Below are 57,671 nucleotides of genomic sequence, written 5' to 3'. Positions count from 1 at the left end.
AAACGAGATGGAAATCACCCTCGACAAGACCCCAGAACCTGTATTTGTCGCCATGGCAGAAGAAGCGCAGCGGCTGGACCTCGGCTGTATCGGCATAGACCCGCCGGAGATTGTCCATGTCCAGCGTCATTTTGCGGCCGTAGACGTAGGGGCCGACAAACACGCCCTTGTCGAAGAAATGCACCCGCTGCGGCGGCGCATAGATGAAATCGACGTTGCGGGTATGCAGATTATAGGGTGCAAGCAATTCGACGATGACGATCATCGTGTAAAGCAGCGCCAGGAAGATGCCGGAGACAACCGCCAGCTTGTGCGATTTGAATTTCCACCAGGTAAGCTTCAGCTGCGAGGCGCGATAGATACGATTCTGCTCGTCCGTCATCACCTCGACCGAATGCGGGTCGAAAGGTGCGGTGGAGACATAGTGCGGGAGAGGAGCGCCCGAAGCCGGCAAGGATGAACTCATTTGGTGCTCCCGCCCTGCAGCCGGATACGCGGATCCAGGAGCGCCAGCGCAATATCGGAAATCAGAACGCCGATCACCGTCAGGAAGGCCAGGAACATCAGGAATGAGCCGGCCAGGTACATGTCCTGGCTCTGCAGAGCCTTGATCAACATGGGACCGGTCGTCTCAAGCGAGAGCACGATTGCGGTGATTTCGGCGCCGGAGATGATCGCCGGGAGGATGGAGCCGATATCGGAGATGAAGAAATTCAACGACATGCGCAGCGGATATTTGACCAGGGTCTTGAAAGGATGCAGGCCTTTGGCGCGAGCGGTGACGACATATTGCTTCTGCAGTTCGTCGAGCAGGTTGGCGCGCAGGCGGCGGATCATGCTGGCGGTGCCGCCGGTGCCGACGATCAGCACCGGAATCCAGAGATGGGCGAGGATCGATTTCGCTTTGTCCCAACTCATCGGCTCGGCCAGATATTTCTGGTCCATGAGATGGCCGATCGAGGTGCCAAACCAGATATTGGCGAAATACATGAGGATCAACGCAAACATGAAATTCGGAATGGCGATGCCGAGCAGGCCCATGAAGGTCAACCCATAGTCTGTCCAGCTATATTGGTGCGTCGCCGAATAGATGCCGATCGGAAAGGCCAGCAGCCAGGTGAAGATGATAGTGAAGAAGGACACCATCACGGTGAGCCACAGCCGATCGCCGACCACCTTGCTGACGGGGAGCTGATATTCGAAGGAATAGCCGAAATCGCCATGCAGCATGCCGGCGACCCAGTAGAAATAACGCACGACCTCGGGCTTGTCGAAGCCGTATTCGGCCTTGAGGTCGTTGATCTCCTGCATGTCGACGGTTTCGCCCTGGGCCTGCAGGTCGGCGACATAGCTTTCGAAATAATCGCCAGGCGGCAATTCGATGATGGTGAAGACCAGCGCCGAAATGATGACAAGCGTCGGGATCATCACCAGGATGCGCCAGAGGATATATCTAAGCACGTGCGTCCTCCTCGCCGTACCAGAATGCATCAGGCATGTAGACACCCAGATAACAGGTCGGATCGAAGCCGAACAAGGCCTGGTCCGGAACGTTGCGCAGCCGCGACGACCGGAGGATCGGCTGGTGCGTGGCGTTGACGATACCGATCGAAAACACCTGCTGCGTGTAGATTTCGAGCATTTTCGACCAGATCGGCTCGCGCTCGGCCTTGTCATGGGTATGCCGCCAGGCCTGGAGCAGATCCACCAGTTGCTGCGCTTCCGGAAGCTCCGGAGCCACGCCCTTCATACCGTTGGACATGTAATGCATGCCCCAGACAGGCCATTGCAGCTGATCGTCGGCGGTCGGCGCGAGCTCGCCCGGATTCATGTCCGCCGTCGGTACGCCATTGTCCAGCCCCGACCACATGGTCATCATGATCGTGCCGCCCATCGCCCGGCTGCGGAAAATGTCGCGCTGCGACGTGCGGATGAAGAGCTTTATGCCGACCTGCAGCCAATGATCGGTGATCAGCTCCAGCACATCGGTTTCCAGCGTGCTCTCGCCTGCCGTCTCGACGACGATCTGCAGGATGCGACCATCGGATAGCAAGCGGATACCGTCATCGTCGCGCTTGTCGAGGCCGAGTTCATCGAGCAGCTTGTTTGCCTGCGCCGGATCGTGGGCAGCCCAGGCCTTGCTGTATTCCGGCTTGTAGAGCGGGCTCTCGGGCAGGATGGAGTCGGCACTGTCCTTGACCAGACCGTAGAACACCGCCTTGTTGATCTCCGTGCGGTCGATGGCAAGCGACAGCGCTCGACGGAAGCGGACATCGCGCAGCAGCGTACGCCAGGCCGGATCACCAAAGTTCAGGTTCGGCAGCAGGTTGACGCGCGAGCCTTGCGTCTTCTTCCATAGCGAGACCTTGACCGGAAAGCGCTTCTCGGCGTCCTTGAGGAAGGCGTAATCGCTGAAATCGATGCCAGTGTATTGCAAATCGCTCTCGCCGGCGCCGGTCTTGGCACTGATGATCTCCGACGAGGACGTGTTCAGAATGACCTCATCGACATAGGGCAATTGCAGGCCGTTCTCGTCGACGCGGTGGAAATAGGGATTGCGCACGAAGACGAATTGTTCCGCCGGCGGCGCGGTGGTGTTGCGCCAGGGATCGAGCGTCGGCAGATCCGGATTTTCGGGCCGATAGCTGCGCGACATTTTCACATGCAGTTCCGTCCATTTGCGGGCGCTATATTCCTTCATCAGCGCCGAGAGACGGAACGGGTCCTGGTAGCTCTTGTGGAACTGCTTGAGATAGGCCGCAGGCATGACGATAGCGAGCGGCTGCGGTGCGGCAAGCCGCGGCAGGAAATCCGGGTTGGGCGCATCCCAGCTGTAACGGACGGCGTAGGTGCTGATCACCTCGAAGCGCGGCGGCTTCTGGTCCACAAGCAGTTCGCGCGGCAGTCCGCCCTTGCGAATCTCCTTGTTGAGGATGACATCCTGCCAGCAATAACGGAAATCCTCGGCCGTCAGATAGCTGCCGTCCGACCAGCGGTGGCCTGGGCGAATGTGGAATGTGAAGATACGGTCCTCAACCGTTTCGAAGCTTTCGAGGATATCGGCGTGCAGATTGAGCTTCTCATCGAAGCCGACGAGCCGGGCATAGCCGCTGATCGTCATCAGGCGGATATCCTTCTGGCCGCCGATAATCGTGCGGATCGAGCCGCCATACTGGCCCGGTTTACGTCCAAGCGAGGCCAGGTCGATAATGCGCGGAACCTGCGGCAGGCGTTTATCGAGCGGCGGCAGGCGTCCGCCGGCAATCTCGTCTTTGAAGTAGTCCGGCTCGCGCGGTGCTGCCCGGGCCAATCCGGGCACGAGCGTCGAGGCGAGCATGCCGAGCACGGTACGGCGTCTGATCACGACTGCAGCTCCCGCCTATCCACCGCCTTGCGGGCAAGCACCAGATGGCCGTCACCGAGATCGGCCGGGGCCAGTACGTCCTCCTCCCCGTCCTCGTCGCGGAATGCCGGGCTCCAGGCACGCTTGTCGGCTGCGCCCTTGGTGTTGAGTATCGAGAAATCGAGCGGCCGGTCCAGATCCGGAAAGGGGACGGCGGCGAGCAGTGCCTTGGTATAGGGATGGACCGGCGACTGCATCAGCGCGTGGCGCGGCGCGATCTCGACAATCCGGCCGGCACACATGACGGCAATACGGTCGGCCATATAGTCGACCACGGCGAGATTGTGGGAAATGAAGAGATAGGTGAGCCCGAGTTCCGACTGCAAGTCCTTGAGCAGGTTGAGAATCTGCGCCTGGACCGACACATCGAGCGCCGACACCGGCTCATCGAGCAGCATCAGTTCCGGCCCGAGCGCGAGCGCGCGGGCGATGCCGATGCGCTGCCGCTGACCACCGGAGAGACCATGCGGATAGCGGTTGAGATAACGATCGCCGAGCCCCACGGCCTGGATCAGCGCCGAGACCTTCGCCCTGCGCGACCTGGCATCGCCGCGGCCGTGGATTTCCAGCGGTTCGGCAACGATGTTCTGGATCGTCATGCGTGGCGACAGCGACGAAACCGGGTCCTGGAAGACCATCTGGACCTTTGCCCGCAGCATGTCGAGCTCGCGGCCTTCCGCTGACAGGAGGTCGATCGTGCCATCGGTGCCATGGAACTTGACGGAGCCGGAATCCGGCTTGAAGGCGCGCATCAGGATCTTGCTGAGCGTGGTCTTGCCGCAACCGCTCTCGCCAACCAGACCGAGACATTCGCCACGCCGGACGTCGAAGCTGACATGGTTGACAGCCCTCACCGGCGGCCCGCTGTCCTTCTTGAACCAACTCGATTTGCGGATCTTGAAGGCCTTGACGATGTCGCGGACCTCCAGCAGCACGTCCGTATCGGTGCGCGGCTTGATGCGCTGCTTTTCCAACAGCGTGCCGACATTGACGGGAACGTCGCGCAATGCCTTCAGCCGCTCTCCCGGCTGCATGTCGAAATGCGGCACGGCCTTCATCAAGCCCTTGAGATAGGGATGTTCGGGTTTGCGGAAGATGTCGCTGACTGTGCCGGCTTCCATGATCTCGCCGTGGTAGATGACCACGACCTCGTCGGCGACATTGGCGACGACGCCGAGATCGTGCGTGATCAGCAGCATCGCCATGTTGAGCTGGCCCTGCAGGTCGCGAAGCAATCGCAGGATTTGCGCCTGGATCGTGACGTCGAGCGCCGTGGTCGGCTCGTCGGCGATCAGCAGTGCCGGCCGGCAGATCAGCGCCATGGCGATCATGGCGCGCTGGCGCATGCCGCCGGAAAGCTCGAACGGATACATGTCGAAGCCGCGCGACGGCTTGGGAAAGCCGACCATGGCCAGCATCTCTTCGGTGCGGGCGCGCCGCTCGGCCTTGTCATAGTTGGCATGGATCGCCAGCACTTCGGAAATCTGGTTGCCGATCGTGTGCAGCGGCGACAACGAGGTCATCGGCTCTTGGAAGATCATGCCCATGCGGCTACCGCGCAGGGCCCGGATTTCCGGCCCGTCGCGCTTCAGTTGGAGCAGGTCGACTGGACCTTCTTTCGAAGTGACATCGTTGAACAGGATCCGGCCATTGGCGGTCGCAATCCGCGGCAGGATGCCCATCACGGCCTGGCTGATCACCGACTTGCCGGAACCGGACTCGCCCACAAGCGCCGTGACTTTGCCAGGCAGCACGCGCAGGTCCGCCCGCTTGACGGCCTGGATCTGGCCACCGAGCAGCGAAAAAGCGATGCTGAGGTTCTCGATCCTCAACAGATCCGTTTCCGGAATGGCGCCCAAAGGCTTCCCCTGTTTTTTCATTTTTGACGTCCCGGCTAAACGCTAGCGCACGCGCGGCAGCCTGTCCACGCCCCAGGCGTCTAACTTTGAAGGATCACGCCAAAATGACACTGGTCAGGGAATATGGAAGTCCGATCAATCCGATGTGTCGACCAATGCACAGGCCGCCGCATCGCCCAGCACGTCGCGACAATCGGCGCTGCGACGGAAATCGTCATAGTAGAGCGACCATTCCGTCGTTCCAGCGGCGCGGTAAGGACCGAACTTGAAATACTGGTTGGGGCCAAGCGGCGGGTCATCGTGGCCGATATGCCCCTTGATCGTCTTCACCCATTTGCCGTTGGCGAAGATTTCGACGCGACCGTCGCCATGCGGACCGGGCTTGGTCATGATGGCGAAATCGATCCAGCCGGAAGCCGGGCTCGGCAGCGGATTACCACGATCGATAACGGAGATCTTGTCGGTGCAAGCACTGAAGAGGGCACCGTCTTCCGGCACCCAATTGTCATCCGCGGCGACGAGCGCCCGCATCTGGTTGGTATCCGGCCGCATCCAGACGGGTGTCAGCCCTGCCCCGCATTGGGCCGGCGTCCCTTTCTGACCGGCGGCGACCGGTGCGTGGAAATTGGTCTCGATGGTGACGAAGAGCTTGCCGTTCTTCATCCGCAAAGCAAGGTACGGGCTGAAATCGCCGGGCGCGCCGGGATCGATCTCACGCTTCCATTGGGCAATCAGGTAGCGGTGGTCGTCCTGGGGGATCGGATCGGCGAATTTGACGGCAAATCCATACCAGACGGCCTTGTCATAAGGGACGCGCAGGGAAGGCTTTTCCCAGATTTCCGCCCGCTCGCTGCAGCCGTCCGGGGTGACGCCGCAATGCGGCCGGATGGTCAGCTTCAGCGCACCCTTGCCGGAAAAGGCGACATCCTTCTGAAATTCGACGGTACCGGCGCGCTGCTCGTTCGTTTCCTTATAGTAAAGACCACCGTCAGGCGAGAAATCCGCGCCTTCAAAGCCGTCATAGAGCTTGGTATCCCAGGAATCGGCAAGGGCTGGCTCGGCTGGCAGGATGGCGACGAGAAGTGCTGCCGCGGCAAACTCACGCGTCATTGCAGCATATTCCCACCGGCCTTCTCGGTATTCTGCTCGCGGGAATTGCGGTAGAGAAGCATGACATGCTCCGCCTCGGAGCGGACATCGAGACCATCGCTTTCCGCCGCTTCGACACTGGTCATGGTCATATTGCTCTCACCCGGAATCAGCACGGTCACCTTCTCCTCGACGCCACGCAGCTTCTTTTCCCCTAGCGTGACCCAGTCGCCGCCGCAATAGGTGGCGAAGGCCTGGCTGGCAATGACCGGGTGGTTGAAGGTCTTGGTCAGCCCCTGCAGGCGGGCCACTTCGTTGACGGCGCCGCCAAAGGCGGAGAAGGTCAGGCGGTCCTTGAGCCCGACATTGCCGAACATGACATTGCCGACATGCAGGCCGATGCCGAAGCGGATTTCGCCGAGCGCGTTGCGGGTGCGTGCCTCGTTCATCTCGGCGATCCGTGCCGAGGCCTGGCGCACGGCCGCCATGGCCGCGCGGGTGGCGACTTGCGAGGGCTCGCGGTGCCGGCCGCAGGGATAGACGGCGAGGAAGCCGTCGCCCATGAAGCTCAGGATCTCGCCGCCATTGCGGTTGAAGGGTGCCGCAATCGCGTCGAAGAACTCGTTGAGCGTGTCGATATAGATCTGCCGTCCCGACTTCTCGGCCAGCATGGTCGATTGGCGCATGTCGGCCATGACCAGTGCGGCGCGGATCGTCTCGCCGTCGCCGCGACGCACCTGGCCCGAGAGCACGCGTTTTCCGGCATTGCCGCCGAGATAGGTGGTGACCATGTTGTCTGCCAGTTTCGACAGCACGGCCATCTTGGCCGCGACGGCAAGATCGTTTTGTATCTTCAGCAGCGCGCCGATCACATCGTCGTTGAAGCCGCCGAGCGCATCTGTCGACCACGAGCCGATCATGCCGCGGGTCGTGCCTTCGCCGAAGGATTCGACAAAGGCGAGATAATCGGTCGCACCCATCTCCTTGAGGTCGTCGAAAATGCTGAATTCCGACGGCGTCAGCACATCGATGCGGCGCCGCAGATGCTGGAGATTGTGGCTGAGCAGATAGAAATACGGGCTCTTGAGGAACCGGCTGGTGTTTTCCTCGCTGGAATTGGCGCGAAACCCTTCGACGCTCACGCCCTGGCCGCGAATCCAGGTGAAACCCAGCGCATCATAGAGCGGATGCAGCATCGAGAAGCTGAGGTGAACGCGAATCAGCGGAATGCCGGATGCCGCCAAGCGTTCGCAGAGGCCCTGAACCAGGGTCTCCAGACTTTCGCCCTTGAGGGCAGATTGCTGAAGCCAGGTCGACACACGGTCGATCAGCGTTTCCGAGACATTGATCCGGGGAAGTAACATGTATTCTCTGGTCTTTCTGACAACCGGCCACTTCAGATGCGACGCGACCGGACACCGCCTCTCCGCGCATATTTTGCGTCGAACCAGCTACAATATAGTACGAGTTTGCTGCAGCGCCAGATTTGCAAATGTAAAGTTTCTCAAAGCTTCATATTGACGGAATGAATGCCAGCCTGACATCAAGGCTGCAATTCCGCCCGAACTCCGAAGGCCAAGCCGTTGACAGCCGATCCCGCCCACAAGACCCTTCTCGACAGCATTTCCGCCCGCACGGCACGCGCCGGCGTCATCGGCCTTGGTTATGTCGGCCTGCCGCTGGCGATCGCCATCGCACGCGCCGGCTTCAAGGTTACCGGTTTCGACATCGATCCCGGCAAGATCGTCAGGATCGAGGCCGGCCAGTCCTATATCGAGGCGGTGTCCGACGCCGCGCTGATGCGGGAGACCGCGGGCGGCCGGTTCTCCGCCACGACGGATTTCGCCCAGCTCGGTGCCTGCGACATCATCGTCATCTGTGTGCCGACACCGTTGACCCGGCATCGCGATCCGGACCTCAGCTTCGTCGTCAGGACCAGCGAAGCGATCGCCGCGGCATTGCGACGCGGCCAGCTCGTCGTGCTGGAATCGACCACCTATCCCGGCACGACCGACGACGTGGTGCGGCCGATCCTCGAACGGACCGGACTGAAATGCGGCACGGATTTCTTCCTCGGCTTTTCGCCCGAGCGGGAAGATCCGGGCAACCGCGATTTCGAGACATCGAACATTCCGAAGATTGTCGCCGGCGATGGGCCGGAGGCGTCAGCGCTGATGACGGCGTTCTACTCGGCTGTCGTCAAGACTATCGTGCCGGTTTCCTCGACGGCGACGGCGGAAGCTGTGAAGCTGACGGAAAACATTTTTCGCGCCGTCAATATCGCGCTCGTCAACGAACTCAAGGTCGTCTACGAGGCGATGGGCATCGACATCTGGGAAGTGGTCGACGCTGCCAAGACCAAGCCGTTCGGCTATATGCCCTTCTATCCCGGACCGGGTCTCGGCGGCCATTGCATCCCGATCGATCCGTTCTACCTCACCTGGAAATCGCGCGAATACGAATTGCCGACCCGGTTCATCGAGCTGGCCGGCGAGATTAATTCGGCCATGCCGCGGCATGTCGTCGACCGGCTCGCCGAAGCGCTGGACGTCCGGTCCGGCAAAGCGCTCAGCCGCTCGAAAGTGCTGGTGGTCGGGCTCGCCTACAAAAAGAATGTCCCGGATATCCGCGAGAGCCCATCGCTGAAGCTGATCGAACTGATCGAAGCGCGGGGCGGCTCCGCCGCCTATCATGACCCGCATGTCGCAACGGTGCCGCCGACGCGGGAGTATAGCCATCTCGCCGGCCGCGCATCAATGCCGCTGACGGAGGAAGCCGTGCGCGGTTTCGATGCTGTGCTGATCGCCACGGACCATGATGCGGTCGATTATGCGGCACTTGGCCGATGGTCGGCGCTGGTCGTGGACACCCGCAATGCCTTCGGCCGGCGCGGCATCCAGGGCGCTGTCGTCAAGGCTTGAGGGTCACGAGGTAATGGCTGCGATCTTCGGCGCCGCCTTGCCCTTGATGTGGGTCGCGGCCAAGGCATAGCCACCAGCGGCGCCATCGATGAAATGCATGTGGTCGCGCCGCATCGGCGTCAGCACGAAACATGTCATCAACGCCGCGTTCTGGCTGTGCAGCCCGTAGCGGCAGATGCCGGCCTTGGCGGCTTCGGCGAGCCGTGCATCGATCCTGGCGAAATTCTCGCGATTGACGTCGACGGTCATCTTTAGCCCGTCGTCGAACTTGCGGAAATCGCTGTTGGCGGCGACATCGCGCTTATAGCGCTTGGGCTCGAAATCGCCGAGCGTGATGTTGAAGCGGTCGAGGAACTGGGCGAGATGATACTGAAACAGGATCCAGGCCTTCTGCTTGAAACGCCGGTCTTTGGGCGATGAAGCACGCGCCTCCCAATCGAGCGCCTTGCTCGTCAGCTTTGCCTGTGGCGGGCCGTCCTGGGGAATAGGATGGCCGCCGCGATCCTGCATGGCAACGATCGTGACGAGATCGGCAATCAATGCAGAGAAGGCTGCCTGATCACTCTTCTCGCCTGGCACGGCGATGATCGAGACGATCTCGCCATGGCGCGAAGGGATCGGCGCCCAACGGCAGGAGAGGCCGGTCAGGTCCGGCCGGGCGCCTGGCGGCGCAGGCTCGACCAGATAGCGGCCTTGCTTCATCTGCGATTCCGCCCACGCCGCCCCGCCCCCGGCGAACATGGCGAAGGCCGCAAATTCGCTGACCCGCAGGCGGGCGACCATGATGTCAAAACCGGCGGCGCGGATATCCTTCAGCGGCACGATCGCCGCGCGCATTTCCAGGCCCATTTCCTCGGTGACCCAGGTGCGCACTGCGGCAACTTCGGACCGCGCTTTGTCGATGCCTGCGGGCGGGATCGCCACCAGCGCACCGTCGCCGCCGAAGACGAAAGGCAGGTCGGCATGATCGAGAGCATTGAGCACAGCGGAGATGATGCTGGCGCCGGACATGTTGACCTGTTTGTAATTGCCGGCAGCAATGGCTCCTGTCGAATTGACGATGTCGCCGGTCACCAGTGCCCAGTCATCCGGTAAAGGGCGATAGTTGGCCGTGTCCGTCACCCCTTCAAAGGCGGTGAAGTCCGGGACGTCAGCGAAGAATGTGTTGGTGCTCGTATCGGCCATGCAGTGCTTTTACCACATTGCGGCGGACGATGCGATGATACGGCACAGCGCCGTGCAAATATTCAGCTTAGGGCAGCAACAGCACGTCGAGCTGTTGATCGCCGATAGGGATATCCCGCACCTTGCGCGGCGTCGGCACATCTTCGAAGAACGTAATGCAATCATCGTAGAATTCCGCCAGATGCGCAACGAAGGCGGCTGCCTGTTCCGCACCGTAAAATTCCGGCGAGAATTCCGTATAGATCGGAACACGCAGGGTGAGCAGGTCGCGCATGCCACGGATAGCCACCGGCTCGTAGCCCTCGATATCCATCCAGACGAGACCGATTTCCTTGGCCGAAACGCCTTCCTCCGCGAGAATCTGCCAGACCGGCTTGACCGGCACGCTGATCTTTTCGTGATCTGGGCTGTGCCTGATGGCGCTGCGGCCATGATTGGTCGGGTGGAGATAGAAATCGATCTCACCATCCGTCTCGCCGGCCGCACAGGCGACGGCCGTCACCTTCTCCGAGAATCCGTTCTGGGCGATGTTGGTCAGCAGCAGCGGAAAATTGCGCGGGTCGGGCTCGACGGTCAGGATGCGATCGAAGGCGCCCGTCAGGCCGAAATAGACCGTATGGGTGCCGATATTGCCGCCGAGTTCGAGCAGCACCTTGCCCTCCATCGGCATGCTCCTCGCCCGCATCAGGTCGACCAGGCGCTCGGCATGGTCGCGGTCGAAATGGCCTTTGACGAAGACGCTGCGGCCAATGTAGTCGGCAGGCGAGAAGGTGATGACATGGTCGCCGAGGTCGACGGTCATCGTGCGGACATGATCGCCGATATTGCGGATCAGCCAGTTGCGGCCGGCGCGAGTTTCGAGAAACCGACGGGCAGGCCGGCTGCGGAAGATACGGGGAGCGCGCGTCACTCTGCCACCTCGGAATGTCGATAGTTTTGCCTTCTGGCAGAGCGGGGACAGCCTGTCCAGCGCGGGTCGACTTCCGCGCCTGGCCTGTGTAATCAAAAGCTCACCGCAGCAGCAGAAAGAATCATGCGCTCATGAGCCGCCTCGACAGTTTCATCCGCCGCCTTTCGGCCCAGCGCGATATCCTCAACGCCATCCGTGACGAAGTGGCGGCCAGCGAGGGGCCGATCCTGGAATTCGGCCTCGGCAACGGTCGCACCTATGATCATCTGCGCGAATTGTTCGGCGGACATCGGATCGTCGCCTTCGATCGCGAGGCCCGTTCCTTTGCCGCCTCGACGCCAGAGATGAACAATCTCGTGCTTGGCGAGATCAGGGAAACCTCGGCCGCCTATCTCGGTACAGGCGCGGCGCTGGCGCATGCCGATATCGGCACCGGTCACGACGATCTCGATGCGATCACGCTCACCTGGCTGCCGCAGGTGATGGCGGGCGTCACCCGCTCGGGTGGGTTTGCAGTCAGCGGCCTGCCGCTCGACCATCCGGATCTGATCGCCCTTCCCGTGCCCTCGACTGTGCCGGTCGATCGCTATTTTCTCTATCGCCGCCGTTGAACATCAGGCGAAAATGAAACGGGCTTAGCCGGTCTCCCAGCCAAGCCCGCCCCGTCCCCGTCCTAAACTTCATTGCATGTCGCCCGACAGTGGTTCCCGGCTTCGGGACAAAGACATGCAGAAAACAAGTCCTCAGGCCGCGTGAACTATGGCATCCTTCGGGATTTCGACATCGATTTCGAGCATCGAGACATTGGTGTCGCGGTCGAGCTTGACTTGCACCTTGTCGGTGTCGATCTGCACATGCTTGGCGATCACCGCCAGGATTTCCTCGCGCAGCAGCGCCACCAGGTCGGACTGGCCGGCCGACGAGCGCTCATGGGCAAGAAGCACCTGCAGCCGCTCGCGCGCCATGGGCGCAGACCGCTGCCGAGTGAAGATATTCAGTATGTTCATGCAGCCCTCCGACCAAAAATCTTGCCGAACAGCCCCTTCTTTTCGCCGGGAATGACGATCGGGATGTTTTCGCCGGATAGGCGGCGTGCGGCATCAAAATAGGCAAGCGCAGGTGCGCAGCGGCCATCGGCCAAGGTCACTGGCGCGCCGAGATTGGAAGCGCGCAGCACATCGGTGCTTTCCGGCACGATGCCGATCAGGGGGATCGACAGGATCTCCAGCACGTCATCGACCTTCAACATATCGCCACGCTCGGCACGAATCGGATCGTAGCGTGTAAGGAGCAGGTATTTCTCTACCCGCTCGCCCTGCTCGGCCTTCAGCGTCTTGGCGTCGAGCAGGCCGATGATGCGATCGGAGTCCCGCACGGACGAGACTTCCGGGTTGGTCACGACAACGGCAAGGTCGGCATGGCGCATGGCCAGCGTGGCACCGCGCTCGATGCCCGCCGGGCTGTCGCAAATGATCCAGTCGAAAAAGCGCTTGAGCTCGTTCATCACCCAATCGACGCCTTCCTGGGTGAGCGCGTCCTTGTCACGGGTCTGCGACGCCGGCAGAAGGAAGAGCGTTTCCAGCCGCTTGTCGCGGATCAGCGCCTGCGGAAGCTTGGCATCACCCTGGATAACGTTGACCAGATCGTAGACGACCCGCCGCTCGGCACCCATGACAAGATCGAGATTGCGCAGGCCGACATCGAAATCGACGACGACGACTTTCTTTCCCCCTAGCGCCAGCGCTGCTCCCAGCGCCGCTGTGGTGGTCGTCTTGCCAACCCCGCCTTTGCCCGACGTCACTACGATGACTTGCCCCATCGATCGCTCTCCTTCGTTTGAATTCATTTCAAGTCAGTTTCTGCGCGCGAATCGCGTCGCCATCGAGCCAGAGATGCACCGCCTGGCCAAGAAGATCCGGGGACATCTCGTCCGCGGTCGTGTAAATTCCGTCGATCGCCAGCAACTCGGCTTCGAGCTTGCGGCAGAAGATGCGCGCCGAGGCATTGCCGAGCGTGCCGGCAAGCGCGCGGCCCCGCAGGGTGCCATAGATATGCACCGAACCGCCGGCGATGATTTCCGCCCCCGATGCCACCGAACCGATCACGGTCACGTCGCCCTCCGGAAAGATCACCGACTGGCCGGACCGCACCGGCTCGCGGATCACCATGGATTGCGGCTGAGCCCGCTCGATCGGCGCGTCTATCCTGACCGCCGGAAGCTGCGCTACTTCGATTTCAGGCTTCGGCTGCTCGACTGCGGTCTCTGCGGCTGGCGCTGCATCCGCAGTCGGCTCGCTCGGCGTGATCTCAAAATCCGAAGCCGGCTTGCCGCCGCGCATTGCCGGCGGCATGCCCGGTCCGAGCCAGGACGGCCGCGCACCTTCGAGGCCCATAACCCGGACATTGCGCTTCACAAGCTCGTCGATCAGCGACTTCAGCTTCTTGCGGTCGATCTCGAGGTCCGTGACGTCGAGCACGACCGGACGCTCGAGAAAGAAGCCCGCAGAGCGCCTGGCGAGATCGTCGAGCTGCACCAGCCAATCCTCGAAGGGAAGTTCCGGCGACAGGACAACGGCCAGGAAGGAGCGACCCTTGATACGGATGGAGCGGGCGTCTGTAAGCACTTCGTCATCTCGGTTAATTTTGAGTAAACAAGCTAGTCCGGCGGTAGTTAAGAAAGTCTTAAGATTTGTTCCCTGCCCGAAGCTGGAGCGAAACATGCCGGAGGCGGAAAAAATGATAGCGGGCTGTGCGGTTTCGCCGTCACTTTGGAAAACCCGAACTGCGCCTGCGTCCGTCTATGAGGTGGGGAGGCACTTATGACGCCGCTTTGGCGAATGATATCGGAGTGACGCTCGAAAGCAGCAGGCAGACGATCAGCGGCTGTTGATCGGTTCTTGCAATCCAAGTAGAGCGGTCTTTGCCGCTAACTGCGTTCACATTCAGAATGTCGCCCGACGCTGATCTGACCGCCTTGCAGGTTTTCCATCTTCCGAATCCACGACATAGACCAAGCCCGGCTCGACGATCCATTCGCCGTGTTCAAGGGAGAAGACGTCGTAGCGACCGTTGACGTCGCGCGGCGCGATGCCGACAAAGCGATAGCGCAGCCCCTCCTCGTCGATGGCAATTTCTCGGATGGGCCGATCGGAAAGGTAGCCGACAACGGCGCCCCGAAATTCCAGGCCCGCCAGAATGTAATATTCCACCGGAAAATTCCGGCTCACCTTATGCGCCGGATGAAATCCGATCGCTTTTGCTTTGCTTTGCATGAACATGGCATTTCCCGTTGGCTCGGCCTCGTTACACGCGGGTATTCCGTGCCTATTGGCGGATATCCTGTTCGCCTGCGGAAATTCGATGGCGAAAGCTGCTGTCGGTCATAAGGATTACGTCAAGGGATTGTTCCATCCCGGCGCTGACCGGAGGCCTGCTAGTTCTTGACCACTGCGCAGGCGACGCCTTTCCTCAGGATGGCATCGCAGAGATCATTGGCCTCCTTTCGTGTTGCCCGGCCGATTCTGGCTGCATATTTCGGGCGCATGCCGATCGGACGCGGCCTTTGCACCACGATGAGCGCGCGCTCGCCGTTGAGTGGCTCTGGCAGCGTCGCGATCTTCTGCAGGAAGATACGGCCGGCAATGTTCGGATCGAAATTCGCCGACAGCTGGACGCCCCACGGCGCCCAATCCGCGGACTGGATAAGGACCGGCTCGCGCAGGCGTCGCTTCACCGCCAGTTGAATGCAGCCGTCGAGGAAGGTCAGCGCCGGATCGAGAGACGCTGCTGCGGTCTTCGGGGGATCGTCCCGCCAGGTCTCGACCGCATGCCCTGTGACGGCAAAGACATAGTCGCGTGTCTCGATCGGCAGCCGATTTTTGACGAGAAAATTGCTCAATCCGTCTTCGCCGGCATTATAGGCGGCGGCCGCGAAGCCAAGATTGCCGAACCGAGTGCGCAGCTCGTTCAGGTAGCGGGACGAGGCATCCAGCGCCTGCACGACGTCAAAACTGTTGGCCAGGCCGCGCAGCCTCGCCGTCCCAGGCATGAATTGCGCAATCCCTTCCGCGCCCTTGGGACTGACGGCATCCGCCCGGAAAAGGCTCTCGCGCCAGATGAGGCGAGCGAAATATTCGGCAGGAAGATTCTGCTCGACGGCAAAGCGCTCGATGGCGCGACATACATCTTCATCATAGCTCGCGGAGCGGATGCAGATCTGCGGCATGCCTGGGGCGGCTGGGCGTTCGAAAAGGCACATTTTGTCCTTCTCGGCAATGACCGGGTCCGACGCCGCGGGTGGCGAAGACGCTACCTGCAACATGGAGATCGTGATAAACAAAGAGATGAGCCTGCGCAGCGCCATCGCTCTGTCCACCTCCGCTGTTGCGATCACGTTATATGACAGTTGGATATGGCGCCAAGATGGCCGGCTAACCGTCGTCGGCGTCCGCCGATCCATGCGGAGATGGCGCGGCGGTGGGATGGAAAAAACGAAATGGATCAATGATACGGCTGGTATTGTTATCCGTGTCTTTCATGCCAGCATAAATCGCACGGCATGGGGATGTTCCGACGCCCCACGCCGCGAAGCCAAGCGAACGCCACGAGCGGAACTTGCGGCCGCAGCCGGTGTTTCCCGGCAAAGGAAGCAGATAGACGGGAGTGAAAAGCCATGAACAATGATCGCCCCATCCGCATCGACGATTTGCACGACGTCATCGACCAGAAAATATCAGCCCTGATCCGCGATATGGCGACGCAATGGTCGGCCGAGGAAGTGATCCTGGCTATCGACGATGTCATCAAAGCGCGCTGGCTAGGCAAAATTCGTGCTGGTGAGGTGTCTTCCGACAAAATGTCGAAAGATTTCATTTCCGACGGCAACGAAGGTTGATTCTGGTCTTCCTGGCGAATCTCTGTGCTGAGAAACTGCCCCCGAACAGGTGGCGCGCACTTATAATGAGCAACCGTGGATGATTTGCCTCTCGCCTTCGCGATCCGGTCTTCAGATGCTCGTTGGCATGAACCTGGAGATGACAAACCGGTGCAAAGACCCAATTGTTGTTGCACCAGCGGCGGGAATCCTTATGTTACCTCAATCCAGCAACAACGTGGCAACCAGAATGGTCGGTTTCTCCATCGCCCTCGACGGGCAATCGCACGACTATAGTGATTATGACGACGGCAAAGGCTCCGTCCTTGAGACGGCGAAGCGCGTCATAAAGACGGAAGAGCGTGCGCTGAGAACGTTGTCGGAAAACATTCCCGATGACTTCTACTCCGTGGTCCGTGTCATCCTGTCGCTCAAAGGTCGCGTGATTCTCTCCGGCATCGGCAAGTCCGGGCACATTGCCAGGAAGATTGCGGCAACGCTGTCATCCACCGGCACACCGTCCTTTTTCGTTCATCCGGCCGAAGCCAGCCATGGCGATTTGGGCAATATTACCGAGCAGGACGTGTGTATATTGATATCGAATTCCGGCGAAACGTCGGAATTGTCTGACATCATTGCTCACACGCGTCGCTTTAAAATCTGCCTGATCGCGATCTCCAGCGGACGTCAGAGCACGTTGGCGCTGGCGTCGGACTACAAGCTGTTTCTCCCCCCGGCCGCCGAAGCTTGCATCATCGGCATGGCGCCAACGACGACCACGACCATGACGCTTGCGCTCGGCGACGCCTTGGCCGTGGCGCTGATGGAGCAGAGGCAATTCGCCGAAGAACACTTCCGCGCTTTTCACCCGGGAGGCCGATTGGGCGCGCGTCTGGCGACTGTCAGGCAAATCATGAGGGGCGATGAATCCCTGCCGCTTGTATCGCCTGAGCAACCGATGAGCGACACTATTCTTGAAATGACCCGTAAGGGCTTCGGAGTCGCTGGGCTGGTGGAAGACGAAAAGCTCACCGGCATCATCACCGATGGCGACCTCCGTCGGCATATGGATGGGCTGATGACCAAAACCGCGAGAGAGGTGGCAACCCCATCGCCAACGATCGTGCTGCCGTCAATGCTTGCTGTCGAAGCTGTCACATTGATGAATCAGAAGAAGATTCATATGGTTTTCGTGGTCGAAGAGAACATGGTGCCGATCGGGATCTTGCATATCCACGACTGTCTGCGGGCAGGTGTCGTCTGACGTCGTTGCAAAAAGGTTGCGATCCGCGACGCTTTTTTCCAAGACCGTCTTTGACATTTGAACGCATGGCGTTATGCAACCTACGGCGATCACCAATGGTGGACATCACGGTCACCGGCCATTGAATGTGCCGGCCGTTGATGTTTGCACCGGAAGCGAAATGGGACTGATGGCATGAGTGAACATCTCAAGATTTATGTTGGATATGACAGCCGCGAGGATATCGCCTGGCAGGTGTGCCGGCATTCGATATTGAGGCATTGCGACCAGCCGGTCGAGATTTATCCGCTGAAGCAGGACACCCTGCGTGAGCTCGGGCTCTATACACGCGGTGCGGACAACGCGACGACGGAATTCTCCATAACGCGCTTCCTCACCCCCTATCTGGGCGCACACGACGGCTGGTCGATCTTCGTCGATTGCGATTTTCTGTTCACGCGCGACGTTTACGACGTTCTGCAGCATGCCAGCCGCGACAAGGCGGTCTTCGTCGTGCAGCACGACTATACGCCTGCCAATATGATCAAGATGGACGGCAAGCAGCAGACCGTCTATCCGCGCAAGAACTGGTCGTCGTTCATCCTGTTCAACAATGCCCATCCAGAGGTCAAGGCGCTGACGCCTGAAATCGTCAACACGGCAGCGCCGGCCTTCCTGCATCGCTTCCAATGGCTGTCCAACGACAATCTGGTCGGCTCGCTGCCGCTCGACTGGAATTTTCTTGAAGGCGAATATCCGCTGCGAAACGACGTGCCAGCCGCAATCCATTACACCAACGGTGGACCGTGGTTTGAAGACTGGCAGAATGTGGGATATGCGGATCTCTGGATTTCCGAGCGGAATATGTATCTAGCGGCCGAAGCGGCGCAGTGAAAGCCGTTCAGACATGAAAACCGTGCTGGTCACCGGCGGCGCCGGGTTTATCGGATCCCATCTGGTGCCTTTGCTTGCGAAACGAGGCCATCGTGTAAGGGTTCTCGACACGCTCTCGCCGCAAATTCATGGAGCGCTGCCCAGCAGCGCTCTCGATTGGCTGATGTCGACACCCGGCGTCGAGTTTCATCGAGGCTCGGTCACCAGCGAACGCGACCTGGAAGCCGCGCTCAAGGATGTCGACACCGTCGTGCACCTGTCCTCGGAAACAGGAACGGCGCAATCGATGTACGAGATCAATCATTATTGCCATGAGAATGTCCAGGGCACAGCGCGTCTCATGCATCTCATCGTCAACGGCCAAGCACCGAGTGTGCGCCGGGTGCTGCTCTCATCGTCGCGCTCGGTCTACGGTGAAGGCGCTTATATAGACGCAGATTCGACCGATGGCGCGCGCGTCGTCCCCCTGCCGAGAACCGCGGAAGCGTTGAAAGCGCATCGTTGGGACCCTGTCAGCGCCAAGACCGGAGCTGCCCTTAAAGCGGTTCCGACACGCGAGGACGACGCCACGGCACCCGCTTCCATCTATGCCGCGACCAAGCTGATGCAGGAAGATCTTGTTCGCATCGGCTGCAGCAGCGCCGGGCTGGACTATGCGATCCTTCGTCTGCAAAATGTCTATGGTGAAGGGCAGTCGCTCAACAACCCCTATACCGGGATCTTGTCGATATTTTCGACCCGGATTCGGCGTGGGATAGAGCTGCCGATCTTTGAGGACGGGCTCGAAAGCCGGGACTTTGTCCATGTCGCAGACGTGGCGGCGGCATTTGCGGCGGCCTTGGAAGTATCGGTCTCGGCTAACTGCGTCATCAATGTCGGATCAGGAATCGGCACGCCTGTCGCCCAAGTCGCCGCGGTGCTTTGCCGCGCTTTCGATGCTCCGGTGAATACGCGCGTGACCGGCCAATTCCGCCTCGGCGACATCCGGCACAATATCGCTGACATAAGCCGGTTAAAAGAGCGACTGAATGTTGTTCCGCAGGTCACGCTTGCGGAGGGCATGAAACGCTTTGCCGCCTGGGTCGGCGAGCAGCCTTTGCCGAATGACCGGCTCGAGGAAGCGAACCGCGAGCTGATCAAGCGCAATATGATGGGATGAGGTGGTTGCCCACCAGAACCGTGTCGTTTGGAAAAGATACATGGTACTATGGGGAACTGTGTAAACTGGGACGGATAATGGCGCCGCGAAGAATTCTGGTTGTGGGGAACAGCCATTCTCAAATGCTTTCGAACGCTTTGAGTAAACATCGAGATTTTGGCGCTAGCGAAGCACCAGACTTCAAGTTCATGTGGCTTAAAACGCAAAAACATGGCGACGCGACTCTCCCCGAAATCGAAGCCGAAGTGAGCGGACTAAAAGAAACCGACCTTCTTGCCATCACAATACTCGGTACACAGCACAATATACTCGCACTGTTCCGACACGATCAGCCTTATCGTCTTTATGACCCCCAACATGCGGAGCTTTTTGAGGACAGCGCGGGGGAGGTCGTGCCTCTGTCGACGTTTGCAGCTGCAATTCGTGATATTGTTCAGCGCGATGTAACGGTTGCTCGCCTGAAAAAGCTAGCTCCTTGCCGTGTTGTTCACTTTCCTCCTCCGCCGCCTAAATTTAGCTTCGGAAGCGCGGGAAAACACATCAAGATTTCTGAAACCGAGACGGTGTTTCGGGAATTTGAGGACCCTTATAAACGCCAGCTCATCTACAAGCTGGAGCAAGGCATTACTGACGAATATTTGAAAAAAATCGGCGTCGACACCTGCGAAATACCAAAAGAGGCCGTCGATGAAAACGGCTTTTTGTCGCGGGAATTTCAAGCTGCGGATGCAACGCATGCCAATTTTGAGTACGGCGCGTCGATGCTTAGGTACTTGGCAAAGCTTTAGCGAAGAGAGGAATTAGCATGGCCGGAACCGCTCATCCCTACCGAACGATGCCAGACAAGGGCTTTTGGAAGCGTTCCGTCGTCGCGCCTGCAATGGAAAATGTCGACCCCGTCGGGCGGTTTGATCTGAAAATCAATGCGTCAACATCGGTGGCAACGGCCGGAAGCTGCTTTGCCCAGCATATTGCGCGACATTTGAAAACAAACGGYTTCAACTACTACGTCGTGGAGCCAGGCCATCCCCTCATTCCAAAAAACATACGCGCGGAACATAACTACGGCACGTTTTCCGCTCGCTATGGAAATATTTACACGGCGCTGCAGCTACGTCAGCTGGTAGAAAGAGTTCAGAACGCCTTCCGGCCTTCTGAAGCGCCATGGATCGATCCGGATGGGTCTGTGCGTGATCCTTTTCGGCCAACCATTCAACCCGGAAATTTTGTTTCCACGGCTGAAATGCTCGCGGACCGGCATGCTCACCTGGCAGCAGTAAAAAAGATGTTCGAGACACTGGACGTCTTTGTTTTCACATTGGGCTTAACGGAATGCTGGAGATCGCGCGAGGACGGTGCGGTATTTCCGCTCTGCCCTGGTGTCGAAGGCGGCGCGTTTGATGAAAGCTGCTACTTTTTTCACAATCAATCCGTCGTTGAAGTCATCATCGACATGAATGTGGCGATCGCCTATCTGAAACAGGTCAACCCCTCAGCTCACGTCATTCTCACGGTGTCTCCGGTACCTCTAATGGCCACGGCGGTTCCAGGCGAGCACGTGTTGACGGCAACCACTTATTCAAAATCGGTGCTTCGGGTAGCAGCCCAAACCCTTAGCGATTCCCACAGCAATGTGCATTACTTTCCTTCCTACGAAATCATCACAGGCGCGTATAATCGCGGGCGGTATTATGCCGAAGATCTGCGCAATGTCACCGAGGAAGGTGTCGCGCATGTCATGCGGTTGTTCCTCAAGCATGTGGCAGGTGCGGAAAGCGAAACCAGATCGAGCACTGAGGGTCCCAAGAGAGCGGACACTTTTCAGCGGGGCGTTGCCGAATTTGTTGAAGTGGAGTGTGATGAAGTGGCACTGGACCGCGCCGAAGACCGTGCTGGCCCTGCGGTGGCGAGCCCAGCCGCCTAAAGCGCGCCACGTGAATCCATAATACGCGACGCTTTAGATTTCAGTGGCCGACTGAAGGTTTATTGGGCAGCCGCTGCACCGTAAATTCTTGAAATGAGACTTTTTACGTGTCGCGCGATACTCCTGTCTCGCAGCGCAGGCCGACTTAAGTCCACCGCATAGTCTTCACAGTACCAATCGATGAAGGCGTGATATTTCTTCGCGTCGCTGGGCTTCCAAGCCAGGCATTGCGCCCACGCCTCTTCCAGCGTGTCACGCGTAGAACGTATCGTCACAGCGTCGTAAATGGCGCGCGCGAAGGATACGATCGGAACCTCATGCAGCATTGCTTCGAATCCCACGCTGCTGTTGAGCGTGAAAACGGTACGCGAACGGTCGATCAGGTCGTGAATGTTGTCTGTGGACCAAAACACGTTCATATTATCGACGAAACGCTGATAGGGTACCGTCGCTTTCAGATTTGCGGGATGAGGCTTGAGAACCATGCGAAGATTTCTCGAGCGCGCGAAGTTCACCACCCGATCCAGGACAGCATCTTCCGAAATATCGGAAAAGTACAAAATTGACTGGTCATGAGGGATTTGCAGCGGAAAGAATACATCATATTCTGCACGGCTCAGGTCCGCGCTACGTGGCGCTTGAGTGAATTTTGTCCCCAGATCCCCTGCGGCGAGCTGCTTCCTATAGTGCAAAAAGCTTTCCCCAGGCCCATTGCTCGACGCGTCGATTGCCAGTGGATAAACCGAAGCCCCCGCTCCCCAACCTCGGTGGTCAATCGTGAACAGCGACGGGAGGTATTCCTGCATATAGAATGCGACCGGCAGCCCGAGACCTGGAATTTCGAAATCACACCTATGCGGCAGAAACACGAAGTCGCCGCTCTCGGTATTAACGCGATCAGCCGTTATTTCCCAGTTTGGGATCTCCCGCACCTCCATGCGGACACCCTGCGTTTCAAGCGCATTGGCAAGCCAAATTGCAAATTGCTTCCATACCATCCGCACGGCATTGGTTTGTTCGCTTAACGGTGGGATCTTGTTTCTTGCCGGTTTTTTCCAAGGGAGGTCGAGCCGCGGCAGATAAAATGTACCCGAGCGCGGCAGCTTCTCAACCAAAGATGCATGAGATTGAAAGAAAAGGCTTACTTTATTCTGCGGATATTTCCGGAGAGCCGTGTTGATGACATGCTTAGCCTCGACCTTTTCATATTCGGAATCGCCAAGAAGTTTCGAAACAACTGAAAATGGTTGTGAGAACTCTTTTGAATCCCCTTTCGCGGACCAGACAACTGAGTTCACCTTGAACTTGTCAAAGTCTTTAAAGGCGCCGCGTAAATTTGCTGCGATCAAACTTGGTCCCATCGCCTCGATGGTTCGTGTCAGCGAAAGCTGATCGACAAACCACGCTGGACGACCTGCGGCAAATTCAGCGTCCAGCCGTTCAGCCAAGGCAGCTGCAAATCGCCGGCCATTAGGCGTAGGGAAAAAGGCCACCACGCCAGCAGCCACCTTCATATGCTCGGGATGCCCATCCTGCTCAAGGTCCCGGCGCCATAATGCAACGTCGACCGGGCCTTTCAGTGCGGCAATATGCAAATTGAGAGGATTCACAATGAGAGTGTCGGCATCCATACAGACGACGGGACATTGTGCCTGCAGGAGCAATTCTTCGCAAAACAGGAAGCGCGCCGAGGCAAAATAGGGCTGCTGGTCTTTCGTGGTCCAATGCGCCAGTTCCGGTTTGCGATGGGCGACGACAGACACCGAGGTCGCAGCAGATTCATTAGCCGCGACCTTCACCTTATCCAAGTCATCCGCCGTGGGATTCACCATGAGGATAACCAGGTCAAAACCCGGAGAAAAGATGTCCATGCTTCGCTTAAGTGCAATTGCATGGTGCAAATAATCGCTGTTGCAGGCGACAAGGACGGTCAGAGGGAGTTGCAACAGCCGGTCGGAACGCAGAAACCACTCATGATCAACAACCATCTTACTGTTCCACCTAACAATCAGAGAGTACCGATGGCAGTCCCCACAGACCTATCAAGACACAGCATCGGCCCTGCGGCAAAGCCATTTGCAACTCCAAATCAGTTTGCTTTTGCGCGAACGACTCCAGCATTAAGCTTTCGGTGCTTGGCGTTGGATTGCGTCGCCTCAAAAACGCGCATTAGTTGCGATGCCAAATTCTCGCGACGATAGACGTGCCGTAGCTTGTTTTGGGCATTGGCGACGTATCCTTGCCGCGCATGAGGGTCGTAAATCAATCGGCGCAGCGCGCTCACCCAATCACCCGTCGGGCCAGCCAGGATCCCAGCGCCGTCCGAACACGCGTTGTGGTAAACTGGCAGGTCTGACGCCACCGTGGCCGCGCCTGCCGCGCTATATTCGACCCATTTTGTATCCGCTTTGCAGCGATTGAAGGGGGTATCCTGAAGCGGAGCAAGACCAATCCACCATCCCAGCGAATTCAGTCTCTGTCTGAATTCAATATAGTTGAAGACCGGCTGGTGATGCATGTAGCGATCACCGAATCGCGCAAAGCTGGGTGGCGGAGGAATACTGCCAAAGGTTTCGAAGCGCAGCAAAGGCAACTCATCCATAAGGGCCTCCACAGCTGGCAGAACCAAGGCCAAATCTTCGGAGTGGCCGCCTGTCCCCATGTAACCAATGGTCGGCATTGTCGAAGGAGTCGGCTCCAAAACCTGTTCCGGGCTAACTGAACAATAAAGGTCGCCGCCAACAATCGGCACATCGAGGTTATAACTCTCTAAAGTTTTTGCCAGCGCAGGAGTCGAGGCATAAAGAAGGTCCGCCGCCTCCATGTTTGCGCGCAAATTCGCAAGCAGCCGAGGGTCGTTGTAGACCGCGAACTTCGTTTCCCCCAAGCTCTTCGGTACGTTCAGAAGATCATCATCAAGATGATATATTACAGGAATTCCTTTCTTCTGCGCAAATCTTGCCGCGGACTTCCCCTTCTCCCATGTGTACCTGGACATTATGAAAAAAGAAGGCTTTTCGCTGTCAATGATTCCCTCAAGAACCTTTGGTTTTTTTGAATGCGCCTCCAACCGCAGTTGCATATCACCTTTTGATATCGACTGGGCAAGTGGTTGCAGGAAGCTGATTATTTGAGTTGCGCTTATGTAGTCGCTTAAAACGAGGATACTCTTCATCTTTCCTCCCAGAGCATCATTGCGCACCGCTTTTTCCGAACGCTGGAAGTTTATCACCTCGAAAATAAGCGGCCGTCCAAGAGGCCCAATATTCCCTGGCTCCCCCAAGTCCGTGACTTATCTCGTTCACGGAACTGGCCTTTAATGCGTGCACATGATCAAAAATGCTCATGACCTGTTGGCGAAGGCGTTCCGGTGTGTATGCCTCTCGCAGGCGCCCTTGCGCTCGCTCCACCATTTCGAAGCGCGCCTTGGGATTGTGTGTGAAATGCTCCAAAGCATCAAGCCAACCGTTGTCTCCGACCGTGGCACCGCAACCGTCGGCACAACACTCGTCATAAATCATTTGCTCACTGGCAATCACCGCTGCACCAACGGCGGTATATTCGACCCACTTGGTATTTGCCTTAACGTTGTTGAAGGGCGTTCTTGCCAATGGGCAAAGGCCAATGTCCCAATTGCGGGACGCGAAGGTTTCCAGGAATTGCGCGTAATCGGGCACTGGATCCAGAACAATTATTCGCGGACCAAAAACTCGAAGAGAGTCCGGCAAGGGAATCGATCCGAAGAGCTCGAAGTTCACTTCAGGGTTCCGGTGGAGAAACTCTATCAAGCCCGGCAAGACCAGTTCAAAATCATGGGCGTGATCAAATCCCATATAGCCTATCGTCTGGACCGGGCGTAACGCAGCATCATTAATGACCGTTGCCGCGCAGTAAAGCTCGCCCGCGACCATCGGGCCAGCGTAGCCTAGCTTACGGAAGCGCTTCTTCAGACCGTCAGTGGAGCAGTAGGCCAGGTCAGCATGCCGCAGCAGATGGTCAACCGTGTGTAACCGTTCGGGCCGGTTATGTGCTCGGTACTTCTTTTGACCGAGCTCCCGCGGGATATTGAGAAGGTCGTCATCGACGTGATAAATGACTTGCGCTTCCAGCGCGGCAGCCGTTTCAGTAATGATTTCCCCATGCGGACCGCTGTAGCGGCAACACACGACAATGTCTGGCTGAAATGACCTAATCCGCTCCGAGACCCATGCGCCCGCGGTTTCCCCTCGAAACTCTTCGCCAAATTTCTCAAGGAGTTCGGTTTCCAGGAGCGTGTCGATCGTGAGTCTGCCTGTGGCCTCAAGCGGAGCCAATGGCTTCAGAAATGAGAGTTGCAAAGTCGGGATCATTCCATTCGCGATGAAAAGTATCCGTCGTGGCCCTTGCCTTTGGTCCTCAGCCTGGAATGAGACGGCAGCGCTGAGACCCATTTCCGGCGCATTCAGCAGTCTGGCAAAACGGCGATACACGTTTTGCGGATCCAACGGCATTGCGAGCTGCTTCAAGAAAGCTTGCTGCCGCGCAAGAATGGCATCGCGGCGCAGGACAGCGTCCCTAGCGAACGCCAGCCAGTCTTGTAGATTTGAAATATCAACCAGGCCCCGATAGTTGCCATAGTCCATCACCTCATCCCCATCATGCCACACAGCGGTGGGGATGCCGGCGAGGAGCATGTCAAGTATCACGGTTGACGGAGCCGAGATGCCGAACTGATACGAGGACAGATTTGCTTTGTAGATTGGAAGGTTGTTAATCTCGACATTGTCAGGAAGCTTCACATTGCTCTTGAGCACGTATTGACCGCCGGGATGCGGCCTCAGCGTCAATGGCAAACCAAAAGCACCGAAATCGTCACAAAATTGGAAGAAAACGTCCATAAAAGACGCCCCGTGGTTGCCGGAGGCTTTCAAGCGGACGGAATGGAGATTCTCACAGACGAGCCCTCCACCCAAAGTCTTCCTGCCGGCCTTGACGACCGAGCGCTGCAAAACAGTTGAAGGCCCGGTGACGTAAAGCTTCGAACGCTGCGAGGCAGGCATTGTCGACAGAACCGGCGCTTCGCACCATCCACACAGTATATCGGCCGCAAATGTTATATTGCGACCATGCGCCATGATATGCTCTCGGTTCTGCAGAAAACCGACGCATTCAAAGCCATGCTGCAATGTTATCTTCGTAAATCCGGGGGGGGCCACTCGGAAGACGTTGTGGGTGTCAGCGTGTCCGGACAAGCTGGATTCGCTTGCTGCAATGAGTATGCCGCGCCTGTTCTGGATGACAGTGAATGCGTCCAGTGCGGCATCGAACAAATGCATGTCGGCGTTGATATTGGCACGCATCTGCGCGAGTTCTCGTTGCCAGATTTTCTGACGGTCGCGGTCGAGAAAGCGATGTGAGATGAGAAAAACGATTTCGGCATCCGTCTCACGGCGCGCCAAATACGCCAAGGGGCGAATTATGTTAACGTCCTGCAGCAGATTGAAAATGAATATGATAGACGACATGGAGATCAAGCCGATTTGAGTTTATTGTCATCGTCATTAGTTTCTTCGTATGTCGCAAATACTGTCGACCAATACGGAGAATCAAGTTCCGAAAACACTATTTTAATATTACCGAACAACTGCCGAACAACACTTGTCATATTTTCTATTGTCGCATTGTACTCTGCGATGTCTACCGAAACAAAATTGGATTTCCGACCAAATAAGGTCTTACTATAGCGCCTGGGTAAGCTGCTCATAGGTAATTCCCAGACGAGCATGTTGCCGATCTCCTGCGGACCATTGAGACTGGCTTTCAGCGGCTTTGCCAGCTTCTGCATTGCTTTTCTCGTGAGCTGGAAGATCGGCTCTTTCGTTTGCTCGTTTCTTGTCAGGCGTAAATCAAACGTCAGGGCACTTGGCTGCATGGGACTTGCAATCGACAAATGCCCCAGCTTTTGAATCTGCTTATGGATTGCCCCGCTTGTCTGACGACCGTGTATCACGGCATAAAACGGCGCTTTGTCGGTCTGCGGTTCCGGCAAACTTGACAGGAACTTCAATAGATTGTCGGCTTCGACGCTCGGGTCCGCGATCAACTCCAGACGCTTGGCCAGATGATCGACAGTCTCCCGACGCAGCGCCGGCGCATGCGCCTCAAGATCCGTGAGGAGTGCTCGAATGTCCCGATAGATAAAGGGTTCGAGTTGGGAATAGAGAGGGAATCCCATGGATAAGACTTGACTGCCGCCGCTGAGCGTTGTCACGGCTCGGTTGAGCGACTTTACGACGCTAAAAGGCTGGGCGTTAACCGGCAGAAAGCAGAAGAGACAATCGCGAATTAACTCACGCTCCAGGCTTTCTTCCCACTCTTCGATATGAAAAGGTATGCCGAGACGCGCTATCATTTCCAACCGATCGACAGTGAGAGCGCGTCGATTTGTCAAAATGGAAAGACTAGGTTCGAACCCGAACTCGCGGCAAGATCGAAGAGCCGCTGCGAAAGCATGAAGATCCTGCACGCCGACGGGGAAATGCGGATTATCCCCCATCCCGAACCAGCCGATTTTGACCACACGCGTTCGCAATGTCCGCTCAACATTCGCTTCGGCAGCGGAAAGGATTGCATCAGCGTCAAAGCTGTCGAAGGGATCGTTGATCAGATGACTGGGCAGACCTGGCGCCAGACGATTCATCAGTGATTGCATTCGCGGTGTCGAGCAAACACCAAATGTCAGAGAGGGAGCGATCGCACGCAGCCAGTTGCGCAAATGGACGAAGCGGGGATTCGTCGCCTGACTGAAGTAATCATCGAAAACATCGATCCCTACCTGCGCCCCTTTGCGCTGCATCATGCCAGCAAGAACGACGCTACGAACATCATGGCATTTGCAAAACAGATATACATCGCCGTCGAAGCTGTGCGGTTCCTGCAAATCGCCTATTGAAACGATAAGGATTTCGTGTCCGCGCCTCTCCAATTTTGGTATCAATCGGTTGTAGCGTATCCGAACCCCGGCGCTTGCCAGATTGTCCTCGCCTGACACGACCAGGGTGATCTTCATCAACGCAACTCCTGCACGAATGTTACGTTCTTAAGCAACTCTTCCCAATTGCCTGGTTCGACGAAATTAATGCCAAGAGGATCAAGTTCCTCGGGATTGAGCCTGCTTCCAGTCGCCGTCGCTCTCACCCCTGTCGTGCAGAGATGGCGCCAACCGTCTCGAAGGGCAGCGAGAGCGAATTGCACCGGAAAATGCCGTCCGACGAAGAGGTAACGCTCGTCGCTCGCGTATTCGAGCAAAATCTCGCGGCGCACAAGCATGCAGGCGAAATCATTGGCGATTACTGGATAGGTAGCGCTGGGCAGCGCAGAGAATACGTCTGGCTGCCCGAGAACGAGACGCGGCGCGGCCGCGAGGGATACAGCGACTGGGAAATAGCCGGCGGCTTCTGTCTGCAACAGGGATCCTCCCTTTTGCATCTGTATCTCCCTGAGAACCCCACACCCCGCAGACGCAACTTTATCCTGCGCCAGCAATATCGAAAGGGTTTCGAGCGTTCGCTGATCGTGCAAAATTGTAGAACTGTCGAGGAGAAGCACGCTGTCGCCCGAGGCTCGTTTCATCCCCGCGGCAATGTCAATCGCCGGATTGCCGCTTGCCGTGACCGTTAGGAACCGGCCGGGAAACTGGCCCTTCAGTTCGCCGCTGCAAGGCAGTCTTTCGTCCGCCGAAATCGCAATAAAATCGACGATATCGGACGAGGCTTGCCGAGCTACCGCCATCACCGCATTGCGAGAACTTTCCTGTTCAGCACCGAACAGCAGCACGGTGATCTGAGACGATGAGCGAGAGCCACCGGATGTCCGCAAGATAGGGCCGGCTGCATCCGGTGCTCTCGGAGTTAGCTGTGCTGCGACACTTGGGCTGGCAGGAAGAGGAAACTGAATTGCAAGCGGAAGTCGCGCCTGCCCTCCCGCGAGAGAGTTGCGCTGGCTCGCCGGCGCTTCGAGCGTTGGGTAGCTCACAGGACCGGCGGCAGGTTGCAACTCAAGCAGCGTTGGCAGGCAGTTGGGTACGGAGACAAGCCATTTGGCTCGGCCCGTCACACGGTCCGCAACGATATAAGGCCCGATCAGGCTTTCGCCGCCCGCCGGTCGGTTCAACCTTCTGCTTACCAAGGCCGACAAGGTCGGCAATGCGTCAGCCGGCAAATTCAGCACCGCGCCATGGGATCGCTCTCGGCGTCGTTTGATCAAAGGCTCGCGAATTCCCTCCTGTGAAGCCAGGGCGGATGCCAAATAGGTGCCACCATCGGTCTCACCAGTTGTGCTCTCGACACGGACGCCAAACAGGGCAAGGAGCCATTCTCGCACATGCGCCGAAAATATGTGCTCGGTGCCCAGCGCGTCATCGACCCTGTATAGAACAGAAGCAATCACCTCGGAGGGGGCGTCTACACGCGCATCCCAGCCAAAAAGCTCACGCAGCAAGCCGTCGGACAGCGCGCAGAAATCTTCGAACAGGTTGCGGCGTTCGGACAGAGCCTGAAGTTCGCCATTGTGGGCACCACCTCGAGCCAATGACGGAAATGGCAGAAGACCCAATTCGATCAACACTCCGTCGGGCGTGGTGGCCGCCAAAAGAACGGGGGAAAATGCGTTGCCGAGGGCAAGATCAATGAATGACGGATCCGAGCCAACAACCCCTTCGCCGACCAGCCGAACCCTTGTCGGATCAGAGAGATCGGCCTGGAAAGCCCGGATCACGATTGCCTTTGGTGCAGAGCTGCCGACTTGTTCGTTGGCGCCAGCACGGATTCGCATAGTACCATCGGCTGGACACCAGATATCGGATATGGCCGTCGCGCCGCTGCGAAGCACCTGGCTCAGCCCTCGATAGGCAGCAACGTCAAACGCCGCCTCGATGGGACTTTCACGACCGTTATCGGCCGATCGCAGCCGTACAAAAGCAGTCTCGATGTGCAACAGCCGCATGAACGCGTAAAGCGGCTCCATTTTCAGCTGAATCTGATCGTGAGGCATCCGGGCAAGAAAAGCATTCCCCAGGACAAGGCATTTCTCTCCTGTGGCGGGCACGATATCCCGGTGGCGCGCCCATTTGATCCTTTTGACCGGCGGCTCGCTGACAGCGACCAAGGGGTCGGCATCGCCGTCCCAAGCCGACAATTTACGAGATGGCGGCGTGAAATCCATCAGTGCAAGCGGTTTCAACCCAGCAGCACGACCTTTCGTCAGATAGTGCAGAAGCGGATTGTCAGACGAACCGACAAAGCCCGGCTTCTGGTCGACATAGAATTCCGGATCGAAATAAACGCTTGGTCTGCGTCTCTCCGTCACCCCGTGACGCAGATAATGCAAAGCAGGATCCAGCCCCGCTCGACCCACATCGCTATACTGTGTCATATACCAGGCAGCATCGAACAACGGCGTGGATCTAAGCAGGGCCAACGCCTCTTCATCTTCGTTGCTGAGCATTTCCGACGCACTTTTGCGCTGCTCGTGGCGCAATGCTTTTGCCGTCCGGTTCGGCTTGTGCAGCATCCGTACCGGCTCCCGCCCCTCGGCGGCGCCCCAGAGCAGATAGTGATAAAACGGATTGACCTGCGCGGCTGCAACATCAGGATATTCCTCCAGGTAGCCTATGGAGCTGAAATTCGGCCCGGGGCTGACTATCTCGGTCATCTCGCTCGCAACGAGGTACTTGATCGGATTGGTGCCGTCCGAGACCAATTTCGGATATTCGCTCCTGAACCATTCGGCATCATAGAACGGGCTTTTCGCAACCCTGGTGACGAGCTTTTGCAGATCGCGCCAGCCATCGTCGTTGAAGAGCACCTCCCGCCAGTCATCACCACCGAATATTTGAAAAAACTCCTCAAACGAGGTGGCGCGACGACCTTCGTCTTTTCCAACCGTCAAGTAATGCAGCAGCGGGTTCAGGTTGGCCCTGGCCACGTCCAAATTAAAGGCAAAATAGCCAGCCGAATGAAAGGTCAAACTCGTGGGCCGCCCCTCGTGACCACCCACATCGAGATAGTGGTCTACAGGATCAGGACCTACGTCGTCGGCATCGTCGTTTGCGAGCAAATACCACTTTGAGTCGAAAAGATCGGAACCGGAAATCAACGCATACCCGTCCGTCAGCACCTGAACTGCATTTCTCTCGATTTCAGATTCATTACTACTATTTTTCCTTATTATCTTCACGAGCGGCGAAATACTCGCCTCTTTATTGTCGGACGCTATAATTTTTCCAGCTTTTTTCTTTGAACGCTTGGCCATCGTGGGTTGCTTTTTTGGAGGGCGCGATGCTCTTGTCATATCAAACCTGCATAACAAGGCGGGTACTGGAAAGCAATCGGGCGACGTAGAAATTTGATCCCGCGTACGCGATGATTGAAAGGAAACCGACCGCAGATCGGCTGAAACCGGCTCTTGGAACATGTCGAAATTGACCCATGAAACCTGCCTCGTTTCCCACCGGCATATCCGGCGAAATATTGATCCGATCGGCCAACAACCAAAGAAAATCGCGCCGTGGCGGCGTGAAAAGAAATGCGTCCGCGAGAAACGTGCATTTGCCGAACTCATCAAGGATGTGATCGGCCGCGGTCGCGACATATGAGCAGCCCAGCCGATGGCAAATCTGCAAAACATACTTGCAAGCAAGCGGCTGTCTTAATATGCAGGTCCGACATCAGATCGGGTTGGGCGCCAGCCGGAGAAATTGGATGCCTTGTCAAGCGATAGAACTATCGAAAATAGTCGCTATTGTCCCAACTCGTCTTGGTGATGCACGCGCCATTTTTCCGGGGTCTTGAAGGACATGTGGTTGCGCCGCGATGTGAAAAAGGATGCGATCCTGCGCGACAAGGACACGCATCAGCCCAAGCTTGCGGACTTGCCGTCGGCATTCCGCTATGTGCCTTCCATGGAGAAAGCCTGACATGCGCATTATGGTCACCGGCGGTGCCGGCTTCATCGGGTCGGCGCTGGTTCGCCATCTCGTGCGCGACGTGGGCGCCGAAGTGCTCAATGTCGACAAGCTCACCTATGCCGGCAACCTTGCGTCCCTGACAGCAATCGAAAACGCGCCGAACTACCGCTTCCTCAAGGCCGACATCTGCGACCGGGTGAAGATGACCGAGGCGATCGACACATTCCGGCCGGACCGGATCATGCATCTGGCCGCCGAGAGCCATGTCGACCGCTCGATCAGCGGCGCAGGCGAATTCGTCGAAACCAATGTCATCGGCACATTCAATCTGCTCGAAGCCGCTCGCCACTACTGGGGCGGCCTGCCAGAGGCGGAGAAGCAGGCGTTCCGCTTCCTGCATGTCTCCACCGACGAGGTCTATGGCTCGCTCGGCGACGACGGGCTGTTCCACGAGCTTACGCCCTATGATCCGTCCTCACCCTATTCCGCGTCGAAGGCCGCGAGCGATCATCTGGCGATCGCCTGGCAACGGACCTATGGCCTGCCGGTGATCGTATCGAACTGCTCCAACAATTACGGTCCCTTCCATTTTCCTGAAAAGCTGATTCCACTGACCATCCTCAATGCGTTCGAAGGCAAGGCTCTGCCGGTCTATGGGCGCGGCGCCAATATCCGAGACTGGCTCTATGTCGAGGACCATGCGCGCGCACTCGACCTGATTGCCTCCCGAGGCCGGCTGGGGGAAAAATATAATGTTGGCGGCCGCAACGAGCGCCGCAATATCGATGTCGTGCTGCGGATCTGTGAATTGCTCGACGAGTTCAAGCCAAAAGCCCGGCCGCATGCAGAGCTCGTCAGCTACGTCACCGATCGCCCGGGTCACGACGCACGCTATGCGATCGACGCCACCAAGCTCGAATCCGAGCTCGGCTGGAAGGCGCGCGAAGACTTCGATAGCGGCATCAAGAGCACGGTGCGTTGGTATCTCGACAATGAATGGTGGTGGCGGCCATTGCGCGACAGCGTCTATTCCGGCGAACGCCTTGGCGTGTTGAAGCGAAGCTGAGCCTGTGTAAAGATCCAAGGAGCAGCCGTTTGACTTTGAGCCCAGTTCGAACGTTCTTTTGCAGATCCGATATCTTGCGATGCGCCCTGTGCCCATTCGAATGGAAGCGGTCAGCCCCATCGGCGAAGATATGACCCAGCCATGCGAAGCGATGGCGGATTGCCTCCACCACCGAGCGCATATTCCTTCCTTCGCTGCCCCAAGAGGCGCAGCGTCTTAGCTGACTACGAACAAGCCTCCGTAATCGGCCCCAGCAGGTTGCGTTCCAGGACCGCTCCCGCCTGAGCCGGGGCATCCCGATGAAAGTGCCAATAATTATGCTCAAGGACCGGCCACAGCTCGTTATAGAATTCTGCGAGCCGGGCACTGCTTAAAGCATTCAGGCGCCGAACCTGCTCGAACGCCAACTTCATTCTCTCCTTGGCGTCAGCGACATCGTCGTAACTTTCGTCAATAAGCGGCGAGAATGTTTCAAATCCCAGCTCACGCATCCTCCGCAATGCTCCGGAATTGCCAAAATAGACGAACGGAGAAAAGTTCATAAACGACTTGAACGCGATGGGCGTAATGAATAGAAAATCCTGCTCATGAAAATTGGTGTCGACAATGATGCTGAAATACGCGTTATCGTAATGCTCACTCGACTGGCTGCGCCAAGGCAGCGTCCTCTTATACGCCGCGCTCATCTGCGATTCTTCCAGGGAAACGTCTAGCGATATCGGAAGAAGAGCAGCGAAATCGTCGGCATACTTTATCGTTTCGTCATATTCCGGGTAGTGACGCAGGCCCTGTTTCAAACGCTCCAGATTGAACTCTCTGCCGCCCTGATTATAGGCAAGAAACGATATCAGACCGTCGTCGAAGTAACCCTGAGCAAACAGCCACAGCAAAATATAGAATCTGTGTGGGCGCAATCGACCGTTGAAGCTGACAAATTTCTTGCTCCTCGATGAACGAGCGCTTGATGCAGACTGCGCCCGTTTTTCGATTCTTTCCCGCGTGTCATTCGTCATCTGGTTCAAACCGACCATCAGCCAATAGCAACTGTCAAAATCGACAATGTGAGGCCGGTCTTTCAAGGCTGACAAATATTTTCTCTCGAAGAGACCGTGAGCACGCAGATTGTTATTCAGAACAACGACGCGGTTCGGATTTATGCTCTCCCTTTCTATACCCCTCAAAAGGCCCGCAGCTATGTCACCTCTGCAATCAAGCGCTTCGACAGCAGAGTCCAATAACAATACCCCGTTTCGCTTTTCTACTTCAGCCCATACTTGTTTGTCGAACGCTTCGTAGACGTAATTATTATTGGCGGATTTGGAAAGCGCCAAGTCCTTGTCGAGACGATATTGGTTGTTCAGGTTCAAAGCATATATAGGCTTGCTTGAACCAGCGTCGAGTTTGCCTGGATCGCGCGTCGTGCTCGTCAACAACTCGAGCTTATTCCAGGCAAACAGGTTCAGGAAATGTTCCGGCATCGCCCATTTCGGTTGAGAGGGATCCGGAACAACGATCGTATAAGTATTTTTCATTTCCAAGGCCTTAGTCGAGTATTTTTTCGCAGTCATCACACCAGGCGGACAGCAAGCTCATTTCTTTGGCATCTACAAAGCCAAGTTCAATTAGTCTTTCATAGCATTTTACCAAATCGGCCAACATAGAATTGCGCTTTCCGCCGAGCTTGAGATTTTGCAACGCTGAAACCAGCTCTTTACTGCGTTTATATCCATCCACTTCATCTGAGAAGTCGCGCATTAAGTCATGATCATTTCTATCCTGATACACGGTGGAATGGTGAAAGAGAATACCAAGTCCATTCTCGAACAAGATACGCTGCGTGACAAAACTTCGCCAAATGTCAGTCATTCTGAATGAGCAATAAAATGGAAGATACATCAGAGGAAATGCTTCCCGCCACCAAGTTGTATTTTGGCTATTGAAGGGGCACCAAGCATTATTTGCTATCGCGACGGGTTCGTTGCGGTCAAAATCTATGGGTAGGTCGAATAACAACCGATAGATAGCATCGACGTCGGGATTACGATCGGCAAGTCCCTGATGAACAGGGCAAATGATCTCTGTTTCGGGTAATTTGTCGAACGGCGGGGGGGATTGTCGGACCAGATCCAGCGGAAAACCCCTCGGCCAGATAAACTTCGGAGTAAAGTAAGAGTATAAATTTACCCACCCGTCAGTAGAGCAGGTGCGTACCGACTGCTTCGGACTTCTGGGCGCCCAGATCCCGTCCAGCGGTGCGTTATCATCGTCTGTTTCCAGAATTTCAGTGGCGCCACCTGCAAAAGCCAGCAGATAGCCAATATTCTTACGTGCGTAGTGTCCTGTAGGGCAAATTTCCGAGTATCTATACGGGAGCTTTTTCTGAGCATCTATGCTATAAAAATCGACGTGTTCCAGCTCGTATGAGTCTGGCGATTTCTTATCTCCAATTATAACGAATTTGTAATTGTTTTCGTTTGCCCCCGTGCTGAATTTCTTCATTGGCAACGTTGGGCCATTGATAGATGTTACAACGAGATATTTCATGCTCTTTATGCCTCTTGCCGCGCCTGCTGTCACAAATGCGCGAGTTGGGGTCTCTCTGGGACGTATGAACGGTTGAATAACGGAAGCGTCTTTTACACGGTCTAGGCAACACGTCCAGTGAGAGAAAGCCTTACAACGAGTTTTCAGCATCAAGTTCGTGAGGCGCTGGAATCGGCGTTGATAACTGCGCGTGCATTCTTTATCGCGGCGGCCGGAGTTTGTTTGCGCCGCCTGCGGCGCCGGTTTCGGATTCGATCCCACGACGGTGTCGTCGCCACAACCTTTCCGTCCTGCTGGACAGCCACTGATGAACCGTTGGAGACCGGTAGCGACCCCGGCGTCGAAAGTCGGCGAAACGATTCAAAGGGCCAAGTATCCTGACACGCCATTCACCATCGCTGGCGTCGAACATGAGAAGCTCGGCGCCCATCCTTCTGCTCAGCACATCCGCGAGATAATCGCATCAACACATGTCTCCGAAAGTGGACACCGATTCGAGATAAAGACAGCGCAAACCGAGACCTAAAGCACCGGGAGCAAATCCCGGAGATTTGCGACGCGCTTTGGCCAGAAGCTTTGGATGGTGAGCGCGGTTAAGGATGCGCGATGACATGCCGACGCGACGCCTTTCAGCAGCAACCTTCATTCAAATGATGAAGTCAATCCCTGTCAACTCGCTCTTGGTGACACCCGTCAGCACCACATCATCCACCGTTCCGTAGTTGTTAGCCAGATGCAGAACCGTGGAGCCCCCCGATTCCGTCGCTGCGTCAAACATAGCCTTGAAGTCTTGGATGAAATAAGCCGAAATATCGAGAAAATCGTGGTGGCCAAGGAGGTTTCCGGCGCTGAAATCGGTGATCGTCGTCTGGCCGCTGCCGAGCGTCAGCACGAAGACATCGTTACCGCCATTGCCGGAGAGCAGGTTGTAGACGTGGCTGGCACTGCCCCTTGCAGTGCCTGTGACCAACGTGTCGTCGCCGGAGCCGCCGAAGATGAAATTCTGCAATGTTGCGCCGCCCGATGCAATGCCACCCGAGGCGAAATTCGCACCCTCACCCATCTGCATCAGGTTATAGACGAAAGCGCCCTGCCCGGTGGCGTTGCCGCCATAGGCGGTATCGTTGCCTGAGCCGGCGGCGATCAGATTCTGCACGGTCGCCAGGCTGCCGGCATTGCCGCCATGGAAAATATTGTCGCCTTCGAAATCATTGAGCATGTTGCCGGTGAAATGCAGGCTGCCCGGGCTGTCGCCGCCGACAAGACTGTCATCGCCGGCGCCGCCATTGGCAAAGCCACCGGCGGAGGAAAGCGTGACCGTGTCATTACCGTCAAGCCCGTTCAGCGTCTGCATGTGATCCGTGCTTGTGCCGGTGACGATCTCGTCATCAGACGTCCCGTTGAGCACGGGATCACTGCCGGTGACGACCGAGATCGTCTTGAAATCAAGCGTCCCGCTCGCCAGCCCGGCAAAGCCATTGCCCAAAAAATCGCTCAATGCCCCGGCGGAAATTGTCACATGGTAGGTCGTTCCGGCATGCAGATCGGCGGTGGGGTTGATGGACAGCGTCGAGCCGATCACCTGGACCTGGCTCGTATCGGTCACGTCTATGACCCTGGTATCGCCGGCGCCGTCGCTGATGGTGATCGTTCCCGCGCCGAGCTTGATCAGTTCATTGAAGGAGAGGTCGATATTGCTGTCGAGCGCCACATGGGTCATGTCATCGAACGGCGTGGAAAAGACGAGCACCGGCGGCGTGGTGTCAGGCGGCGGAGCCTGCCAGGATTCAACCACGAGCGGGTCGCCATCGCGGCCATGCTCATAGAACAGCTCGATTCCGTTCGAGGAAATCGAATAGACCCCCGCTGTGGTCTCGAACACAATTCCGGCGCCGTCTATGCCGAATTTGCTGCCATGGAAATAGCCCTGGCTGTCACTGATGAAAATCGTATTGTCGAACGGACCGATGCCGGCCTCGAATTGCAACCTACCACTGCTGCCATAAATGTCGATGATCGGGTTACCGTCGAACTTGCCGCTGAGGCCCTCGATCGCATATCCGGCGGCAAACACACCGGGGCTGATCTCGACATTCGTGACATAGTCGCTGGTCGTAATCGTTATGTAGGAACCACCCGCGAAATCATAGTCGTAGGTACGAGACATCGCAAACTCCTAACCGCCGGGCTAGCCGTGAATCAGGTCACGATCTCCGGCCTTCAGTTCGTTGCACGCGTGAAACCGTCCATAGAAACCTTCCGCTGGACCTATATCGTCTTCGATGTAGTTTTGCAACTCAACCGGCTGAATGGTTCCGACATGTGTTTGCCGACGTGGAAGCCAATTGTCCGTCATCATTCACACGGCAGAACGAGTTTGCGGGACTGGTGCGTTCCCGCAAAAGCTCCTTTGCAGTTTGGGTCCAGGTGCACTGACAACCGATCATGTTTTCCTGACTTCGTTGGCAAGATCAGTCAGCAGGCCGGCGGCAACCGTTATACGCGCCAAATTCGGATCGCCGCTATCGCTGAGCCCCGAAAGCTCTTCGACAATCCGGTTGATGCGCACCCGGTCTTCGGCGTGCCAGGCCTGGACTGGTCGTTTCTCCTTGCTATGATGGGCAAGCGCGGCAATGGCAATGTCGCGGCGTGAACTGGCGATCTGGTCAATGCTGCGCGCCAGCGCCAGATTTTCGTAGTGGTCCGGCGTGACGATCCTGCCGCCGGCAGCCAGAAGGTTTTCGACCCGGAACGTCTGCGACACGGCGAAATAGCATTCTGCTGCGCGCGTCAGCGATGCACCGGTACGGTCGGCGATCTGCATGATCTCCGGTGCCAGCGCCAGGCTCGATAGGCCGGCAATTTCCTGCGCCAGTTTCTCCGGCACGCCGGCTTCCTGATATTCGCTCCGGAGTGCGGCGACTTCCGACGACTGCTGGCCGGCCAGAAGCGGCTTGAGCTGTTTGAAGGCGGCCTGGATCCGGCTGATCACGTCCGCCACGTCACCCTTGACCATGGTCGTCTTGAGCAGAAGGCGCGTCAGGACCGTGAAGACGAACCCGATCTCCTCATAGATGCGGTTCTGCATCTGGCCGGAGATCTTGTTGTCCAGTGCGTCCACCTCGCCCCAGAGGCGCGCCAGATCGAAACCGTCGCGGGCCACGATCGCGGCACGCACCACGTCCGGTGCGGCTGCCGCAGTCGCATCCATCATCTTGATGACGAAAGCGGGACCGCCGCGGTTGATCGCTTCGTTGGCAAGAACGGTGGCGATGATTTCCCGCCGCAGCCGATGGCTGGCAATGTCGGCGGCGTTGGATTTCTGCATTTTCGCTGGGAAATATTGGGCCAGCGTCGTAGCGAAATAGGCATCGTCCGGCAAAGGACTTGCCACCAGCGCATCGAAGAGCACGATCTTCGCATAGGACAGAAGGACGCCGATTTCCGCGCGGGTCAGCGGCTTTCCAGCAGTATAGCGCTCGGCAAGGGCCGCCTCGTCAGGCAGCATCTCGACCTTGCGGTTCAACTGCTTCGTGCCCTCCAGCACGGTCATCAGCCGCGCTAGTTCCAACCCGTTGGCCGTACCCTTCCTCTCCGTCAGCGAAATCGCCAGAGACTGCAGATAGTTGTTGCGCAGCACGAGTGCGGCCACTTCGTCGGTCATCACCGGCAGAAGCTGGTCGCGCTTGGCCCGCGTCAGCCGCCCGTCATGCATGGCAGCAGCCAGCGCGATCTTGATGTTGACCTCGACGTCGGAGGTATTGACGCCGGCGGAATTGTCGATGGCGTCGGAATTGCAGCGTCCGCCTTTCAGCCCATAGGCGATGCGCCCCCGCTGAGTGACGCCGAGATTGGCGCCCTCGCCGATGACCTTGGCGCGCACCTCGTCAGCGGAGATGCGGATGGGATCATTGGCACGGTCGCCGACATCGGTGTCGGTTTCCGACACCGATTTGACATAGGTGCCGATGCCGCCGAACCAGAGCAGGTCCACCTGGCTTCTGAGGATCGTACTCATGATCTCGAACGGCGTCGCAACCGTCTTGTCCATGCCGATCGCGGCTGCCGCTTCCGGCGTCAGGGTGACGGATTTGGACGCGCGGGAAATGATCATCGCCCCCTTCGACAGGATTTTCTTGTCGAAATCCTGCCAGCTGGAACGGGCGAGATTGAACAGCCGCTGCCGCTCGGCAAGGGTCTTTGCCATATCCGGATCCGGATCGATGAAGATGTCGCGATGGTCGAAGGCAGCGATGAGCCGGATTTTCGGAGACAGCAGCATGCCGTTGCCGAAGACGTCGCCGGACATGTCGCCGACGCCGGCCACGGTGAAGGGCGTGGTCTGGATGTCGATATCCATCTCGCGGAAATGGCGTTTGACCGTTTCCCAGGCGCCGCGGGCGGTGATGCCCATCTTCTTGTGATCGTAGCCGGCGGAGCCGCCGGATGCGAAGGCATCGTCCAGCCAGAAACCGGCTTCCTGCGCCAGCGCATTGGCGGTGTCGGAAAAGGTTGCGGTTCCCTTGTCGGCGGCAACGACAAAATAGGGATCGTCGTCATCGTGGCGCACCGTATCCTTTGGCGGAACGATATCGGCACCGGCAATATTGTCGGTGATCGACAGCAGCGTGCGGATATAGGTCTTGTAGGCCTCGCGGCCGGCATTGAAGATCTCGTCGCGGCTGCCACCAACCGGCAGCTTCTTGGGATAGAAGCCGCCTTTGGCGCCGACCGGCACGATGACGGCATTCTTGACCTGTTGGGCCTTCACCAGCCCCAACACTTCCGTGCGATAATCCTCGGCGCGATCCGACCAGCGCAGACCGCCGCGCGCCACCTTGCCGAAGCGCAGATGCACGCCTTCGACCTCGACGCCAAAAACGAAGATTTCGCGGAATGGCCGCGGCGCCGGCAGGCCGTCGACCAGCTTCGGATCAAGCTTGAAAGCCAGCATTGCCTTCGGCGAGCCGTCCGGATTGCGCTGGAAGTAATTGGTGCGCAGCGTCGCATCGATGACGTTGACATAGCGGCGCAAGATGCGGTCGTCGTCCAGGCTCGGCACGCCGGAGAGCGCCGTTTCGACCTTCGCATGCAGATCGGCGAGCTTCTTGGCGCTTGCCTTCTCTGCCAGTGCGATATCGTGTGCATCATGGAAAAGACGAAACAGGTTTGCGGCAATGTCGGGATATTTGTCCAGCGTCGTGGCAATATAGTCCTGCGAATAGGCGATGCCGGCCTGGCGCAGGTAGCGCGCATAGGCTCGGAGTACATTGGCTTGGCGCGCCGAAAGTCCCGCGGACAGGATCAGCCGGTTGAAGCTGTCGTTGTCGATTTCGCCCTTGAAGGCCGCGACGAAAGCCTCTTCCAATGCCGCACCGTATCGCTCCAGATCGACTGTGCCGCCACGGGCCTCGACCCGCATATCATGCAGCACGACAAGCTTCGCAGCGCCACCGGCGGCCGGAGCCGCGATGTCGAATGTCCGCTCGCTGACGGCATTGAAGCCGAGATTTTCCAGAAGCGGCACGCGGCGCGACAGTGCCAGTTGGCCGCCGGCGTGAAAAATCTTCAGCGACAGGACCGCTCCGTGATCCTCCTGGCGATCGTAGAACTTGATGCGGATCGGTTCGCCCTTGGCGCAGGCAAGGATATCCGGCAGATCAAGCACCGTTTCTTCCGGCGTGAACGTGTCCTGGAAAGCGTTGTCGACATTGATCCTGCCTGCCTCATGGCCTGCCAGAGCCTCGAAACGATCGACCCAGCGCGCGGTAATGCGGCGGATCGTGTCTTCGAGTTCGGACTGGAGAACACGCGGCGTCTTGCCGCCGGAACGGCCGATAATGAAATGCACCCGTGCGACGCCGCCTTCCGGAAAAGCCGGATAGTAGGCGGAAACACGCCCGTCATAGGCAGTCTTGAGATAGGTGCCGATCTTCTCACGGACGTTGGAGTCATATTCCTCACGCGGCACGTAGACGAGAACCGAGACGAAGCGATCGAAACGGTCGATGCGCGGCAGCACCCGCACACGCGGCCGGTCGGCCAGTTCGTTGATCTGCTCGGCGAAGCTCGCGAGCAAGCTCCTGTCGATCTGGAAAAGGTCGTCGCGCGGATAGGAGTCGAGCGTGTTGCCCAGCATACGGCCCGAATGGCTCATCGGGTCGAAGCCGAAATGCGTTTTGACCCAGTTGATCTTGGAGCGCAGCAGCGGAATCTCATCAGGCGTGGACGTATAGGCGGTCGAGGTGAAAAGGCCGACGATGCGCAGTTCGCCGGTAACGTTGCCCTTGTCATCGAACCGTTTGACGCCGACGTAATCCATGTAGCCACGGCGATGCACGACTGATTTGACATTCGCCTTGGTCACGATCAGGAAATCGGGGCCATCGAGGAAAGCCAGGATTTGTGGTGTCGTCGTCACCGCATCCTTGCCCGTGCGCAAAACGCGTACGTCCGGATCCGACAGGATGCCGAGGCCGGCACCCTTGTCGCGCTCGACTTTGGCGTCCGATCCCTTGCCGGAATAGACATATTCCCGCATGCCGAGGAAAGTGAAGTTGCCGTCGCGCAACCATTTCAGGAAGGCAACCGCCTCGTCGCGATCGGCCTTTTTGCCGCCGGCGCGATAGGCTGACAGGTCCTCGATCGCCGTATCCACCTTGGCAAGCATCGGCTTCCAATCGGAGACGGTCAGCCGCACCTGCTCCAGCACCAATGTCAGGCGCTTCGTCAGATCGGCCGATTGCAGTTCCGTCAGTGGCGCGAGGTGGATTTGCATATGGCTGACGCGACTTGCCGGCGCCCCGGGATGATCGGCCGAGTAAAGTTCGGGAGACTTGCCCGCCTCGATGACCAGGATGGGATGAACCGCCATATAGAGGTCGCGATAGCTGCTGGTGATCTCGCCCATGACGGATTCATAGAGGAAAGGCATATTGTGATCGGTCACGGACAGCACCGATACCGTAACGCCGCCGGGCTCGAGATTGGCGACCGGCGCGACGCTGATCTGCGGCACCTTGCCATCCCATTTGGCAAGTTCCTGGGCAGAATGCAGGGTTGAGTGTGCCAGCATGTCCGGGCTATAGCGTTTCAGATCGTCGTCGCTGGCTCGATTGAAAAGAATTTCCGGATCGAGAAACGGAGCGCCAGCGGCCACGGCAATTTTCCGCGCCAGATCGAATTGCTTATGCCTTTTGGGATCGATTTTTTCAGCCATTGGTCGTTCCTCCACTTAACGTCTTGTTGTTATTTTAACTGCACCGGCCGCAGCCTCTTCCATGATGAAAGGGAAGAGCTTGCGCTGCATGGTCTTTCTGCTGCGATGCTGAGCTACCGCTTTCGCACGGACTTGCGTCCAAGCATCCTTCCATATTCGGATAAACCGGCCCCGCACCTCCCTGCGGGAAACCCTCAGTTGATGTTATGATCGGAGTGCTTGATGTTGCAAGTCCCGCAGTGAATGCGGTTTTGCGAATTGATCACAAATGCGTCCTGGCCATGCGTTTCGCGTCTCGATGATCTCGCAGTGATGGGTGAGCCGATCGGGCGAGCGCGGTTGAACCGCGCCGGAGAGCATCACCGCCGAGATTTCAATCTGGACCCATGGTGGCGACGTCGATCACAATGGAAAAGGTCTTAACCTATTGCGACGACAAATTCCCGCGGCGAAAGCCGAGTGGACGACGATTTCGGCCACGGCGGAAACAGACAGGCCTATTCGATTCCCTTAATTTGAAAGGCTGGCATTGACGTATGGGCGCCAGCCGCCCAGATGGGTGATTTCCTCGGCGTCCCTCACCGCATGCGCTTCACAGAGAAAGCCCGAAACCGACGAGCCATCATCCAGCTTGATCTTGCCGATGCCGAGCGGCGCCGGAATTTTCTGCACGAAGCGGCCGAACGCGTGCGGCGGCAGAGCCCAGACTTCTACCGCCAGTCCCGATCCTATGAAACCAGGCTCAAAAATCAGGCCTGGTTTCGGCGGCGTAGTGTCGGGCAGGACGAACAGCCGGTAGCCGGCAGCAGTCTTGCAAGCCTTGACCAGTCGCCCGCCGGGGCCGGTCAGTTCATGGTTCAGCGGCATGCCAGTCAAATGCGCACCGACCACGACCACGGGCACAAAGCCGTCATCGAGCGCCGGAACCCGGCTGATTTCGGGGAGAGTAGCGGTGCGATCAACGCCCATACCAGCCGCGAGCGTCCGGTGCATGGCATCGGCGAAGGGAGCAAGTGCATCATCGGTGAAAGCCGGGCCGATCAGAGTAACGCCGGCCGGCAGATGGCCCTCGGCATCGAAGCCGGCAGGAATGGCGATTGCGGCGCAATCGAGCAGGTTGACGAAATTGGTGTAGCGGCCGAAATGGCCGTTGCGGACGATCGGATCGGCCAGCATGTCCTCGACCGTATAGGTGGTGGGAGAGGTCGGCAGCATCAGGATATCGACCTTCTCCCACTCGACCTTGGTCTTCTGGCGCATCGCTTCGAGCTTGTATTTGCCCTCGAAGGCGGCCACGGCGTCATAGGCCTTGGCGCCTTCGATGATCTTGCGCACGGTCGGATCGAAATCCCCGGCATTGGTGGCGATGAAATCCTTCACTGCGGCGAGACGCTCCGCCACCCAGGGGCCATTGTAAAGCAGTTCGGCCGCCTGGCGGAACGGTGCGTAGTCGAAGGGCACGATTGTTGCACCCAAAGACCGGGCGCGTTCAATCGCTGCATCATAGAGCGCTTCGACATCCTTGTTGCCGAAGAATTCGCGCTCGGGACCGTCAAGCACGCCGATCCTCAAGCCTGATGCGGGCAGGCTCGCGGGAACGGCCTTGCGCGAAAAGGGATCAGCGGCGTCATAGCCTTCCATCACCTTGCGGATCACAACACCATCGCCCACGGTCGCGGCGAAGACGGTGACGACATCGACGCTGCGGCAGGCCGGCACGACGCCGACATTGGGCACGAGACCCGGCGTCGGCTTGATGCCGACGAGATTGTTGAAGGCGGCCGGCACGCGGCCGGAGCCGGCCGTATCGGTGCCGAGCGCGAAGGTGGCTAGACCGGAAGCGACCGTCACTGCCGAGCCCGAGCTCGACCCGCCCGACACATAGGCCGGATCGAACACCGAGCGCGGTGCGCCGTAGGGAGAGCGGGTGCCGTTCAGCCCGGTGGCAAACTGGTCGAGATTGGTCTTGCCGATGACGATGGCGCCGGCCGCCTTCAGGCGGGCAACCACGGTCGCATCCTTCTCCGGCTGGAAGGCATAGGCAGGGCAGGCCGCCGTCGTCGGCAGGCCGGCGACGTCGATATTGTCCTTGACCGCGAAGGGTATGCCCCAGAGCGGCAGGCTGTTGGGTTCCGGCGCGCGTGCCAGCAATTCCTTTGCCGCCGCACGAAGTGCGTCATCGGGCGTGGGGGTGATGAACACTGCCGGGTCCTTGCTGGCGGCACGGCGGGCAATCACCTCCTCGATGACATCGAGCGGTGTCGCGCCGGCTTGATAGGCGGCGCGAAGGCTGGAAAGATCGAGAATAGTGGGCAGCATGTCAGCATTCCTCCAGGACGACGATGACGTCGCCAGCTCTAATGTTTCGGCCGGGGCCGGCGCGCAATTCGCGCACCCGGCCTGCGGCGTGGGCAGTGACGTTGATTTCCATTTTCATCGATTCGATGATTGCCAGTGTATCGCCCGGCGCCACTGTGGCACCCGGTTCGACCATAATTTTCCAGATATTGCCGGGGACCGAACTTGCCGCTCCGAAGCAACCGGCCGGGACATCGCCGTCGAGGCTTTGACCGGCGCCTTCATCGGCGACGAAACTGTCGAGCCCTGCCTCCTTCCAGCGCTGGCGTTCAGCTTCGAAGGCCGCCTGCTGGCTGGTCTTGAAACGAGCAATAGACTGGGCATTGTCGCTGAGCGTTTTTTCATAAGCAGCGTAGGAGAATTCTGTTTCCTCGATCTTCACTGGGTAGCCGCCATGCGGGAAGGCGGCGCGGGCCTCCATCAGTTCCTGGTGGCTGACGGGGAAGAAGCGGATCTGGTCGAAGAAATCGAGCAGCCAGGGCTTGCCCTTGGCGAATTCGGGCGTCTGGCGCCAGGTGTTCCAGACCTGGATGGTACGGCCGAAGAGCTGGTAGCCGCCCGGCCCCTCCATGCCGTAGATGCACATATAGGCGCCGCCGATGCCGACAGCGTTTTCCGGCGTCCAGGTGCGGGCCGGATTGTATTTCGTCGTCACCAGCCGATGCCGGGGATCGATCGGGGTCGCCACCGGCGCACCGAGATAGACGTCGCCAAGACCGAGCACGAGATAGCTGGCATCGAAGATGATGTCGCGCACGGCCTGCTCGTCGGCGAGCCCATTGATGCGGCGGATGAACTCGATATTCGACGGGCACCAGGGCGCGTTGGGGCGCACCAGTTCCTGATATTTGCGCATTGCCAGCTGTGCTTCGGGATCGTTCCATGACAGCGGCAGATGCACGACGCGGCTCGGCACTTTGACGTCATGCGCCGAAGGCAGCGTGGTCTCGATCTCGGCCAGCAGGCCGAGCAGCCGGCGCCGCGTCAGCGCCGTGCCGTCATAATGGATCTGCAGCGAGCGGATGCCGGGCGTCAGGTCGATGAGACCAGGCAGTCTTGCCTGCAGCACCGCTTGCATCAGGAGGTGCACGCGCAGCCGAAGTGCGATGTCGAGGCTCATCGGGCCGTATTCGACCAGCAGATTGTCCTCGCCCTGCCGGCGATAGACGACGGAGACGGGCCCATCGTCATGACGCCCGACGATCGCCGAGCCGGTGTCGATGGGATTGCGGATCGCCGGCCCGGCAATCGGGTCTTCCGCAGGCTTGACCGGTCGGAAGCGGATCGTGTCGCCCGGCTTGAACTGGCCCATTTTCCATTGCTCGTCGCGGGCGATCACCGCCGGGCAGACGAAGCCGCCAAGGCTCGGGCCGTCCGGGCCGAGGATGATCGGCATGTCGCCGGTGAAGTCGATCGCACCGATCGCATAGGCATTGTCATGCAGGTTGGAGGGATGCAGCCCCGCTTCGCCACCGTCGCTGCGCGCCCATTTCGGCGCCGGGCCGATCAGCCGCACGCCGGTGCGGGCGCTGTTGAAATGCACTTCGTAATCGGTCGAGAACAGCGTCTCGATATCGCTCTCTGCAAAGAAATCCGGGGCGCCATGTGGGCCATAGATGATGCCGACATCCCACTGCCGCGTCAGGTTGGCAGGTTCGCTCGCCGGCTGTGCCGGTTCGCTTGGTTTCTGGCGAGCAAGATGCAGCACATGGCCGGTCTTGAGCGTGCCGGTGGCATTGCCGCCGAAGCGGCCGAGATCGAAGGTGGCGCGCGAGCCGAGCACGACGGGGGCGGCAAACCCGCCGGCGACCGCGAGGTAGGCGCGCTGCCCGGGTCCGTTGATCGGACCAATCGTCAATGTCTGGCCGGCGCGAATGGAGATCGGCCTGTTGTGCGGCAGCCTCTCGCCATCGCAAGTCATCGGCATTTCCGCGCCGGCGAGTGCCACAACGCTGTCGGCGAAGAAGCGGAGCATCGGTCCGGCGACCGTCAGCTCCAAGGCTGTCGTCGTATCGCCATTACCGACCAGCCGGTTGGCGTGCCGGAAGGACCGTTCGTCCATCGGACCGCTCGGCGGCACGCCGACATGCCAGAGGCCCAAACGGCCCGGCAGTTCCTGCAGGCTCGATTGCGCGCCCGGCGCCAGCACCTCGATGATATCGGGGGTGAAGGCGAAATCGCGCAGTGCAGTGGTCGCTACCTTACCGCTGGCCAGTAGGTCGGAGGCGGCGATTGCACGCAGGTAATCGAGATTGGTTTCGATGCCGGCAATCGAGGTTTCGGTCAGTGCGGTTTGCAGCTTGGCAATCGCTGCGGACCGGTTCTCGGCGGCAACGATCACCTTGGCCAGCATCGGATCGTAGAAGGGCGTTACCTCCGTGCCGGTTTCGATCCAGCCGTCGACGCGTGCGCTTTCGGGGAAAGCAACTTCGGTCAGCAGGCCGGCGCTGGGGCGGAAATCGGCATGCGGCATCTCGGCATAGACACGTGCCTCGATCGCTGCTCCCTTGGGCACGAGATCGACCGCCGCCGCAAGCACGTCCTCGCCGGCCGCCTGGCGGACCATCCACTCGACCAGATCGATGCCGAACACCGCCTCGGTTACCGGATGCTCGACCTGCAGCCGGGTGTTGACCTCGAGGAAGTAGAATTCCTCACGCACGGGATCATAGATGAATTCCACCGTGCCGGCGGATTCATAGGAAACCGATTTGCCGAGATCGACCGCCGCCTTGTGCAGGCGTGCGCGCACAGCATCCGAAAGGCCGGGCGCTGGCGTTTCCTCAATGACCTTCTGGTTTCGACGTTGCAGCGAGCAGTCTCGTTCGCCAAGCGCGATCACCGCACCCTTGCCATCGCCGAAGATCTGCACCTCGACATGCCGGGCTGCGGCGACGAAGCGCTCGATATAGACGCGCGCATCGCCAAAGCTTGCCCGCGCCGTGCGCTGCACGCTTTCGAACGAGGCTTTCAGCGCGGCCGGATCGGCGCAAAGCTGCATGCCGATGCCGCCGCCGCCGGCTGTGCTCTTGAGCATTACCGGATAGCCGATGGTCTCGGCCGCCGCCAAGGCCTCTTCGGCACTTTGCAGCAGGCCGGTGCCGGGCAGCAGCGGCACGCCGCTCTCCCTGGCCAGTTCCCGAGCAGTATGCTTCAGGCCGAAGGCCGAGAGATGCTCCGGTCGCGGGCCGATGAAGGCAATTCCTTCGCCGGCAAGGCGTTCGGCGAAACCGATATTTTCCGAGAGAAAGCCATAGCCGGGATGCACCGCCTCGGCACCGGTCGCCTTGCAGGCGGCGATGACGGCGTCGACATTCAAGTAGCTCTCGCTCGCCGGTGCAGGGCCGAGGCGAATGGCTTCATCCGCGCTCAGGGCCGCTTTGGCAAAACGGTCGGCGTCGGAATAGACGGCAACGGAAGCGATGCCCATTTTCCTGAGCGTTCGGATGACGCGGACGGCGATTTCGCCGCGATTGGCAATGAGGACTTTCTTGAACATCTCAGCCCTCGGCATTCCAGATCAGCACCCGGATCGGCGTCGGGTCGAAGCCGTTGCAGGGATTGTTGACCTGCGGGCAATTGGAGATGACGCAGAGCACATCCATTTCGGCGACCAGCTCGACATAATCGCCGGATGCGGAAATGCCGTCGACGATGGTCATCTTGCCATCCGGGCTGATCGGCACGTTCATGAAGAAATTGATGTTGGGCACGATGTCGCGCTTGCTCATGCCGTGCCTGGAAACTTCGAGCACGAAATTGTCGCGGCAGGCATGCAGGTATTTCACGCCGTGGCCGAAGCGCACCGTATTGCTCTCGCAGGAGCAGGCGCCGGCGGAGGTGTCGTGCCGGCCGCAGCTGTCGGCGGTCATGGTCAGCATCACCCGGCCTTCATTGGAGATGATTTTGGTGCCGATGCCGACATAKGCGCCGGCCTGGGCCCGCATCGTGTCCTGGTTGGAATAGCGTTCGGCGAAATCGTCGGCGCGGTAGAACAACGTGTCGATCGCCTGCTGGCCGTAACTGTCCTCGATGCGGATCGTCTGGCCCTTGCGGACCACGCCCGACCAGGGGGCTTCGGCGGGGATGAAGTGATCCTCGACAGCGTTTTCGAGGCTGCGAGAGGGGGAGGTCTGGACGAAATCACTCATGGTTCTCTCCCTCAGGCCAGCATCATCGCATTGTTCTCGAAGCCTCTGATGGCTTCGGCGGTTGCCGTCCGGCAGAGGTCGTCGGCGACCGGCAATGCTGGGCGGAAGCGGGTGACGATCACCGGCTTCGGCTGATAGAACGGATCGGGATCGAGGGGATGCGGGCAATTGGAAAGACCGACCAGCATGTCCATCTCGGCGCGTAATTCGGCATAGTCGCCGCTATTGGAACGTTTGCCGCGCCAGGCGAAGTGGCCCTCATCGTCGACGCTGACGGGAGCAAAGAGGTTGAGCACGCCGGGAATGTCGCGCCGGTCGAGCCCGAGCTTGCCGGCCACGAGAATGAGATTGTCGCGAGTGTTGCGGGTTTTGGTGCCGGGATATTTCACGGCATTCGACGCGGCGGTCGAACCGCCCATCAGGCAGTCATGCGCCCCGCAACTGTCCTCGACCAGCGAGAACATCACCCGGCCCATATCGGAAAAGATCACTCTTCCCTTGCCGAGCGCCGTCGTCCACTGCACCTTGACCGTATCGACCAGGTTGATCCGCTCGCTGGTGTCATCGGTGTTCCAGGCGATCAGCGCCACGGTCGAATTGCCCTCGGCCTGATCGATGCGGATCGCTTCGCCGCGCAGCAATTTCGTCGACCAGTACCAGCCGCCGGGAACGGTCTCCTGATGGATGACCGTCTCGGCCGCGATCGGCGGCGCCGGCAGCGGACTGGCGGCGGGTAGCGCCTTGGGCGCGAATTCCAGACCCTTTCTCTGGTGTTCCTCGTAGCGCGCGCGGTTGGCGGCGATTTCCTCGGGCGAACGTCGGATATGCATCATCACTTTTCTCCTGATGGTGCCGGGCCGTCCCGGTATTGCCCCAGGGAGACGACCGGGTCGTCCCGGTCGGGGCTGTAGATCGAAGCCTGGCCGGCAAGCCGTGGCGGCCAGATGGAAATGTCCTTGGTGATGGTGGCGCCGTAGCGCTCCTTCTCTTCCGGCCGATCGCGCGGCCGCTCGAAGGCGACGACGCGGCTCGCCAGCGTGAAGGCTTCGCGCATGTCATGCGTGACCATCACCACCGTCATCTGCGTCTCGTTCCAGAGCCGCTTCATCAGCTTGTGGATCTCGGCGCGGATGCCGGGGTCGAGCGCGCCGAACGGTTCGTCGAGCAACAGAACCTTGGGCTTCATGATCAGCGCCTGCGCCAGCGCCAGCCGCTGCTGCATGCCGCCCGAAAGCTGGGCCGGATATTTTTTCTCGGCGCCGGCAAGACCCACTTCGGCGATCATCTGGCGGGCTTGCTCTTCGGCGCTTCGGCGGGCAGCGCCGAAAAGCTTTGCCTTGTAGCGCGCGGCAGAGAGCTCCAGCCCCAGCAGCACGTTGCCGAGCACGGTGAGATGCGGAAACACCGAGTAGCGCTGGAAGACCACGCCGCGATCCGGCCCGGGCTCGCCCGGCAGCGCCAAGCCATCGAGCAGGATCGTTCCCCTGGTCGGCTGCTCCTGGCCGAGCAGCAGGCGCAGGAAGGTCGACTTGCCGCAGCCGGACGGCCCGACCAGGGCGACGAAGGCGCGCGAGGCGACCGTCAGCGACACCCGCTCCAGCACGATCTGGTCGCCATATTCCTTCCAGAGATTGTCGATCACCAGCTCGCTCATGCCTGCTTCTCCAGTTCCGACCAGGGGAAGACGGCAATACGCAGGCGGTCGAGCAGGAAGTTCATCACCACGGCCAGCAGCGTGATCCAGACGACATAGGGAAAGATCACATCCATCGCCAGATAGCGGCGGACGAGGAAGATGCGGTAGCCAAGCCCCGATTCCGAGGAGATGGCTTCCGCCGCGATCAGGAACAGCCAGGCCGGACCGAGCTGCAATTTCAGGCAGGTGATCAGCCGCGGCAGGATCTGCGGCAGCACGACGCGCAGCGCAATCTGCCAGGAGGTTGCGCCTAGCGTTTCGGCCTTGACGGTCTGCTCGCGCGGCAATTCGAGCGCCTTCAGCGCCAGGTCGCGGACCATGGTCGGCGCGACGCCGATGACGATCAGCGCGATCTTCGACGTCTCGCCCAAGCCCATGATGATGAACAGGATCGGCAGCAGCGCCAGCGGCGGCACCATGGAGATGACGGCGACGAACGGCGCCAGCAGCGACCGGATATAGGGCAGGACACCGATCGCCATGCCGATGACGAGCGCGATCGCCGTCGAAATACCCAAGCCCGCGACCAACCGGATCAGGCTCGCACCCGTATCCGACCAGAGCAGATAGTCGCCGGTGCGCTGGTCGGCGACGAAGGCCATGCGGTTGATGGCGTCGGCGAAGCCGGCAAGGTTCGGCAAGAGCTTGTCATTGGCATTGACGGCCAGCCGATCGGCCGAGCCGATCGCATAGGCGATCAGCACGGCGATGAAGGGCACCAGCAGCAGGGCAAGCTGTGCACCGCGGCCCGGCCTAGCATTGATCCAGCGCATGTCTATCGCTCCGAAAACGATGAAATCTCAGAGCTTTCCGTCGGCTGCCGCCTTCATATAGGTGGTGGTGAACCTGAGCTTGACGTTGCCCTTGTCGCCGAGGATCGTGCCGTCGGGCATTTCGATACCGATTACATCGGCGGAGGCTGCGCCATTGCCGAGCAGGCCCTTGGAGAACAGGAAGTTGCGGACCGAATCCATGGTTTTCGGCAAAGCCGGGGAACTGGTGAAGGCGAGCGCATCGGCCGGCTTGTCGAACAGTTTCGTGGCCGCGACCTGGGCATCGAAACCTTTGAGGTCGGTGCCGGAGGCCTTGCCCATGGCGTCGCGGGCCGCCTTGGCCTCGGCGGTGTCGGCCTTCATATAGGCGGCGGTCTCATACCAGATGCCGGCCAGTGCCTTGCCGAAATCGGGATTGTCCTTCAGCGTCGCGGTATTGGCGGCCATCAGGTCGATGATCTCGCCAGGAATCTGCGAGCTGTCGAACACTTTCTTCGCTGTGGGATCTTCGAGAATGGTCGAGACCAGCGGGTTCCAGGTGACAACGGCCGTCACGTCTGCCGTCTTATAGGCGGCGACCATGTCGGCATCGGATGTGTTGATCACCTTGACGTCGCGCTCGCTCATCTTGAGGCTCTCGAGCGCCCGGGCAAGCAGATAGTCCGAGACGGAGAACTGGACCAGGTTGACGTTCTGGCCCTTGATGTCGGCGAGCGTGCCCTTGTTCTTGAGGATCACCGCGTCATTGCCGTTGGAGAAATCGCCGACGATGACGGCGGTCGTATCGACACCGCCGGCCGCCGGAATGGAGAGCCCGTCCATGTTGGTCAGCGTCACCGCATCGAACCCGCCGGCCGTGAACTGGTTCATCGATTCGACATAGTCGTTGAACTGGGTGACATCGATCTTGATGCCATATTTGTCGGCCCATTTCTTGACGATGCCATGGTCGGCGGCGTAGCCCCAGGGCATCCAGCCGACATAGATCGACCAGGCGACCTTGAATTCCTTCTTCGGCGCGGCATCGCCGGCCGACAGGCCGCCCGCGACGAGTGCTGCAGCCAGAGTGGTGATGGACAGGATTTTCGACAGCGTCTGCATTCAATTCCCCTTTTGCTTGTTCTCAAAAAGGGATCGGCATAGACCATCGCGCCGCCAATCCCTTGGCCAACGAGGTCTCCCGGGCTTTTCTCCCGCCGTGCATCCGGTGGGATGTCTCCCACACCGGTGGTAGCTCTCGGACCAGCACGCTCGCAGGAGCGCCGGAACCCTAGCCACCAACTCTGCATACAACGGAGCAAGGGGCGTGCCACTTCCCTAAGCCTTTGATCTTGTTGTGGTTAAGTGAAATAGATCGAGTTTATGGTGAAGACGCACATGCATTTGCACGAAAAATAGGCGTTGCCGGCCTGAGCGATAGGCAAAGCTCGATGCGGGGTCACGTGCGTTGTGTGGGAGCTGAGTACGATGAGAAAATCATTTTTGGCGAGGCAGGTGGAAGCCGATGCATGGAAGCGCAGCGCCTGGAGCCAAATACCGGAAACCGATCAGCCGCGGGCAAAGTCGTTCCAGGCATCCTCGACAAGCGTGATGTGGGCGCGCATGAATTTGGCTGCGTCACCACGGTTACCCTGCAGGATCGCCTCCACCACCCGTCCATGCTCCGCATGCGAGCGGGCGAGGCGCCCAAGGGTGGAGAATTGTGCACGGCGGAAAGGCTGCAGGCGCTGGCGCGTCTGGCGCGTCACGTCTTCGAGATAGCCGTTGTGAGAACCCTGATAGATGGCATTGTGGAACATCTCGTTGAAACGGATATAGCTCTGGCGATCACCGGCGGAGACGATGGCCGACATGTCTGCGTGGAGGCGGTCCAGCGCGTAGCGTTCGGCGACGGTCATCCGCTCGGCACAGAACTCGGCGCACAAGGATTCGAGATAAGCCATCAATTCAAACATCCCAGTCAGGGCTGGGGCATCGGGTTTGGCGACGATCGTGCGGCTATGCGGCTTTTGCTGCACCAGCCCGCTGGCCACAAGTTGCTTGAGCGCCTCGCGAATGGGCGTGCGTGACACCGAGAATTCCGACGCCAGTTGCGACTCGTCGAGCACCGATCCCGGAGAAAGATCACCGCCAATGATCCTGTCGGCGAGCTCCCGCCTGATCTCCTCCGCCGATGTGCGTGGCAATTTCTCTAGCACTGGCCCGTCCATCAGCTTGCCGACCGCAAAAGTCAGGCATCCATCATGCTCACATGCGCAGCGGCCACCTTCCAGCCAGTCGCCGTTCGGATCCAGACCTGTGTCTGGCGACCGACCTTGCCCGGTATGTCCTCGCGCAGGAACATGGTCTGGGCCGTCGCGCAGTCGCTGCCGTAGCTGGTGATCACGGTACGGTCAAGCTTGCGCTCGAACGGCGCCTGGCTTGCGCGGAAGGCAAGGATCTCCGTATAGCCATGCTGGACGTCGTTGACCCCATAGCGCACTGTCTCTGCATGATCGAGGAACATGCGCGCCAAAGTCTCGTTGTCATTGGCGAGAAGGGCGGCTTCATAGGCGGCAAAGATAGCCTCGACTTCCGCCAGCACGGCCGGATCATTGATGGTCATCGGTTGCCCTTCGCTTCATCCACTGTCGCTCATCAGACATCGGCCATCTCCACCGTCACGGCCTCCTTCAGTGCGGCAAGCGGCGTCACCCAACCGACAATGCCGCCCTGTGCCACGATCATTTCGATCGCGGCCGCTTTGAATGCGGGGAAATAGCTCTCCGTCGCATCCTCGATCAGCAGGCATTCATAGCCGCGATCATTGGCCTCACGCATGGAGGTCTGGACGCAGACCTCCGTCGTCACGCCGGCAAAGACCAGATGGGTTATGCCGCGGCTGGCCAGCGTCTCGTGCAGGCCGGTGTCCCAGAACATGCCCTTGCCGGGTTTGTCGACGACGATTTCGCCGGCAAGCGGTGCAAGAGCGTCGACGATCTGGTTGCCCGGCTCGCCGCTCACCAGAAGGCGTCCCATGGCTCCGGTCTCACCGATCTTTAGAGACGGGTTGCCGCGGCGGATTTTCGATGGCGGGCAATCGGACAGGTCGGGTCTGTGGGCCTCGCGCGTATGGACGATCGGCCAGCCCTGCGCACGGAAAAGTGCGATCAGGCCGACCGTCGCCGGGATGATGGCTTCGAGGCGACCGACATCGTTGCCGAGACTGTCACCGAAGCCGCCTTTCTCGATGAAATCGCGCTGCATATCGATCACGACCAGCGCCGTATGCTCTGGGTCGAGCGGATAGGGATAGGGCCGTGCGGCAACCTCAATCATGTCATTTCCTCTGCTTGCACATGTCGTCGTCCCAAAGCCGCTTCCCGCTTCTCGGCGACATGCCTAATGCCCCGCCATGTGCTGCCCGATGATATTTCGATCGGTCTGTTCGATCGGCGAGACATAGGTGATCGTGCCGCCGGACATCACCGCGACGCGATCCGCCAGTTCCAGGATCTCGTCGAGGTCCTCGGAGACCAAAAGCACGGCCGCGCCGCGATTGCGTGCCTCCATGATCTGCGAGCGGATATCGGCGACGGAGGCGAAATCGAGCCCGAAGCAGGGATTGGCGACGATCAGCACGTCGACATCGCCCGAAAGTTCGCGTGCGAGGATGGCGCGCTGTACATTGCCGCCCGACAGCGACTCGATCGGCGCGTCCGGCGACGTGGTCTTGACGTTGTAGCGCGAGATCAGTTCCTCGGCCTTTTTCTTCATCGGGCCGGGACGCATCCACCAGCCCAGGCTCGAAATCGGCGGCTTGTCGAATGTCCGGAAGGCGATGTTTTCGGCGACGCTCATGCGCGGCACCGCGGCATTCTTCAGGGGCTCTTCCGGCAGGCCGAACACTTTGAAGCGGTCGAAATTGCCGCGGGTCGGGGTAAAATCCTTGCCGTTGATGAAGATCTGGCCTTGCGACAACAGCCGCTGGCCGGAGAGCGCCTCGACCAGCGCCGACTGCCCGTTGCCGGAGACGCCGGCAATGCCGACGATTTCGCCGGACTTGACCTTGAGGTTGATCGCGTGGATCGCCGGCAAGCCGATCTCGTCTTCGGCGAACAGGCCGGCGAGGTCAAGCACGTCGTGCCGATTCTTCTGTGGTGCGCGTATCGCCCGATCCTTGACCTCGGTGTCGCCGATCATCATCCGGCTCATCTCTTCAACCGTCGCCGTTCGGGCGTCGCCATCGCCGGTCAATCGGCCGCGGCGAAGCACGGTGAAGCGGTCGCAAAACGACTTCACCTCGCGGAACTTGTGGGAGATCATCAGCACGGTGATTTCGCCGCGCTCGGTCATGCCGCGCAACAGGCCGAGCATTTCGTCGGCCTCACCCGGCGTCAATACCGATGTCGGCTCGTCAAGGATCATGAAGCGCTGGTCGAGATAAAGCAGTTTCAGGATTTCGAGCTTCTGCTTCTCGCCCGCCGACAGAGACGAGACCTGGGTGTCGAGCGGCACGCGAAACGGCATGGTTTGCATGAATGCGTCGAGCGCCTTGCGCTCCTTCGCCCAATCGATGACGCTGGGCACGTCAGCGCGAGAGATCACCAGATTCTCGGCCGCCGTCAGGCAGGGCACGAGGGTGAAATGCTGGTAGACCATGCCGATGCCGTTGGCGAGCGCGTCACGCGGGCTCTTGATCGAGATCTGCTTGCCATCGAGCAGGACCTGGCCTTTGTCGGCGGAGTAAAAACCCATGATCGATTTGACCAGCGTCGATTTTCCCGCGCCGTTCTCGCCGAGCAGCGCGTGGAAGGAGCCGGCCTCGACGCGTAGCGATACATCGGCGAGAGCTGTGAAATGGCCGAACGTCTTGGTCATGCCGAGCGCTTCAAGCGACGGCGCACGCCTGGTCCTTTCCGTCATGACTTGCCCTCCGGCAACACGGCGATGAAATCGGCCGAATTGGAGACGGCGCCGAAGACGCCGCCCTGCATCTTGATCATGTCGATGGCGGCAAGGTGATTGGATTCCTTGGTCGCCGCGCAGCAGTCTTCCAGAAGCAGGCATTCATAGCCGCGGTCATTGGCGTCGCGCATCGTTGTGTGGACGCAGACATCCGTCGTGACCCCGGTGAAGACGATGTTGCGGATCGTCCGCATCGACAGCACGAGGTCGAAATCCGTGGCGAGGAAGGTGCCTTTGCCGGGCTTGTCGATGATCGCTTCGCCCGGCGCCGGTTGCAGTTCGGGGATGATCTCCCAGCCCGGCTCGCCGCGCACCAGGATGCGGCCGCACGGCCCCTGGTCGCCGATGCCGGCGCCGATGCGCTGCGAGCGCCAGCGCTTGTTGGCCGGCAGGTCGGAGAGGTCTGGCTTATGGCCCTCGCGGGTGTGGATGATGAAATAGCCCTTCGCTCGCATGGCCTTCAGCACGTTCTGGATCGGGCCGATCGGTTTGCGGGTCAGCGATATGTCGTA

45 protein-coding genes and 1 riboswitch (2 of these 46 cut by a window edge) are annotated in these 57,671 nt (G+C 59.0%); of the genes, 10 read left to right on the top strand and 35 right to left on the bottom strand.

The window, feature by feature from the left end:
- From AC1DYF_RS14850 to AC1DYF_RS14825, 6 genes are all read right to left on the bottom strand, one after another.
- Nucleotides 1-466: the beginning of an ABC transporter permease gene (locus AC1DYF_RS14850; protein ID WP_477877495.1), read on the bottom strand. Its footprint begins 707 nt before the window's first position; the window shows 466 of its 1,173 coding nt (coding positions 1-466); its start codon is at nt 464-466; the stop codon falls past the left edge of the window.
- A complete protein-coding gene (locus AC1DYF_RS14845; RefSeq protein WP_477877494.1) occupies nt 463-1,461 on the bottom strand; it encodes an ABC transporter permease in 999 nt (332 codons plus the stop codon). Before AC1DYF_RS14845 ends, AC1DYF_RS14850 begins: the two co-directional genes overlap by 4 nt.
- Entirely contained in the window at nt 1,454-3,364 is a 1,911-nt protein-coding gene (locus tag AC1DYF_RS14840; RefSeq protein WP_477877493.1) for an ABC transporter substrate-binding protein, read from the bottom strand. The genes AC1DYF_RS14845 and AC1DYF_RS14840 overlap by 8 nt, the downstream gene beginning before the upstream one ends.
- Nucleotides 3,361-5,283 (bottom strand): ABC transporter ATP-binding protein, encoded by a 1,923-nt coding sequence (locus AC1DYF_RS14835; protein WP_477877492.1) that lies wholly within the window; start codon nt 5,281-5,283, stop codon nt 3,361-3,363. The genes AC1DYF_RS14840 and AC1DYF_RS14835 overlap by 4 nt, the downstream gene beginning before the upstream one ends.
- Nucleotides 5,284-5,397: 114 nt before the next feature.
- The gene (locus AC1DYF_RS14830; RefSeq protein WP_477877491.1) at nt 5,398-6,372 is read right to left on the bottom strand and encodes a polysaccharide lyase family 20 protein; all 975 of its coding nucleotides are present in this window, start codon (nt 6,370-6,372) and stop codon (nt 5,398-5,400) included.
- Entirely contained in the window at nt 6,369-7,715 is a 1,347-nt protein-coding gene (locus tag AC1DYF_RS14825; protein WP_477877490.1) for an adenylate/guanylate cyclase domain-containing protein, read from the bottom strand. Before AC1DYF_RS14825 ends, AC1DYF_RS14830 begins: the two co-directional genes overlap by 4 nt.
- Nucleotides 7,716-7,934: 219 nt before the next feature.
- On the opposite strand from AC1DYF_RS14825, the gene AC1DYF_RS14820 reads away from it, so the two are divergent.
- Nucleotides 7,935-9,272 (top strand): nucleotide sugar dehydrogenase, encoded by a 1,338-nt coding sequence (locus AC1DYF_RS14820; RefSeq protein WP_477877489.1) that lies wholly within the window; start codon nt 7,935-7,937, stop codon nt 9,270-9,272.
- A gap of 3 nt (nt 9,273-9,275) precedes the next feature.
- On the opposite strand, the gene AC1DYF_RS14815 is transcribed toward AC1DYF_RS14820, so the two are convergent.
- Nucleotides 9,276-10,457, bottom strand: coding sequence for a DUF3095 domain-containing protein (locus AC1DYF_RS14815; RefSeq protein ID WP_477877488.1), 1,182 nt, complete (start codon nt 10,455-10,457; stop codon nt 9,276-9,278).
- Nucleotides 10,458-10,524: 67 nt separating this feature from the next.
- Nucleotides 10,525-11,367 (bottom strand): FkbM family methyltransferase, encoded by an 843-nt coding sequence (locus tag AC1DYF_RS14810; protein ID WP_477877487.1) that lies wholly within the window; start codon nt 11,365-11,367, stop codon nt 10,525-10,527.
- 131 nt (nt 11,368-11,498) lie between these two features.
- Here AC1DYF_RS14810 and AC1DYF_RS14805 point away from each other — a divergent pair, with 131 nt between their 5' ends.
- Nucleotides 11,499-11,978: a class I SAM-dependent methyltransferase gene (locus AC1DYF_RS14805; RefSeq protein WP_477877486.1), complete on the top strand. Its 480-nt coding sequence runs from the start codon at nt 11,499-11,501 to the stop codon at nt 11,976-11,978.
- A gap of 132 nt (nt 11,979-12,110) precedes the next feature.
- Here the strand turns inward: AC1DYF_RS14805 and minE are convergent, their stop codons facing one another.
- From minE to AC1DYF_RS14780, 5 genes are all read right to left on the bottom strand, one after another.
- Nucleotides 12,111-12,374 carry a cell division topological specificity factor MinE gene (gene minE, locus AC1DYF_RS14800; protein ID WP_477877485.1) on the bottom strand — a complete coding sequence of 88 codons (264 nt, stop codon included), beginning with the start codon at nt 12,372-12,374 and terminating at the stop codon, nt 12,111-12,113.
- Entirely contained in the window at nt 12,371-13,186 is an 816-nt protein-coding gene (gene minD / locus AC1DYF_RS14795; RefSeq protein ID WP_477877484.1) for a septum site-determining protein MinD, read from the bottom strand. The genes minE and minD overlap by 4 nt, the downstream gene beginning before the upstream one ends.
- Nucleotides 13,187-13,214: 28 nt before the next feature.
- Nucleotides 13,215-14,009 carry a septum site-determining protein MinC gene (gene minC / locus AC1DYF_RS14790; protein WP_477877620.1) on the bottom strand — a complete coding sequence of 265 codons (795 nt, stop codon included), beginning with the start codon at nt 14,007-14,009 and terminating at the stop codon, nt 13,215-13,217.
- Between the two features lie 300 nt (nt 14,010-14,309).
- Entirely contained in the window at nt 14,310-14,639 is a 330-nt protein-coding gene (locus tag AC1DYF_RS14785) for a hypothetical protein (RefSeq protein WP_477877483.1), read from the bottom strand.
- A gap of 161 nt (nt 14,640-14,800) precedes the next feature.
- Nucleotides 14,801-15,730, bottom strand: coding sequence for a lytic transglycosylase domain-containing protein (locus AC1DYF_RS14780; protein WP_477877482.1), 930 nt, complete (start codon nt 15,728-15,730; stop codon nt 14,801-14,803).
- A 309-nt stretch (nt 15,731-16,039) separates the two neighbouring features.
- On the opposite strand from AC1DYF_RS14780, the gene AC1DYF_RS14775 reads away from it, so the two are divergent.
- The 6 genes from AC1DYF_RS14775 to AC1DYF_RS14750 all read left to right on the top strand — a co-directional run bounded on the left by AC1DYF_RS14775 (nt 16,040) and on the right by AC1DYF_RS14750 (nt 21,460).
- Nucleotides 16,040-16,261, top strand: a complete 222-nt coding sequence (locus tag AC1DYF_RS14775) for a hypothetical protein (protein ID WP_477877481.1) — start codon at nt 16,040-16,042, stop codon at nt 16,259-16,261.
- Nucleotides 16,262-16,388: 127 nt separating this feature from the next.
- Nucleotides 16,389-17,504, top strand: coding sequence for a KpsF/GutQ family sugar-phosphate isomerase (locus AC1DYF_RS14770; protein WP_477877480.1), 1,116 nt, complete (start codon nt 16,389-16,391; stop codon nt 17,502-17,504).
- Between the two features lie 174 nt (nt 17,505-17,678).
- Nucleotides 17,679-18,377, top strand: a complete 699-nt coding sequence (locus AC1DYF_RS14765) for a glycosyltransferase (RefSeq protein ID WP_477877479.1) — start codon at nt 17,679-17,681, stop codon at nt 18,375-18,377.
- A 13-nt stretch (nt 18,378-18,390) separates the two neighbouring features.
- Nucleotides 18,391-19,536, top strand: a complete 1,146-nt coding sequence (locus AC1DYF_RS14760; RefSeq protein WP_477877478.1) for an NAD-dependent epimerase/dehydratase family protein — start codon at nt 18,391-18,393, stop codon at nt 19,534-19,536.
- Between the two features lie 77 nt (nt 19,537-19,613).
- Nucleotides 19,614-20,324 (top strand): GAF domain-containing protein, encoded by a 711-nt coding sequence (locus AC1DYF_RS14755; protein WP_477877477.1) that lies wholly within the window; start codon nt 19,614-19,616, stop codon nt 20,322-20,324.
- Nucleotides 20,325-20,341: 17 nt separating this feature from the next.
- On the top strand, nt 20,342-21,460 hold the full coding sequence (locus AC1DYF_RS14750; protein ID WP_477877476.1) for a GSCFA domain-containing protein: 1,119 nt from the start codon (nt 20,342-20,344) through the stop codon (nt 21,458-21,460).
- A gap of 59 nt (nt 21,461-21,519) precedes the next feature.
- On the opposite strand, the gene AC1DYF_RS14745 is transcribed toward AC1DYF_RS14750, so the two are convergent.
- From AC1DYF_RS14745 to AC1DYF_RS14725, 5 genes are all read right to left on the bottom strand, one after another.
- On the bottom strand, nt 21,520-23,448 hold the full coding sequence (locus AC1DYF_RS14745; RefSeq protein ID WP_477877475.1) for a capsular polysaccharide export protein, LipB/KpsS family: 1,929 nt from the start codon (nt 23,446-23,448) through the stop codon (nt 21,520-21,522).
- 101 nt (nt 23,449-23,549) lie between these two features.
- Entirely contained in the window at nt 23,550-24,635 is a 1,086-nt protein-coding gene (locus tag AC1DYF_RS14740; protein ID WP_477877474.1) for a glycosyltransferase family protein, read from the bottom strand.
- Nucleotides 24,636-24,651: 16 nt separating this feature from the next.
- Nucleotides 24,652-26,964 (bottom strand): glycosyltransferase family protein, encoded by a 2,313-nt coding sequence (locus AC1DYF_RS14735; RefSeq protein ID WP_477877473.1) that lies wholly within the window; start codon nt 26,962-26,964, stop codon nt 24,652-24,654.
- Nucleotides 26,965-26,969: 5 nt separating this feature from the next.
- Nucleotides 26,970-28,508, bottom strand: a complete 1,539-nt coding sequence (locus AC1DYF_RS14730; protein WP_477877472.1) for a hypothetical protein — start codon at nt 28,506-28,508, stop codon at nt 26,970-26,972.
- The gene (locus tag AC1DYF_RS14725; protein ID WP_477877471.1) at nt 28,508-31,750 is read right to left on the bottom strand and encodes a hypothetical protein; all 3,243 of its coding nucleotides are present in this window, start codon (nt 31,748-31,750) and stop codon (nt 28,508-28,510) included. The genes AC1DYF_RS14730 and AC1DYF_RS14725 overlap by 1 nt, the downstream gene beginning before the upstream one ends.
- 169 nt (nt 31,751-31,919) lie before the next feature.
- On the opposite strand from AC1DYF_RS14725, the gene AC1DYF_RS14720 reads away from it, so the two are divergent.
- Together AC1DYF_RS14720 and rfbB are read left to right on the top strand one after the other, a co-directional pair.
- Nucleotides 31,920-32,093, top strand: a complete 174-nt coding sequence (locus AC1DYF_RS14720; RefSeq protein WP_477877470.1) for a hypothetical protein — start codon at nt 31,920-31,922, stop codon at nt 32,091-32,093.
- Nucleotides 32,094-32,415: 322 nt separating this feature from the next.
- Nucleotides 32,416-33,471 carry a dTDP-glucose 4,6-dehydratase gene (gene rfbB, locus AC1DYF_RS14715; protein ID WP_477877469.1) on the top strand — a complete coding sequence of 352 codons (1,056 nt, stop codon included), beginning with the start codon at nt 32,416-32,418 and terminating at the stop codon, nt 33,469-33,471.
- Between the two features lie 224 nt (nt 33,472-33,695).
- Here rfbB and AC1DYF_RS14710 read toward each other — a convergent pair whose 3' ends face one another.
- The 17 genes from AC1DYF_RS14710 to biuH all read right to left on the bottom strand — a co-directional run.
- Nucleotides 33,696-35,003, bottom strand: a complete 1,308-nt coding sequence (locus tag AC1DYF_RS14710) for a hypothetical protein (protein WP_477877468.1) — start codon at nt 35,001-35,003, stop codon at nt 33,696-33,698.
- A 10-nt stretch (nt 35,004-35,013) separates the two neighbouring features.
- Nucleotides 35,014-36,015, bottom strand: coding sequence for an STELLO glycosyltransferase family protein (locus AC1DYF_RS14705; protein WP_477877467.1), 1,002 nt, complete (start codon nt 36,013-36,015; stop codon nt 35,014-35,016).
- 646 nt (nt 36,016-36,661) lie between these two features.
- Nucleotides 36,662-38,182, bottom strand: a complete 1,521-nt coding sequence (locus AC1DYF_RS14700; protein ID WP_477877466.1) for an Ig-like domain-containing domain — start codon at nt 38,180-38,182, stop codon at nt 36,662-36,664.
- A gap of 276 nt (nt 38,183-38,458) precedes the next feature.
- Nucleotides 38,459-43,234, bottom strand: a complete 4,776-nt coding sequence (locus AC1DYF_RS14695) for an NAD-glutamate dehydrogenase (protein ID WP_477877465.1) — start codon at nt 43,232-43,234, stop codon at nt 38,459-38,461.
- Between the two features lie 194 nt (nt 43,235-43,428).
- A complete protein-coding gene (locus tag AC1DYF_RS14690; protein ID WP_477877619.1) occupies nt 43,429-43,548 on the bottom strand; it encodes a 4Fe-4S dicluster domain-containing protein in 120 nt (39 codons plus the stop codon).
- 196 nt (nt 43,549-43,744) lie between these two features.
- A complete protein-coding gene (atzF, locus tag AC1DYF_RS14685; RefSeq protein ID WP_477877464.1) occupies nt 43,745-45,553 on the bottom strand; it encodes an allophanate hydrolase in 1,809 nt (602 codons plus the stop codon).
- 1 nt (nt 45,554) lies between these two features.
- Nucleotides 45,555-49,091 (bottom strand): urea carboxylase, encoded by a 3,537-nt coding sequence (gene uca, locus AC1DYF_RS14680; RefSeq protein ID WP_477877463.1) that lies wholly within the window; start codon nt 49,089-49,091, stop codon nt 45,555-45,557.
- 1 nt (nt 49,092) lies between these two features.
- Entirely contained in the window at nt 49,093-49,743 is a 651-nt protein-coding gene (locus AC1DYF_RS14675; protein ID WP_477877462.1) for an urea amidolyase associated protein UAAP2, read from the bottom strand.
- A gap of 11 nt (nt 49,744-49,754) precedes the next feature.
- Nucleotides 49,755-50,576, bottom strand: a complete 822-nt coding sequence (locus tag AC1DYF_RS14670; protein WP_477877461.1) for an urea amidolyase associated protein UAAP1 — start codon at nt 50,574-50,576, stop codon at nt 49,755-49,757.
- Entirely contained in the window at nt 50,576-51,397 is an 822-nt protein-coding gene (locus AC1DYF_RS14665; protein ID WP_477877460.1) for an ABC transporter ATP-binding protein, read from the bottom strand. Before AC1DYF_RS14665 ends, AC1DYF_RS14670 begins: the two co-directional genes overlap by 1 nt.
- Entirely contained in the window at nt 51,394-52,212 is an 819-nt protein-coding gene (locus AC1DYF_RS14660; protein ID WP_477877459.1) for an ABC transporter permease, read from the bottom strand. The genes AC1DYF_RS14665 and AC1DYF_RS14660 overlap by 4 nt, the downstream gene beginning before the upstream one ends.
- Before the next feature lie 27 nt (nt 52,213-52,239).
- Nucleotides 52,240-53,313: a putative urea ABC transporter substrate-binding protein gene (locus tag AC1DYF_RS14655; protein ID WP_477877458.1), complete on the bottom strand. Its 1,074-nt coding sequence runs from the start codon at nt 53,311-53,313 to the stop codon at nt 52,240-52,242.
- Nucleotides 53,314-53,387: 74 nt separating this feature from the next.
- A riboswitch (guanidine-I (ykkC/yxkD leader) is annotated at nt 53,388-53,497 on the bottom strand.
- 262 nt (nt 53,498-53,759) lie between these two features.
- Nucleotides 53,760-54,410: a GntR family transcriptional regulator gene (locus tag AC1DYF_RS14650; RefSeq protein WP_477877457.1), complete on the bottom strand. Its 651-nt coding sequence runs from the start codon at nt 54,408-54,410 to the stop codon at nt 53,760-53,762.
- A gap of 32 nt (nt 54,411-54,442) precedes the next feature.
- A complete protein-coding gene (gene hpxZ, locus AC1DYF_RS14645; RefSeq protein ID WP_477877456.1) occupies nt 54,443-54,817 on the bottom strand; it encodes an oxalurate catabolism protein HpxZ in 375 nt (124 codons plus the stop codon).
- Between the two features lie 32 nt (nt 54,818-54,849).
- Nucleotides 54,850-55,530 (bottom strand): cysteine hydrolase family protein, encoded by a 681-nt coding sequence (locus tag AC1DYF_RS14640; protein WP_477877455.1) that lies wholly within the window; start codon nt 55,528-55,530, stop codon nt 54,850-54,852.
- A 63-nt stretch (nt 55,531-55,593) separates the two neighbouring features.
- A complete protein-coding gene (locus tag AC1DYF_RS14635) occupies nt 55,594-57,117 on the bottom strand; it encodes an ABC transporter ATP-binding protein (RefSeq protein ID WP_477877454.1) in 1,524 nt (507 codons plus the stop codon).
- Nucleotides 57,114-57,671: the 3' portion of a biuret amidohydrolase gene (biuH, locus tag AC1DYF_RS14630; protein ID WP_477877618.1), read on the bottom strand. 168 nt of this gene lie beyond the right edge of the window; only the last 558 of its 726 coding nucleotides appear in the window; its start codon lies beyond the right edge, outside the window; its stop codon occupies nt 57,114-57,116. Before biuH ends, AC1DYF_RS14635 begins: the two co-directional genes overlap by 4 nt.

It is taken from the genome of Rhizobium sp. P2_G9 (assembly GCF_056403475.1).
The sequence above is the reverse complement of the archived record's forward strand: the minus strand, read 5'-3'. Positions and strand labels throughout refer to the sequence as shown.

Bases quoted from the DNA above. Each gene is read 5' to 3' on its own strand.
- AC1DYF_RS14835 (WP_477877492.1), bottom strand. From the start codon at position 5,283: ATGAAAAAACAGGGGAAGCCTTTGGGCGCCATTCCGGAAACGGATCTG.
- AC1DYF_RS14830 (WP_477877491.1), bottom strand. From the start codon at position 6,372: ATGACGCGTGAGTTTGCCGCGGCAGCACTTCTCGTCGCCATCCTGCCA.
- AC1DYF_RS14825 (WP_477877490.1), bottom strand. From the start codon at position 7,715: ATGTTACTTCCCCGGATCAATGTCTCGGAAACGCTGATCGACCGTGTG.
- AC1DYF_RS14815 (WP_477877488.1), bottom strand. From the start codon at position 10,457: ATGGCCGATACGAGCACCAACACATTCTTCGCTGACGTCCCGGACTTC.
- AC1DYF_RS14805 (WP_477877486.1), top strand. From the start codon at position 11,499: ATGAGCCGCCTCGACAGTTTCATCCGCCGCCTTTCGGCCCAGCGCGAT.
- minE (WP_477877485.1), bottom strand. From the start codon at position 12,374: ATGAACATACTGAATATCTTCACTCGGCAGCGGTCTGCGCCCATGGCG.
- minD (WP_477877484.1), bottom strand. From the start codon at position 13,186: ATGGGGCAAGTCATCGTAGTGACGTCGGGCAAAGGCGGGGTTGGCAAG.
- AC1DYF_RS14785 (WP_477877483.1), bottom strand. From the start codon at position 14,639: ATGCAAAGCAAAGCAAAAGCGATCGGATTTCATCCGGCGCATAAGGTG.
- AC1DYF_RS14780 (WP_477877482.1), bottom strand. From the start codon at position 15,730: ATGGCGCTGCGCAGGCTCATCTCTTTGTTTATCACGATCTCCATGTTG.
- AC1DYF_RS14775 (WP_477877481.1), top strand. From the start codon at position 16,040: ATGAACAATGATCGCCCCATCCGCATCGACGATTTGCACGACGTCATC.
- AC1DYF_RS14770 (WP_477877480.1), top strand. From the start codon at position 16,389: ATGAACCTGGAGATGACAAACCGGTGCAAAGACCCAATTGTTGTTGCA.
- AC1DYF_RS14765 (WP_477877479.1), top strand. From the start codon at position 17,679: ATGAGTGAACATCTCAAGATTTATGTTGGATATGACAGCCGCGAGGAT.
- AC1DYF_RS14760 (WP_477877478.1), top strand. From the start codon at position 18,391: ATGAAAACCGTGCTGGTCACCGGCGGCGCCGGGTTTATCGGATCCCAT.
- AC1DYF_RS14755 (WP_477877477.1), top strand. From the start codon at position 19,614: ATGGCGCCGCGAAGAATTCTGGTTGTGGGGAACAGCCATTCTCAAATG.
- AC1DYF_RS14745 (WP_477877475.1), bottom strand. From the start codon at position 23,448: ATGGTTGTTGATCATGAGTGGTTTCTGCGTTCCGACCGGCTGTTGCAA.
- AC1DYF_RS14740 (WP_477877474.1), bottom strand. From the start codon at position 24,635: ATGAAGAGTATCCTCGTTTTAAGCGACTACATAAGCGCAACTCAAATA.
- AC1DYF_RS14735 (WP_477877473.1), bottom strand. From the start codon at position 26,964: ATGTCGTCTATCATATTCATTTTCAATCTGCTGCAGGACGTTAACATA.
- AC1DYF_RS14730 (WP_477877472.1), bottom strand. From the start codon at position 28,508: ATGAAGATCACCCTGGTCGTGTCAGGCGAGGACAATCTGGCAAGCGCC.
- AC1DYF_RS14725 (WP_477877471.1), bottom strand. From the start codon at position 31,750: ATGGCCAAGCGTTCAAAGAAAAAAGCTGGAAAAATTATAGCGTCCGAC.
- rfbB (WP_477877469.1), top strand. From the start codon at position 32,416: ATGCGCATTATGGTCACCGGCGGTGCCGGCTTCATCGGGTCGGCGCTG.
- AC1DYF_RS14710 (WP_477877468.1), bottom strand. From the start codon at position 35,003: ATGAAAAATACTTATACGATCGTTGTTCCGGATCCCTCTCAACCGAAA.
- AC1DYF_RS14705 (WP_477877467.1), bottom strand. From the start codon at position 36,015: ATGAAATATCTCGTTGTAACATCTATCAATGGCCCAACGTTGCCAATG.
- AC1DYF_RS14700 (WP_477877466.1), bottom strand. From the start codon at position 38,182: ATGTCTCGTACCTACGACTATGATTTCGCGGGTGGTTCCTACATAACG.
- AC1DYF_RS14695 (WP_477877465.1), bottom strand. From the start codon at position 43,234: ATGGCTGAAAAAATCGATCCCAAAAGGCATAAGCAATTCGATCTGGCG.
- atzF (WP_477877464.1), bottom strand. From the start codon at position 45,553: ATGCTGCCCACTATTCTCGATCTTTCCAGCCTTCGCGCCGCCTATCAA.
- uca (WP_477877463.1), bottom strand. From the start codon at position 49,091: ATGTTCAAGAAAGTCCTCATTGCCAATCGCGGCGAAATCGCCGTCCGC.
- AC1DYF_RS14670 (WP_477877461.1), bottom strand. From the start codon at position 50,576: ATGATGCATATCCGACGTTCGCCCGAGGAAATCGCCGCCAACCGCGCG.
- AC1DYF_RS14665 (WP_477877460.1), bottom strand. From the start codon at position 51,397: ATGAGCGAGCTGGTGATCGACAATCTCTGGAAGGAATATGGCGACCAG.
- AC1DYF_RS14660 (WP_477877459.1), bottom strand. From the start codon at position 52,212: ATGCGCTGGATCAATGCTAGGCCGGGCCGCGGTGCACAGCTTGCCCTG.
- AC1DYF_RS14655 (WP_477877458.1), bottom strand. From the start codon at position 53,313: ATGCAGACGCTGTCGAAAATCCTGTCCATCACCACTCTGGCTGCAGCA.
- hpxZ (WP_477877456.1), bottom strand. From the start codon at position 54,817: ATGACCATCAATGATCCGGCCGTGCTGGCGGAAGTCGAGGCTATCTTT.
- AC1DYF_RS14640 (WP_477877455.1), bottom strand. From the start codon at position 55,530: ATGATTGAGGTTGCCGCACGGCCCTATCCCTATCCGCTCGACCCAGAG.
- AC1DYF_RS14635 (WP_477877454.1), bottom strand. From the start codon at position 57,117: ATGACGGAAAGGACCAGGCGTGCGCCGTCGCTTGAAGCGCTCGGCATG.